A 57,671-nucleotide genomic window follows, 5' to 3' on the forward strand; every position below is an offset into this window, starting at 1 on the left:
AGCCCCTACTACTCCAACGTCAGGATTGCTTGCATACGGGTTTGCCCAGCCATTTCCTAAATGAGCAGAGTTACCGGCTGAAACAGCCATAACGACGCCATTTTCAACAGCTCTTGCAATGGCCATCTGCTCAGGATCTTCAGGAAGTACAAACGATGCTGTTGAGCCTAAGCTCATGTTCAGTACATCTGCACCAAGACCAATCGCATCATCAATTGCTTTAATATAAATATCGCCCCATGTAGAAGGCATTTCTGGATCATTTCCAAAAACTTTAAGAGCTAACAGCTGCGCTTCAGGAGCCACGCCTTTTAAGCCGCCGTTATCTTCATCACCATTTGCCCCTACTGTTCCGCCAACATGCATACCATGCATGGAAGCGCCAGGTCCAAGGTCAAGAATTTCTTCATTTTCATCCATATAGTTATAGCCATATGGCACTTTTTCTGTATAGAACTTGCCCGGAAGGCCAAGCTCTGATTTAGCGTCATTAACAGCACCTTCAGAAAGGGCAGGAACTGTATCTTCGCTTAAAATCATGTCTTTATGGCTTGGATCAAGACCTGTGTCGATGATTCCGACGATCATGCCTTCTCCGTCATAGCCGAGGTCCCATGACTCGCGCGCTTCAACCAGTTCTTTACTGTACTTCATATCAGGCTTTGCTTTTGGACGCTCGTATTCATGAGCAATTGTTACATTATTTACACCAGTCAGCTTCTCAATGAGAGCAATCTTGCCGTATTCAACTTCTCCGGAGAAACCGTTGACGACTGTTGTAAATTCCTGTTCAAATTTCATTCCAAGATTTTTGGAAGCAATTTGATTTTTGACAGCTTTTTGCTCTTTAAGAGCATTAGCTTTCAGCTCATCCTGTTTAGCCTTCGGCAGAGCATCAAATTTCTTCCCTTGTTTTGTTGCATATGTAATTGCAGGTTCGCCTTCTACTTCGACAATTACACGTACTTTATCTGAACTCTTATACTGTTTTCCTGTGTCAGGATTTTTAAGTGTCTGCTTGCCGAAATTTTTCTGTACTTCGGTATTGGCGTTCCCTTTTTGAACCGTCGGACCAGCTGCCATAACAGCATTTGAGAAAACCAGCAAGAAAGCGAACATTAAAAATAACGATCTTTTCAGCTTAACTTTCAACTACTTGACCCCCCTAGTAAATTAGCCTCGCAATTCTCAAAAACTTCTAATTTATCCCTCCTTTTACATAGATAGAATATATTTACTCTCTTATTCTATTTGTAAAATATTGAATAGTCAAACATTTATAAAAACTTTTATTCATTAATAAAATAAAGACAAATTACGACATGTATAAAATCGCTTCAAACCCTGTTATCCTTTGATGCATCAATGTTTAAAAGCAATTAATACAAAGATGCTTGCGGAAACAGGGATGACAGACTCCGAGTTTTTATGCACCTTCCATTTATATTTTGGTATAGGATTCCAGTGAGGCATTGGTCCCGGCATGTTTTGTCATAAGGCGACATGTTTCCCGGGGAATATTGAAAAAGACTGCCGGAGTGTCCGGCAGTCTGGGGTTTATTTTAGGAGGTTGATCATGTCCGATTCCATTGCAGGTGTAATCAGAGTTGATCCTCCGAGGATCGTGACTGATTGATAGTTATCAATGACGTCTAAACCTGGTTTAATCTGTTTTACCAGAAGGATAGATGAATTGTTTTTGGCTGCAAGAACAGCACCTGAAAGAGCATCAGGAAAGTTCTCCCCGGTTGCAGCAAAAATTTCATTGTTCCCAAGAGGCAATTCCTGCGCAATGACTTTGCTTGTTGCATACCGGTCCTTGCCGCTCAATCTGACAGGGTTTTTGCCCGCAAGAGAATTAAATACTTCTTTTGAAATGACACTTTCCCCGCCAATCACGTACGCTTTATTTGCTGCTGCCAGTGCTGGTTTGACGGCTGCCGGAATACTCGTCTTTCTTGTAAGGAGAATCGGATGGCCATTTTTGGCTGCAAACGGTGCGATTGAAACGGCATCTGCAAAGTTGTCGCCAATTGCAAGAACAGCGGCAGCTGATGAAAGCTGTTCTGCAATCTTAGCAGATGTTATATAACGGTCTGAACCGGCAATCCTTGAAACGCTCAAACCTAATTCTTTTAAGGTTTTTTCAGTATTAGAGCTTACAACGTTACTTCCGCCAAGAAGAATGGCTTTAGTTGCTTTAAGTCTCTTAATTTCGTTAAAGACCGCAGTATTTGCAGCATTCGGATTGCTGTTGACTAAAAGAAGAGGAGCGTTGAATTTAGCTGCCAGAGGTGTTCCTGAAAGAGCATCGGCGAAGTTTTGGCCAGTTGCGATGACAACTGTACCTGACTGCTTCCATCCTTCTTTTGATATTTCAATTGCTGTATTGTACCTGTTGTCACCAGCAAGTCTTGTTGTGACACGTTTCAGGTAGCTTGAGGCAATATAGCCTTTTGTCTGAGAATCTTTGAGCTGAACTGGATACCAGACAAACTGATTAGTAGATCCGGAAGCTGTGTCATAAACAAATTCGCCCGCTGTCTTTACCGTAATCCCCTTTCCGGCTTTTACAAGGGGCGCAGAGCCCGTAGCTCCAGACCGGATTTTCGGATTGGCTGCATCATCGTTATATGTAATGAGCGTATCGTTCTTGTTAAATAAATGTTTTGTCTCTGTCATCGGTCCATTCAGTGTAAAACTTGTTTTATTAAATAAAATATTGTCTGCTGATCCGCATGTATAGGAGAAGTCTGATGGCGCCATATCGATATGCGATATGCGGGTTGTTATATCCTGTATGCCTTTTCCGCTGTCTGACTGCAGCAAAGAATAAAGTTCTTCCTGATAAGCTCCTGCATTTCTGCTGCCGTCTCCTCCGCAAATCAAAAGAGGGCTGTTTTTAGGTTTGATGCCATTATAGCGCAGTGCTGAAAAATACCATCTCTCTAGATAGGCATCCGGATCATCTGCTTGAACAACTGGAGCTGGCTTTCCAGTTCCAATTGGAACGTTCATGTAATCTTTCAGTCTCTTAACACCTGAGAAAATATTAAATACCGCATTCGTCTCAAGCATTTCTTTATCACCTGCAGGATACACCGTTATTTGCATAATGCCGATCCCGCCGTCCCCTGAAACAATCGGGTCTCCTTTTGTGTCAAACTGCTGCCAGTCCACACTTTCTTTTGTAGCGACCGCTTTTACTATTTCTGCAGGAACTTCAAGTTCCAATGCAACATTGGTCAATAAGCAATTTCCCGTTTGATAAGGTATGAATTTTCCCTCTTGTGTCTTTGGATTATAGTTACACTTTTCACTAACTTTTGCCTCCACAGAACCAAAATCAGATGCAGCCTGCGATAAGGCGGGCGACATCAGAAAAAAAACAGCTGTCATAAACGTCAAAACCAGCATCTTTTTCATTACACGCATGTTCCTCCAAATAATAGATTCTAGTAAAATACTAACATAAAAAACAATCAAGTATTGTATAAATTTCCAATAAAAAGAAAAATAGACCCTTCTTTAGGATCTATTTCTCGGTATTGATAAAGTAGGACGCGAGATATTCTGCCCAGACTTTATTGCCCTCAACATTCGGGGTCTGCTGATCTTCTGTCAGCATCGTTTTGATTTTTTCATCATTGCCGTCAGGCCAGTTTGTCCAGTGATCGAGATATGTAAGGTCTTTTTCTTCTGCAAACTCTTTTAAAGCATCCACTTCTTTAGGGTAGAAGGTTGCATTGAAAATGGGATGTGACGGCTGAAGGTAAATGACTGCCTCCGGGCTTGTCTGCTTAATGTCCGAGAGAATCTCTTCAAGGTTCAGCAGCGTATTCTCAAGGCCGACATTTCCGTTGTCATTTAATGAAAAAGGCTCCAAAAGCAGGATATCCGGCTTTTTTTCGCTGATATTTTCCATATGATTTTCATTAAGAAAAGTTCTAGTAGTGCCATCCGGATACGATAATACCTCGACGGCAAAAATGTTTTTTCCGTAGGCTGCATCAAGCTTTGACTGGAGCATAGCTGGCCAGCCTGTGCTTTGGATTGACGTGCTCTCAGAACCGGCCGCAACCAGTTTAAGAGGTGCGCCTCCTTCTTGAGCTTCCTTTATTTTTTCTTTAAGAGGTGCGGAAAGGTTAGCCGCATACTTTTGCCATTTTGGCTGTTCTTCCTGCTTCATCTCTTCGGACTTAGCCGGATCTTCCTGCGCTTTTACGGAACTGATTTTTTGGTTCCAGTGATGATTTCCGAGTATAAGCGCACACAAGGTCAGGATGACGACACATGCTGTAACGATTTTATTCATTTCCGTATTCCTCCAAAATATGAAAAGTACTACATTCTATCATAGTTATGCATCGGCATACCTGCAAGACTATTAAGGAAATTCATGAAAATTTTACGTAATTTTGGGGATTAATCTCAAGAAAAAAAGCAGTGAGTAGCCCCACCGCTTAATTAATGACCTTTTTTGTGCCCAGATATCTTGGCTTAAAGTAGACATTCTCCATCGTTGTAATGGATACGCCTTTTGATGAGCTCGCATGGATAAATTCATTGTTTCCAATGAAGATACCGACGTGCGACGGACCTGCTGAAACAGTTTCAAAAAAGACGAGATCTCCTTTTTGAGGAACAGCCACAACCGTGCCTGTATTCCATTGATCCTTCGTTGTTCTTGGCAGGTCAATGCCGTGCTTATTGAATACATATTCTGTGTAGCCGCTGCAGTCAAAGCCCGAGGTTGTCGTGCCGCCGTATTTATAAGGCACACCCTGAAGGGATTTGGCTGTTTCAATCAGCTTGTCCACTGGAAAATAAATCGAGGCTAAAACGCTGTTTGAAACAGCAGCTGTACCGCCGATAACGGTAACAGTTCCGATATTTTTAGTGTCGATTAAGTTTCCAATAGCGGTCGGAAGAGCAGAAGATTTTGTTAAGAGCATCGGAATGTTCTTTTGGGCTGCATAGACAGAACCTGTAAGGGCGTCTGCATAATTTTGCCCTGAGACTACTAAGGCGTGCGACGCGGAAAAGCTCGCAAACTTAGAGGCTACTTTAGCTGATGTACCGTAGCGGTCTGCCCCTGCAATGCGTTCTGCATATGGAAGCTTAGAGAAAGCAGATCCATCAATAACGCCAGTTCCGCCGATTACGTATGATTTTGAGTATCCTTTTAGAAAAGTTTGAACAGATGACGGCACGCTGCTTTTTTGAACGAGCAGAATCGGTGAGCCCTGCCTCGCTGCGATGGCAGATGCTGAAAGGCTGTCAGGATAGTTCGAGCCATTGGCTATGAATGCTTTTTTAGTTGCTGTTCCAACATGCTTGGCAATGGCAACGGACGTTTCGTAGCGGTCTGAGCCCGAAATTCGCTGAACCGTTAAACCCATGGATGTCAGCTTGCTTGCTACGGCTCTAGTGACGGCATTTTCACCGCCAAGTATGTATGCGTTTTTTGCTCCCCGCTGTTTCAGCCTGACAATTTCATTGTTTACAGCTGTGGGGATAGAGTCTTTCTTTGTAAGAAGGATTGGCGCTTTCAATTTATAGGCAAGCGGTCCTCCTGCCAGTGCATCCGGAAAATTGGTGCCGACGGCAATCACAATATTCGCCGTGCCATTTGGAAAGGCTTTCTTTGAAACTTCCACAGACGTCTTATACCGGTCTTCACCGGATATTCTTGTTGTCGTCCCTGCCTGAGCATGCTCCGGCTGAGAAATAAGAAAAAGCATCACTAGACTAAGACAGCTCAACAATGTAAGTGTTATTTTCTTCATACCATTCTCCTATGATGTTTTTACCCTTCTCATTATAGCACCGGAGTAATAGTCTGATAGTTTACAAGTACATTACAAATAATGGGGAAAAACGACTATAGACAACAAAAAAACAGCATTTCTGCTGCTTTTCGACTATCTTTTCATCCTCTTTTTCGACGGGCTGCGAGAAAAGCTGCACCTGCCATCGTAAGTATGGTTCCGAAGAAAACAGATTGGTACATCATAGATGCCGTTTTTGGAAGCTTGTTCTCGGATTTGGTTTCAACCGGGCTAATTGGACGACCGCTGACCGAATCTCCTTTTTCCTGATCGGGTTTTACAGGTTCTGGAACAGAGATTTCTTCTTCCTCTTCAGACAAGGTTGTGACTTCTTTCCAGGCTGTATTGACAAACTCCCTGCTTTCACCAAAGACCTCAATATAATACGCCGTATCAGGTTCCAGTCCGGTTACCTGATAGGAAGTCTTCTCAGCAGGAAGAGGTTCATCCCCCTGCATTTCGCCGTTAACGTAAACCGTGTAAGTTCCGTCTCCTTCCAGCATGTTATCCCATGAGAAGGAAATGGTCGTTTGCGTGACGTCAGTGATGTGTATTTCAGGGTAAAAAGAAGCTTCCGCCCAAACTTTCACACCTCTTGCTCTGAGCTCCTCCACAACGCCTGTAGCCCGCGAGCCCGGCGACAAATCAAGCGTGCTGATTCCAAATAGCGAAACCATCTGCAGGTTTTCAAGGATCAGCAGCTGGTCAATGTTTGTCAGTTTCGTCCTTTCAAAAATCACAGTTGAAAGAGATTCGAATGCTTCTATTCCAGACAGATCTTCAAGAGGATTTCCGGCAAGTTCAAGGTGCTGAAGATTCTCGAGTTTCAACGAATTGCTGATACTCTTAACCTGATTATGATTAAGCTGAAGCATTTCCAATTCGCTGAGACCGGATAGAGCCGACAGGTCTGTGATGTTATTTTGGGACAGATCCAGATAAACGAGCTGATCGAGCCCGCTGATAAATGACAGGTCCTGAAGCTGATTGTTTTTAATGGCCAGAAAAGACAGATCTGAAAGCGACTGAATCACTTTGTCATTCTTGATCTCTGTGTTTTCGATGGATAGATCTGCTAGATTGAGTTCTTTTAGTGGCTGCAGATCAAGTTCGCTTCCATTGTTATGAATGAAAAGAGACTGCAGATTTTCCGCATATTCCAGTCCTTTCAAGCTAGTTACGTCCAAATCCAATAGAAATAATTCAGTCAATCGCTCCATATCACTTTGACGGATGTCGCGGACAAGTCCAAGCTGCTCTTTAATCAAATCACTAAGCTGTCTGTCTTTAAAAATGACAGCAGGACCTTGAGGAGCTGCCTCTGTTGTCTCTTCCATTGATTCACTGAAAAGGAGCTCTCCTTCTTCATCATACGCCTTAACTTCAATGTCATAGGCCGTTTCAGGCTTCAACCCTCTGATCCAGTACCTGTATTCATAGCCTTCCACACGTTTTGAGGCTGTTTCTCCGTTCACTAAAACCTTGAAGAAATCGATATCCTTTTCCCCGAAATAGTCCCAGCTTACTTCTATTGAATCCTCCGTCTTTCTGCTTGTATAGATGGAAAACAAGGTTCCAGAGTCATCGTATTCAACATAGACGCCTTTATCAATCAGCTGCCCGATGACCTGCCAGGCGTCCGATCCTTCTGAAAGATCGAGCTTTTTCATGCTAAAAAGAAGAACTGTCACCAGTGAGTCCATGGACAGCAGCGGATCAATTTTTTTCACAGAAGTCATCGACAAATCTGTAAATTGAAGATGTCTTAAGACAGTTAGCGGCTCAATGTCTGTGATTGAATTGTCCTCAAGACTGAGCTCACTGAGGTTTTGAACTTTTTCAATCCCTTCAAGCGAGGACAGCTTATTTCCGTTTAAATAGAGAGCTGACAGTTTTTCGCTTGCAGGTATGGCTGAAAGATCAGCAATCCCGTTGTATGCGAGGTTTAGACCCGTTAAGTCTTTCAATCCCGCAAGTGCTGAAAAGTTCTTGATGCCCGTGTTGGACAAATTGAGAACCTGAAGACTTTTCATTTTGATGATGGAAGACAGGTCTTCCATGCGGTTGTCATCAAGATGCAGCGACGTGAGGCTCAGAGACTCAATCGGTTTAACCGTTTTTATAGAATTGCCGGATAAAACAAGGAGCTTAAGGTTCTTTGCACTCTCGAGTCCAGTCAGGTCACTGATTCCCTCACCTGTCAGGTCGAGTTCTGTCAGAGCTTCCATATCACTTTCATAAATGTCGCGCTTCAAGCCGAAATGGTCTTTCATTGCGGTTCTCAAGTTCGCATCCGGGAAAACGGCTTTTTCTCCGGCAGGCGTTTTTAGCGTTGTGAAAAAACCGCGGTCAAAACCTGTCATGACGCCATTGTGCTCAAAAACCTTAATAGAATAGGAGTACACGGTTTCAGGCTTCAGACCCGCCGTCTCATAGTTGATGACCCGTCTTTCTGTTTCGGTTTTTTGAGCAATTCCGTCAACCGTAATTTCGTAATAAGCAGGAATGTCATCTCCCTCATATTCCCACTGGAATGAAGCACTCCTATCCCCCGGCTTTACATGGACGAGATGGATGTTCAGACTGTCGTCATAAATGATCTCAAGATTGTCGCCAAACTGCTGGAGCTCATCTTTCACCTTTAAGTAAACCTCTCCGTACAAAATAATTTTTTTAAGAGATGTCAGCGTTTGGAGCGGCTGAATCGTTTTTATTGGTATATAGGAAAGGTTTATTTCTTCCAGTTGAGACAACGAACTGAGGGAAGAAACACTTTTCACATTGGTAAAACTAAGATCCAGCACTTTAAGTTTCGTCAGCTTCCCGATATTTTTTGTCTCCTTAAACGAAGAATCCGCAAGCACAAGACTCTTCAAATTCACGAGGTCATTAAGAGGAGAATAATCGACTGAACCCGTCATTGAAAGATCCAAATACTCAAGATTTGTCAGCAGTCTCAATGGTTCAATGCTTCTCAAGCTGTTGCCTGCAAGCTCAAGATGCTGAAGATTCACCGCATGATGGAGTCCTGTCAGGTCTTTGATCTCATAAGCTGATGCATTCAAATAGGTCAGCTTCTCGAGATCACTTTCTGTCACATCGCGCTGAATCCGCAGCTGGTCCTCCACCGCACGTTTGAGTGCACTGTCTTTAAATTGGACTGTTTTGCCGTTTGCAGCTTCCATTGTTCTTCCTCTTACGGAAGCCTCATTCAGCTTCTTGCCGTTTCTGTCAAACGCAGTGACTTTCACTTCGTATTCTGCCGCGGACTTTAAATCGGTAAATTGGTACTCTGTTTCTTTCGTTTTTTCAAGCTTCAGCTTCCCGTTAAGATACACATCAAAGAAGGCCGCCCCATCTAAAAACCAGCTTGTTTCAAAAGTAGTGTCATTGACGGGATAAAAGAAAATCGTGTAGGCAGGCTTTTTTTCAGCCTCTGTCCTCACACGCACTTCCCTGCTGTCAATCAGCTTCTCGTCTGCAATAATTTTAAGTGTAAAGGAATAGTCCGTATCAGGCTCCAAATCTCTAAAAATGTGTTCGCCGGCATCCGGATAGCTTCCAATGAAAGTACCGGATTGATAGAGCTGATAGACTGCTTTCCCGCTGCTTTTATAGGCAGGCCAGGAAACGGCAATCGTTGTCCCCTCTGCACGGGCATGCAGCAGAAATCCCTCATCTGCCGGATCTGCAGGATCAACAGGAGTAACAGGCCCGCCATTTTCTTTTTGATGGACAATCGTTATAGGTTCTGTTTGAACCATTGCATCATTTTCAAGCTTAATGGAATACGTATAAACCTCTTTATCAGAAGTATTTGTGTCCAAGTATTCATATGTTCTTACAGCTGAACCATCTCTGTTTATCAGTTCATCAGCAAGTGAGGCCTCAATCTTTTGTTCTGCACCATTTTTCACTAAAAGAAAAGACTGCGGATCATTTGAAGCCGAGGTCACAGTCCAAACCAGCCGTATTCCTTTTTCTGTATTTGTATAGGAATGGAAGGCGATTTGTGTTCCCGTTTCCGCTGCTGCCGCATAAGGCAAGACCATGGTTATAAACAAAATTAGAGTCATGAGGACCGACAGCATTTTTTTCATCGTGAAATTTTTTCCCCCTGGTTTTTATCAGCATATTAAATCCATTATAGATATGGCCGATAATAAAGTATATTTGATTCGCAAGACAAAAATCTACAAATTTATGAAACTTACCGCTTATACAATACGTCAAATTGGTGGAACCTCTATTTTTTTACAAAAAAAGTATTGTTTCCATGATACGGCAAAAATATAATGTGTATAGGCAATTACTTCTATTAAAGGATGAGACGATGAGAGAACAAAAACACAAAAAGCGCAAATGGCTCTGGATTACCCTAAGCATCATAGGTCTGCTCGTACTGGGTACCGGTGGCTACGCCTTCTATTTGTATAAAACAGCAACGGACACTGTTGCAAAGATTCAGGAAGATATCGGCAGAGAAAAGTCAGACAAGCGCCCGCAGGCAGTGGCATTTAAAGAAAGAGATCCGATCTCGATCCTGCTTATGGGCGTAGATGAGCGAAAAGGAGACCGCGGACGCTCGGATTCTCTTATTCTCTTAACCGTAAATCCGAACAAAAAATCGATGAACATGGTCAGCATCCCGCGTGACACACGCACCGAGATTATCGGAAAAGGCAAAGAGGACAAAATCAACCATGCTTACGCCTTCGGCGGCACGGAAATGGCAATCAATACGGTCGAGCATTTCCTGGACGTTCCTGTTGACTACTTCGTAAAAGTGAACATGGAGAGCTTCAAGGATATCGTTGATGCAGTAGGCGGAGTAGAAGTGAACAACGACTTGTACTTTGAATATGACGGCAAGACATTTAACGAAGGTCCAATTAAATTAGACGGTGAAGAGGCGCTCAGCTTTACAAGAATGCGCTATGAAGATTCAAGAGGCGACTTCGGCCGCCAGTTGCGCCAGCGCCAGGTCATTGAAGCCGTTATCGCAAAAGGAGCAAACATCTCCTCCATCTCAAAATTCGGCGAGATGTTCAAAATTGTTGAAAACAACGTTAAAACAAACCTTGGCATGGACGAAATGTGGAGCATCCAGGAGAACTACAAAGATGCACGCAATTCAATGGAACAGCATCAAATCAAAGGGACCGACGACATGATCGGCGGAATCTACTATTATATCGTTCCTGAAGAAGAGCGCACTGCTTTATCAAACCAGTTGAAAGAGCATTTGGAGCTGTCTGGTACGACGGCTTCGAATTGATAGAATGAGAAAGCAAACCTCTAATGGGGTTTGCTTTTTTTTTTGCAGTTTGGGAGGGCGGCTGATTAGCTGTGGGATCAGAAATCGGAGGTGGTTCTTAGAATAGCACTTGCCTTAGCAGCTGAAAACTGGTTTAGATTGTTAGATCCCGGATTTGGATTGTTAGGAACCCCAATCGGATTGTTAGATTCATGGTTTGGATTGTTACAGGGCCAATTTGGATTGTTAGGGGCTGGCGCCAGCCCTTGTTGCGCAATTTAAGCACTAAAAAAGCCGGCTTCCATAAAGAAAACCGGCTTCAGCCTTACATTATTCAGACATCCACTCAACCAGTTCCGGATGATTGGACCAGACAAATCCATATTCCATGAAGTACTCAACCGCTTCATACTCTTGACCGAATTCCTCCGGCTCCTTCGGCAGCTTTCGTTTGCCGGCAAGAACATCGTAGATGACAGGATTCACGTTTTTCGCCTTTTGAGCAAGTCTTTCAACCGCAGGAGTCATTCCTTTTAACGCGAATTCCACAAGCAGCATGTTGTAGGCGCCTGCTGCAAAGTCGGTCTCTTCGAATTTCTCGAGGAGCGCTTTGGCTTTTTTGTGCTCGCCTGCATCCATGTACATGACAAACAGCGTATAGCGCACGCCCTGACTGTCCATCTCGTTCAGCTCGAGCAGCTCCTCGCACTGCTTAATCGCCTCTGTCAGGTTGCCCATTGCCGCTTGAAGAATGGCATAGTTGAACTTAGAGCGCATGTAAGGGCGCGTTTCAATCATTCCCCAGAACATGCCTTTATCCTCCTTGAAGATCTCCTTGCCGAGGTCCGCCTCTCCGGCTTCCATTCCCTGTTTATAAAGCTCAAGCTGCTTGGCAGGATCACTCTTTGCGTCTCCCAGCATATTGAAAGCATCAGGGTGGAACGGGTAGATCTCCATCGCCTGTTTGGCAAGCTTCACTCTTTGCTGCGGAGAACTCTCCATCGCTTCGTAGATAAGCTCCTGCGCACGCGCGCGGTCTGCATCAGTGTACTTTTTAAGATCACCTTTTCCGGAAACAGCGATGCTGTCCTCAGCGAGGTCCGCCTCAAGCATTTCTTTTATATCTTTATACACCTTAGACAGAGAGCTCGTGCTGACTTCGTAAAGCTCCGCAATTTTTTTCTGGGTCATTCCCTGCTTGTACATATGCTTTTCCACGAAATAATGCATACCTGCTGAGTAAATGACCTCTTTTTTGATGGTCGGCTTTACACTATAAAGATATTTGTGCATTAGAGCAAATGCCTTTTCGGCAGTTTCTACTGGAACATGGGCTTGCAGAAGATTTCTTTGCATTTTCAAGGCAGCATTTTCGTACAACGGTTCATCCCAAGCCAGCTCTGCTTCTTCTACTTGGGGCTCTTCTTCTACCTTAGGCTCTTCTTCTACAGGCTCTGTCAGCATGGAAATCAGCATTTCCGGGAACTGATCCGCCATAAATGCTCCGATGTCATCGAACGCGCTCTCTTCGAAAAGCTTCAGCGTCAGTTTTTTGTTAAACTCCGTCTGCGCTTCTTCAAATTCAAGCTGCATCATGAAATACGTATAGTAGTCTCCGAATGGCAGCAGGTACCCGAGAAGCATCGCGCCGGATTTAAAGGAATGGGTTCCCTCGTCCACGCGCACTTGTTTTGTTTCATCTGTAAACAGATCCTTCACTGTGTAGCTTTCATCGTCTGTTACATGTTCTATGACAGAGAACGTCGGAACAGCACCAGCCCATCTTTCAAGCTGAGTCATCGTTACCGGTCTCACATTTTCGCGGCGTTTTTTCTCAATAAAGGCTTCTAAGATAGTCCCATTTCCAACTTTCACTGAGAAAACAGCCCAAACAAGGAGTGAACCGTAAATCTGCTGATCCTCGCCTATGTTAAACTTGCGCATCTTCTCTCTGACAGCCTTATCCATTTCTCTTGAATAAACAGAGGAGGCGAACTGCATCAGCTCTCCCTGCATCTTTTCAAGATCAGCGTGACGAATCGCTTCAATCGACGTCACTTTATTCATACAGCATTTCTTATATTTTTTTCCGCTGCCGCAATGGCACGCGTCATTTCTTCCAATATCCATTTGTAGACTCCTTTAAATCCTTATTCCCTCATCTATTGTGCCAGTTATCGGGGAATAATTCAACGCGCAGAACAAAAGCGGAAGCGCCAAGGGTCCGCTCTGACAGGCAGATAAGAAGATGATATTCTTTATTATGTTATAAATAATGAAAAACCGCAGATTGAAGTCTGCGGTTTTTTACATCAAGCTCTTAACCCACTTGATCTGATTTCTTATAAATATACATGCTTTGATCTTCACCGTATGCAAAATGAATGTCATGTCCGACGCGGTTCAATGTCGGGATGAGCGTATTGTGATACTCTTCCTCTTTTATATCATTAAAATAAAGCCTGAGCGCTTCTGCACATTCTGAGTCAGTCAGAGATAAATCCTCAAAGCAGGCGCGGAGAAAGTTTTTGTTCAGGATGAAATATTCATGTACATCATAAAGAATATGGTCCAGATTAGACAAAGGATTCACTCCCTAAAAAGAATTACTCTAATTATGGACAACTTTTTGAAGTTTATACATGCTTCCCTTTTTTCCTTACATTCACAATCGTCATTTCACTCCGCACCCCGAACCGTAGATTCCAGTGCGCCTGGCCGATCCCCTTTGAAATATATAAATAGCGACCTTCCACTTCATGAAATCCTTTATAGATCCCGCGCTTTGCAAGCTCTCCTTTAGAGATGAATTTGAAAAACAGCGGAATATTAAATTGTTTCCCGTGAAGATGCCCGGACATCATCAAATCAAATGGTTTATCCACTTCTGCAAGGTCATTGGGATCGTGGCACAAAACAATTCTCGGTTTAATTGATGATGCATTTGAGAAGGCTTTTTCCACGCCAAACTCGTCTTCCCTGTAAAAATCCAGACCTATTAATGAAAAGTCCTCAAGATCAATTGATTCATTAATCAGCACATGCACTCCCTTTTCCTCAAGCCACTCGCGCAGAAGAAGACTCAAATGAACTGTCCGGTAGTCATGGTTGCCAAAAACCGCATAAACAGGAATACCATGCTCTTTAATGGCCGTGAGGTACGCCTCGAGGTGCGGTATGTATTTTTCCCGAGCCGTAAAATCACCGGTGATAAAGACATAATCAGGTTTTTCACGTTTCAATACGTCTCTGATTTTTTCAGAAGAAATTCGGTTTCTTTCAATATGAATGTCAGACAAATGAAGGATTTTTTTATCAATCCCGAGCGGCACGTCTACTCTTTCAACCTTTAGCCATTTTGTCGGCACAACGAACAATGAATAAAACAACCCTGTGCATCCAGCAAGGAACCAAATGAATTCCGCCATACGATCCCCCATTTTTTCTATTTCCTACAGTTTACTAAAGGTTGCCGGGAATTAGTATTAAAAAACAGCCAAGTTCCATCAGGAACCCGGCTGTGGCATGTTATTATACGTCATATCCTTCATAAGACTCTGCCACATACACGGGCAGCTCCCACATTTCCTCCTGCCTGTCGAGATAATTCAGGACAAGCTGCTGGGCATGTCCTGATTTCAGCTGAAAGCTTTCCACACTGCCGTGAATTTCGATTTGCTCTCTGTTTTGAAATTCAATCATTGTTTTGCTTCCCTTCAGAAAAGGCTTCTTGGCATACCGGTAGGAAATCCACATGCAGTCCTCATGGTCTGGCGACAGCGTCGGCAGCATGCAGATCCGGTAGCCCGGAGACAGGCAGATCGGGAGCATCTTCTTGCCCGGCAGTATCAGCTTTGCGGCATCCACCATTCCCTGATAAGACGCACCTGCATGAACACAGCTGCGCTCCATAATCGCTCTTGGAGACAATTTGATCATTCTTTTTTTGTACAGCTCGTGAACAATCGTCCAGCGTTCTCCTTTCTCAGAATAAATCGGCTTTAATACCATCGTTTCTCTCCAAACTGTATAGCTTTCTTCAGCAAGCACTCTCTCCACCTCTTTTTATTTTTTATGAAATATTTTCCACCCTCCTGTTTATCATACAAAATATTGCTTTAGTAGGTAATATTAACTATTAAAAATTTACTATATTAAAACAATCCTTTACAATCCAAACAAAAAGACCTCAACTAGAGGCCTCATTCAAACTCCCACACAATCTTCCAAGCTCCTTTTTCCTTCACCGCATACACGTTCTGCCTGACATCAAAGGTGCCGAACTTGCTTTTAAACGTCTGCCTGACCTGAACAAGGCGCGCCTCATTAAATACCGGGGCACCCTTCGCCATTCTCCATCTCCTGACTTTCTTCTGCTTCTCAATCTCAAACGTAAACGTCGACACTCCGTAATGGCTCATATAGATGTGAGAACGCTCCGTTACATAAGCATTTTTCGTGAACCGGTCCTTCATCAGAGGATGAAACAGCTCCCAGGCATCTCCGAAGTTGCCGCTCTGCTCCATCCTGTAAAAATCCTGCACTGCCTCCTTCGGCGTTGAAGGAGAAAACAAGTGAAACGCACCATAGATCAACAACCCTGCCGCACAAACAAGCAGCAGGGGAATGACCGGCCATTGCCTTCGTCTTCGCATTGGGGACGTACCTCCTGTGGATGCTAAGACAAGTTTATGAAGGGGTGAGGTGAAAAAGAACTGGGGTCAGTTTTGCTTTCAGTACCATCAACACCTTATCCATAGAGCTTGATGGTTCTATTACTTCCAGCTTACAACCCCTTCAATCGCCACAAAAAAAGATGCACCATCTCCGGCGCACCTTTTCTTTCACTCTATTATTTTTCACAAGCAATCAAATCTTTATCACGATCACTCTTTTTGTTAGCTTCATATAAATCTTTTGCAACATGCGGCTTATACTTTGTTTTGCCGCCTTTGTTTTTTACGCTTGAAGACTTGGCCACTCCGCCTTTATAGTCTTTGTTAAGCTCAGTGCAGTTTTTGTACGTTTTAACTTTTGCTTTGGCTTCTGCTGAATCCGGTGCAGCGGAAACGCCCAACGCCAGTCCAATAGATAGAGTTACGGCTAAGAATCGCTTCATATGTAGTTATTTCCTCTCATGTCTTTTTGCTTATAATAAGGGATAAATTGTATTAAAACAACACAAAATTTAATTTTTAAATTTTTTGAGAAAAAGAGATTTTTTATGAGGAAATACACTGCTGCAATTCCCGCCTTGCACCCATTCAAACAGCCCCAACCACCGGCCAATGCAGCACAATCCCATTCTTCTCAAGCATAGATTGATAGCTTCTCAATAAATCTTCCTGCTCAAGAACCTCCTTAGGCGTCACATTGTGATCAGCTGCAAATGCCGCAAGATAACCTGCACTTTCCCCTATATTCCACTCAACAGGATGAACCCTGAAGCATCCGTTTATCAGATGGGTTGTGCCGATGTTTTTGCAGGCAGGAAGCAGGTTTTTAAGCCTGACAGGAATAAGCGAGCCAAGCGGAATTTCAAACGGAAAGCTTTCTGCGTAGAAAAAGGTATTGGTTTCAATGGTCGGATGCAGGTCAATCCGGTAACAGCCGATGCCAATGCTGTCTTTTATTTTTTTGATAGAGTCCCGCAAATTTGCATTGATATCTTCTTCGACTACTGTGTGAACTGCTTTGATCCGGCGCGATTCCCGGATGTACGGATACTTCGCAAATCCGTCTTCTGTTCCAAGTACATCTCCTCTCATGCGAAGCCCCGGGTAGCCTGTGCCCCCATCTGACCGGGGAGCCTCAGTCTGCAGCCAATATAAGAGCGAGTAGCCGAGCTGCTTGGACTGATACATATGCTTTTCTTTCTCATCTGCATCCACATCAATGATGGAACCGAGCCAATAGTCGTTTTGCGGCCAGTTGATGAGAGAAATATCCCCTTCATAGAGGTCCTGATAAGATGATTGATCCGCAATTCTCCGGTAGTCCCACAGTCCCCATGAATCTTCGTGAGAGAACATCTTAAATTCCTTTGAGCTGCCTGTATGAGCATCCGGAATAAACCAGCTCAGCTGCTTATGCTTCAAAAAGGGAGCCTGATACTCCTTCCAGAATTCATACTGAGCCGGCTTTTCAATGGTGAAATCCTCCCCCTCAATGTGCTCGAGAGCAAAGACAAACGTAAAGGACTGCATATCCTGGGGACGGCTCACTTCACCTGCATGCTCCTCTCCCGTTTCCGCTCGTGACTCTGCACCGGTTACGTATTCCGCACCTGTGAGGGGAAGCAAATCTCCGCATTCTGTTGCATCAATGAAAAAAGGTGCCTTTAGTAAAATACGTTCACCCGTTACGGACTTTTCAAATGCAACTGACTGAATCACATCGTTTTCAACCTCTGCACCAACAGGAACAGCTGAATAGATAACCGAAATCCGTCCGCTGTTCACATATGGTGAAAGCATCTCGTTCAGAATGCTCAAAGCCACCTTTGGCTCGTGCGACAGCCTGCTGACCCAGGCATTCCCGGGATTAAGGACAGGATTTTCTTTTTCTTCCTGCTTCAAGGGATAGTTTTTGCGGTAATACTCTCGCACACGATTTCGGAACTCCCTGTAGGTTTGCGTGCAGCCAAACTGTTCAATCCACGGGTGCTCATCCGGCGGAACAGCCTGACTCGTCAGCTGGCCTCCAAGCCAGTCTGTTTCTTCCGTTAAAATCACCTTCTTGCCCGATTTGGCTGCAGAGAATGCGGCAAGTGTTCCGCCGAGGCTCCCGCCAATAATGATGATATCCGCCTTCATTTCCGTCATGGCTGTTTCCCCCTATGTAAAGATGTCCTCCCGCATGTTGGGGAGGACCTTTCCATTATTGAGCCAGGTACCTTCTGGCATCATCAAGCTGCTTTTCAATCTGCGTTTTCACATTCGGATCTGCGTGCAATTTGACCGTGCTTAAAAGCTTTTCAGCCTGATCAATATGTTTCAGCGCTTGTTCTTTTTTGGTTTTCTCCAACTTAGCCCGCGCCTGCTTTAGCTGTACCTCAATGATTTTCGATAGCTGTGGATCAAGTCCTTTTTTCTCAACGTAGATTTCATTCATTTTGCGGGAAAGCTCCTCTAACGCGACGCTCGCTGACTGAACCGGATTTCTGTGCGGCACAATCGCGCTGGTCCGCTGCGGTCCAAGAGCAAGGGCATGGAAATGCTGATCCTGAAGCGTATGGTAGGCAAACTGAACCTGCCCTGCTGCTCCTGTATTGCCTATTGCGTCTGCCTGACTGACGAGAAGCTCATCGTCAAACCCTACAAACGGAGCAAGGCCGATGTAGGATAAAACAGGATATGTCATGCGCTCAATGAATTCACGGGATGTCCGCTCCACATAGTTTGTATCCACTGAATAGACCATCGGCGTGATAAAGTCCAGCTGTCCTGCGTTTACCCACTCCACCCAGTTTTGGAATTTCGCATCAATGGCATCTGATACTTCCGGGAAAACGGCAGTTGAAAGATCGACTTGTTTGTCTTTGCCGTTCATTTCCCCGCGGATCCGCTCAACAAATGTGGAAATCTGCCTTTCTCTCCATTTATTCCACTTTTCCCAGTTTTCAGGATCACTTGCAGGGGTTATCTCAAGCGGATCAACACCTGCTTCTTTCTTAAATTCACCGCGTGTGTAGTCATCGTAGCTGAAGCCGACATCATACGGCTGGCTCACAGGATAGCGGATATAGTCTAAATGCAGACCTTCTACCTCATATTCATCCGTCATTTCGTTAAAAACGGTTGATAAAAAGTCGCGTGCTTCAGGATGTGCGGGATTAAGCCAGTAGTAGCCAACCTCTTTCTTGGAAGGCAAATCACCCTGACGGTCAACGGCCGCCCATTCCGGATGTTTTTCTAAAACAGGACCGGGAGGATTCAGTGATTCATGTCCGACAAAAAAGGTATGAACCCATGCGTGGACTTCAATATCGCGTTTTTTAGCTTCTTCGACAAATACAGCTAACGGATCCCAGCCCTTAAACTGCGGGTTCTGTTCAGCTTTTGTGCTTGGGTAAATCGTATAGCCGTGGAAGTACGTTTCAAGAAAAAGAAGGTTATAGTTTGCAGCTTCCAGACGATCAAGCGTTTTTATAATCTCCTCACGGTTCTTTTCAACAGGGCGGTGCCAAACTCCCCGGGCATCTACTTTTTTAGATTCTACACTGTAAAAATAAGCTTCTTTTGAAAGAAGGGCCGCCTGTTCAGAAAGCTCCATCGTGCTCTCCCAGTTCTCATCTGCAAAAGCACGTCTCGCTTCCTCAATCACTTCTTCCGCCTCACCAATTTTAGCTTCAGCATCCGCTTCCGGAATATCAAGGAATTGTTCTTTTGCAGAGGCAAGTGAAGCTTTTGCTTTGTTCAGGACCAGGTCCGCTGCGTTGATATAGGCACTCGCATCAATGACAGCCGTAACAGTCTTATTTTCCTCATTGAATGTCACTTTTGCTCCAACCTGTGTATACTTCAGCAGCCAGTCCTTCCCCTTTCCGTGTCCTGACAGCACGAAGCCATCATCTGGAATTGGGGAGTTGCTTCCGGACATTTCAACAACGATGCCATTTCGGACAATGACTTCAGCGCCGTACTGATTGGTCCCAGTCGTATCATAGCCGTAATCCTTTGTATAAACGATCAGTTCGTCTGCTCCGCGTCCGCCCGGGAATTCAAACGGTGCCTGCGGATTCAGCTTGTTAAAGGAGGTTGTCGATTCTTTTCTCGGCTCTGAAATCACATCATAGAGGATCTCAGTCCGTTCACCCAGCTTCACATTGGCTAAAAGCCACGTGCGTGCTTCACCGTGTCCGGACAGGACATATCCATTTGCCGGAATTGGAGCATCAGCCTTTCCTTGTCCTGCATCCCTGACTTCTGTCACCACATCATTTTCAACAATAATCTCAATACCCCACTGATTATTCAACGTAGAGTCCCCAAACTCAGGTGTATACACAATCAGCTGATTGGCCTCGCGGATTTTGTTAAACCCGCTGATCTGGTAGGTCTGTCCATTTTGCGCCTTAATCAGATTTTCCTTAAATGCTGCCTGCGGCTGTAAACTTGGGTAGTATGAAAGAACAAATGCAGCAATCACAGCAAAAACAATCCACGTTTTAACCCGTTTGCTCATGAAAAATTTCTCCCCTTCTCACCTTTGATAAAGAACATCCCCATTGTTCTTTTTCGTTCAGCTTCCCCCGCTCACCTCCTCAAAGTAAACCCAATCTCAAACGTCCGGTTCCATGGCAGATGAATGTCCTCTACTTCAAAATCAAAACCTGTTTCTCCTTTAAAACTTTCCACTTGCTTTAAGAATTCAGCGCTGACAAGCTTCACAAGCTCCTCTAGATTCGCGTTCTCTTCATCAATCTGCTTTCTCACGGCCTGCCTCACAACCGTTTGATACAGATAATCCTCAGTTGCTCTCGCCAAGAGCTGCTCCTGGTGGTTCCTTTCTGTATGAAGCCCTTTCTTCACAGCTAAATGCCGCAGACAAGCCTGTGATACAACCGTTCCCAGAGTGTTTCCCGCCGTATTCCATGCGCCAAATCCCGCAAGCTCCAGCAGATTGACCTGTTCCAAAAGCGGCTTCATCATCGCCGGATCTGCTCCATTTGCATAGGCAAGGTCCGCGACAGCAACCGATTTTGTACGGAGATAGTACTTCAATCGCGCAATCCACTCACCCACGTTACGGTCAGCTGTATGAACGCCTCCAAGATGTTTCTGCAGGGCAAGATCTCCCTGCGCTTTTCCAGGAACATTCACAGCAAGCAAGATATCGGCTTCAGCTGCCGAATCAACCGTATGGCTGCCGGCTGCAAAAATCTGGCCTTTTACAGACTCTGCGATCGGCCTGTCTTCATACATGGCATGAAGAAGCGCACCCTTCTCACCACTGTAAAACGGGTAGAAGCGAGGGTGAGTTTCGTTTTCAAGCTGATAAATCATCCTCGTTGCAAGCGTTGAGGCCACCTCATCGGCTCCAGGATAAATGAGCACCCTTGAAGATAATCCTCGCTCAAGCACTTCACCTGCAAGCACTTCCTGTTCCTTGATATTAAAGCCATATTCAGCAGTATCATCCTGTGGAAAAACAAGAACATCAAGAACCCCAACCTCCACATAATCAAGCAGCTGTAGATTAATCTTGAAATTCCTCTCTCTTGTTTCGGTATAATCCGACAAAATCCCCCGGGGAATATGAAGCTGATCCACAATCTTTTTAGAGCTTCCATCCCCTGTCTTTTCATAGCGGTGACTGTGGTACGAATAAGCCCAAAGCTCTTCCCCGTACTGATTCCAATACTCTTTTTCTTCCTCATTCACATAGTTGTTGGATATTCTCATCGTGGAACTGAACGCATAGAGCGGTTTATCTGGATACCGAACTTTTATGTCCTTCAAAAGCTGCAGGCTATTCGTCAGCTCTTCTATCGAAGCAGCACTGACCCTTGAAGGAACAAGTCCTCCATATAGAAGCATATCGATGGAAAGAATAAACCCGTCCACATCACCCGCTGTCTGAAGCAGCCACTTCCTATGATCTTCAATCTTCCCGGGCTCTTTTATAAATCCCAGGGATCCTTTGTCCGGCGCAATGATCTCCCATCCTCCAATCTGCGCAAGATGGATAGGCAAATCCCTTGTCACGGGACGCGCATCAACGGGCAATAAAGCCAATTTACAGTTCACACTCTCACCTCATTTGAAAAGGGAGATGATCATCCACCTCCCCTGTTTTTATCCTTTCACAGCACCTTTCATGGCGCCGTCAATAAAGTACTTCTGCATCGCTACAAAGAAAAGAATAATCGGCAAGATCGAAATGATGGAACCTGCGGCAATGAGCCTCCAATTGCTTGAAAAGCTTCCTGCAAGCATGTTTACTCCAAGCGGCAGTGTGTACATGTTCTGATCATTTGTGATGATCAGCGGCCACAGGAAATCTCCCCACGCCATGACAAAAATAAAGATGGCAAGCGTCACGACAGAAGGCTTCACTAGCGGCATAAGGATCTTCCACCAAATCTGAAACGCATTCGCCCCGTCCATTCTCGCCGACTCATCCAGCTCATACGGAATCGTTAAAAAGGCCTGCCTCATGAGGAAAATACCGAACGCTGTTGTAGCATGAGGAAGAACGAGACCGGCATACGTGTTCTGCAGTCCAAGATCAAGCGACAGCAGATAGATCGGAATCATGAGCAGTTGAAACGGAATCATCATCGTACTGATGATCAGCAGGAAAACAAGGTTTTTCCCTCTGAAGTTCATCCGGGCAAGCGGATAGGCAGCAAGCGAGCACAGCACAATGTTTAACAAAACCGTCAGCACCGATACGATGACGCTGTTCCCCAGATACCGCCAAAACGGGAAGGTGTCCATCACCTGCGTGTAGTTGCTGAGAGTCGGGTTTTCCGGAATGAACTGCGGCGGGTAGGCGAAAATATTTTCACTTCCCGATTTAAGGGACGTTGCAAGCAGCCAAAGAAACGGACCGACTGTCAGGAAAGTGACGAAGATCAGCAGGGCATACGTCAACGTCAGCCGGACGATCTTTTTCACATTCCATTTTTTCTTCATGTTTACTTTCACCCCGACGGCACTTGATTGATTTCGCTGAAGTTCCATTGCCTCACCCCTTCATCGCCGTTTCGCGTTTATTCATAAACTTGATATTCAAGATTGAAAAGACAAGTGTAATCAGGAATAAAATGACTCCCCCGGCACTCGCATATCCCATCTTTAAATTCTCAAATGCTTCCTGGTAAATATAGAAAACAAGCGTTTTGGTACTGTTCAGCGGTCCTCCGCCTGTCATGACGTAAATCTCTTCAAACACTTTCATCGCTGAAATGGAGGACATTATCGTCACAATCATAATGGACGGCATTAACAGAGGAATCGTAATATGAATAATCTGTTTCCACTTGTTTGCACCGTCTATGTCCGCCGCCTCATAGAGATCTCCCGGGATGGCCTGCAATCCTGCCAAATAAATAACCATATAATAGCCAAGGCCCTTCCAGACTGTTACAGCCATTACTGCAAAGATGGAGGTTGAAGTTGATGTAAGCCAGTGCACAGGCTCTCCGATAATCCCAAGCGATTCAAGAAAATAATTCAGCACGCCTTGATCTGCGTACACCCACTTCCAGGTAATCCCGACAACAACCATCGATGTAACAACAGGTATGTAATAGGCGGACCTGAAAAAAGCGATTCCCCTGATCTGCTGGTTCACAAGAATGGCAATAAAGATGGGAAGAATGACGAGTGCAGGGACCACTATGATCAGGTAAAGCAGCGTCTGCCCGAGCACCTTCCAAAACAGCTCATCTTCAAACAAATTCTGATAATTTTCCGTTCCGATAAATTCCGCCTCTGTCACCATGTTATAGTTGGTGAAGCTGAGCCAGATCGCCTGCAGCATGGGATAAAAAATGAATGCCCCAAGAATGATGCAGCCCGGCAGCAGGAACAGATACGGTGTTATTTTCCCTTGCTTCATCGCCCGCTCACCCCGCTTTTTAATGAATGGAAAACAAGCTGTGCCGCGCCGATCATTCCTGCCTGGTTTCCAAGCACGGCGGGAATCACATTGACACCTTCCACCCGTTTCAGTAATCGATTCCACCAGTGCTCCTTGGACTCGATGATTCCTCCTCCGATGATCACAGCATCCGGATCGATCCCATGAGCAATATTTTCAATAAAAATCCCCAAATGCTCCATATATTCTTCAACAACCGGTACCACTTCCGGATCACCGCCTGCATACAAATCAAATACAGCTGATCCCCGGACCTGCTTCCAGCTGGTGCGTTCATTGATTATGGTGTTCAGAGCCGTTCCTGACAGGTACTGCTCCGCACAGCCTCTCCGTCCGCAGTTGCACGGACGTCCATTTGGAACAAGGACAACATGTCCCCACTCGCCGCTCTGGTGATGAGCACCAGAAAGCACGTTTCCCCGTATTCGGTTTGCCCCGCCGACACCCGTGCCAAGGGTCAGCATCACCAAATCTTCGTCCTCATAATGCAAAGCCTCTCCCCATAAAGCAGCATTTGCATCATTAACGGCAAAGACCGGCGTCTTATACATATCTTCAAAGAATTTTTTCAGATTGACTCCCTGCCATCCTGGGAGATTTGACGTTGCAAAAACAACCTCTCCCGTCCCTTCATTGATTCTGCCCGCTGATCCAATCCCAATTCCAATCACCTTGTCTGTTCCTTGAAGGGAATCAATGACGAACGCAGCGGCAGACAGGATCCCTTCTCTGCCCTCTTTGACAGGTGTTACGGTTTCAAAACGATTTAACATAACTCCATGCTGATCTGTTATACATCCTTTTATTTTTGTTCCGCCAATATCCAGTCCTATCGCGTACACCTCTGCCATCCCCCCGGAAAACATGCGTCAGTAGATTTTCTTTACAACGGCCTGCGCCGTTTTTTCTTTCATGAGCAGAGACGCAGATTTGTTTCGTAATGCAAGTCCTGTGCACAATAAATCAATCACAAAAAGCTGGGAAATCTTAGCCCCAAGCGATCCTCCTTCAAGCGGGGATTCTTTCCCACCGCTGATCAGCACGCAGTCTGCAAGCCTTGTGATAGGCGAACGGGCGTAATACGTCACAGCAATCACTTTCGCTCCGTTATCGCTTGCAATTTTCAGCGATTCCAGCGTATCCTTTGTGCTTCCTGACACACTCAGTCCAATGACAAGATCTTCTTCTGTCAATGTCGCTGCCGTCATAGCCTGAATATGCGGATCAATGATGGCATCTGTCCGTCTCCCGATCCGTAAAAAACGGTTTTTCGCATCCTGAGCGGTAAGACCTGAAGTGCCGACTCCGAAAAAATGAACCGATTTTGCTTCAGATAAAAGAACGAGTGCTTCTTCCAACTTTTTTTCATCAAGCAGCTGAACCGTTTCATCGATAACCTGCTTTGTGTGAGCCGCAATGGACGTAATCAGTCCGTTCGGCTGCTCTCCGCTGTCTTCCTCCTGTTCCTGCTGGGACAAATCCTTTGCAATCGCAAGCTTGAACTCCTGGTATCCCTTTGTTCCGATTTTCCGGCAGAACCTGAGAACCGTCGTGTCGCCGACCTCAGCCGCATCCGCCAGATCCGTTACCGAGAAATACAGAATTTGATCCATGTGTTCAAGAACATAAACAGCCACTTTCTGCTCTGACTTTGTTAAAGAGGGGTAATAGCTGTTAATGAGACCAGCTAGCTTCCCTTTTGATGTAAATGTTTCCGTCAATTCGATCTCCTCTTTCCAGTAAACCGTCAGTAAAAGTTTTCGTAATCAGCTGCGGCCTTGTAATGGCAGAGCCGACAACGACCGCATGGGCGCCGGCTGCAAGAGCCCTTGCCGCATCCTTCGGTGTTCCAATCCGCCCTTCTGCAATGACTGGAACTTTCACGTTTAGTGCAGCTTCTTTTATTAATGTAAAATCAGGACCCGTTTCCTGTCTTGAGTAGGTGGTATAACCCGAGAGCGTCGTCGAGACGCAGTCACACCCGATTTTCTCCGCATAAAGAGCCTCTTCAAGCGTCGAAATGTCGGCCATGACAAGCACATGGTGCTGATGAATATAGGAAACAAGCCCTTCAAGCGTTTCACCCGACGGACGTATTCTCTTTGTGGCATCCAGAGCTATCATCTCTACACCTGCTGAAATCAGCTCATCCGCTTCCCGCTTTGTGGCGGTAATGTAGATTTCGCTGTCTCCATAATCCCGTTTGACTATGCCAATCACCGGCAAATCGATTTCCTGTTTAATCGCTAGAATATCCTCTTTGCTGTTGGCCCTGATGGCAGCTGCGCCACCTTCTTTTGCCGCCTTTGCCATCTTTGCCATTATAGCCGGACCATGCAGCGGCTCTTCTTTTAGCGCCTGACAAGAAACGATCAACTTTCCCTTTATCTGACTGAATAGATTCTCCATCCTGTGCTCCCCGTAACTTTGACATGAACCCGTTTGTGGAAAAAAGAAGGGAGTTTCCCCCCTTCCCTGCCTTATTGACTTAAGATTTCATTCCATTTATCCTCTGCCTGCTTAAGAGCATCATCAACGGACATTTCTCCAAGCATCGCAGCCTGCATCGCTTCATTCATGGCACTTTTCAGCTCATCGTAGCCCTTCATTGGCGGAACAAGCACTTCGCTTTCTTTCAGCTGCTCAGCTGAAACGATGCGCGCCTCATCAATCGGAGTCGCATTTTCAGGAAGCTCTGTGAAATAAGGGTCCTCAAGCGCTGACTCAACGGACGGCAGGATTGTTGTCAATTTATCAAACTCAATTTGGTTCTCAGCATTTGTCAGGAAAACAGAGAATTCAACAGCCGCATCCTGATGCTCGCTTTGCTTTGGCACCACAAGGTTCATAGCCGCTACGTTCTTCTTGTTCGTTTCACCGGTAATCGATACAGCCGTCTTTGTCGCAGCAAGCACATCCGGCGCATTTTCTTTCACTGTGTTCAGGAACTGCGGACCGCTCGCAAGAATGGCAAGCTGGCCTGCCTGATACATATCAATTGCTTTTCCATGGCCTTCTGTCAGTACTTCACGCGGGATTAGATCCGCTTTGTACAAATCCACATAATATTGGAACGCTGCTTTTCCATCAGGTGTATTGAATGCAGCCTTTGTCATCTCTTCATTTGTCAAATCGACGCCCTTCATCACCATCGTTTCAAGAAGATGGCTTCCGTCAAACGGAGGGAAGAACGCATATTTACCCGTCTTTTCTTTAATTGTTTTAGATACTTCTGCAAGCTCTTCGAACGTTGCAGGCGGCTTATTCGGATCAAGCCCTGCTTCTTCAAAGATCTTCGTATTGTACATCGTTACCTGTGAAGAAAGGTACCACGGAATGCCGAACGTTTTTCCGTCAAACGTGTTGGACTTCCATACGCCTTCGAAATACTGGCTCTTCACATCATCCGCGACCGCCTCATCCATATCGACGAGCGCATCAAGCTCAGCAAGCTTTGCCGCAAACTGCGGGTTTAGGTTCGCCACATCAGGAGCTGTTTTAGAGGCAACAGATGCAAGAATCTTTTTCTCCATGTCTCCCCACGGAACATCCACCCACTTGACCTTAATGTTTTCATTCTCTTTTTCAAAATCAGCAATGACGCCGTTAATATAGTCATCAAATGTCGGAGACAGCTGCATCGTCCAGAATTCAATCTCAATTGGTCCGTCTGATTTCTTATCATCTGAACTCGCTTTCTCTGTGCCGCCGCTGCAGGCTGCTGCAAACATCAGCATAAATACGGTCAATCCAAGAATAAGTAAACGCAAGCTTTTCTTCACCTTTTCATCCCCCTTGATTGGCAAAAAATAATAACGCTTCTTCTAAATGATCCTTCCAGAAAGTCCATACGTGATCTTCGTCTTTTTCTATGTACGACAACTGAGCCTCTTTTTCAGTCCATACCTTTCGCATAAGGCGATTGCGCGTCAGAATCCATAAGCGCTGATGGCTGATCGGAGAGACAAAGTCATCCTCCTTCAAACCAACAAGCTGATGAACGTGGAGATTGCTCTGCTTGCCAAGCACCTTTACCTCCTCCAAATGAACAGGAGAAAATGCGGCAGACTGCAGCAGCAAATGCGTCCAGATCTTAGGATCCCTGAGAAAAATGGATACACTGACCGCTCCACCAAGAGAATCACCAAGCATCCCCTGCTTCACCGCACGCTTACCGCAAAGCACTTGATCAGCCACAAACGACAGCAGCTCCTCCAGAAAGAACGACACATATTCCCCGTGCGTCTCTCCATTCGGATGATAGCAGGCATACCTCTGCATGGAATCACCCGGCGGAACGAGCACAATCAGCAGCGGCTTCCCCATAAGCCCGCCAAGCTTCTGCTCGAGCTCCCCAATCTCCAGATAATCCAGCCCATCCTGCACATACAGAACGTAAACGCTCTCATTTTCCTTAAAGGCCTGATTCGCAAGCAAATAAAACGGCATCTCCCTTTGCAGACATCGACTGAAAAAATCAATTTCTCGAAGTTTAAAAGACACATCGAACTTCCTCTCACCCCTGAATCATAGACAACCGCCTATTGATAAGAAGTATAACACCAATTCTGAATTGCGTGAATATTTTCTTCAAAAATTTTTTATTTGGTGGAGAATTGCTCCAAAAAGGAGGGGTCAGTTCCGCTCCTCATTAACATATTAATACAGAGTGGGACTGACCAGGAAAAGAGCCAATCGGCTGATTGGCTCAAGTTTAAGAATTGAATTAGGAATGACTTGAAGTTTTTATAGAGGAAATATTTATTTGAGGATCTATAAGGATTACGGGCATCATTTCACCAATTTCTTTGAGCTCCTATCGTTTTTCAAAGTACTCTCTCTAAGTACACTTTTTAATTCTGAAAACTCTCTTATTAATTCAATTTTACAGTCCTCTATCTCATTTGTAAGTTTGATTAGCAGTCCCTCAATTCGATCTGCTTGTTCTTGATTCATTTTTACAGCTCCTTTCTTTGTTTGACACTCAATATTAACCATTTCACCCTTTTTTCTTCACCAGCTCCAGAACACGTTTATTGAATTCACCTTCAGTAATTTCATTCCTGATGACCTTCTTCACCAATTCTGTTTGTTCGGCAGTAATGTATTTCCCTTCGAGCTCAATGCTTGCCTTGGCTTGTTCTAATGCCTTTTTAATAAACATACAACCACCACACATCCTTCTTGTTGGAAAATAAACCCTAAATGTAGTATAACAAAACTTAGATACTAGAATTATATGTAAGCGTAATGTTCTAAGGGGGAAGATGCTGTGAAATTGTTTTTCATAGAACCAGAAGTAGCTGGTGGTCACGGCAATCAATCCATTTATGGCACTGAACAAGACATATTGACTGATGGCATTTCAGGAAGGATAAAGTTTTTGCATTATGAATTCCAGGGGTGGCTGGGAGATGACCTGTTAGAAGCAACTCCAGCATTTATTGTCTCTCACAAACTGAAGGCAGAATTGATGAGCAGTACTTTTACAGACTTTAAGCTTGAAGAATGTCAGATTACAGTATCCGATGCACTTAAAGAATTGGATTACGCCAAAAAAATTCCCCCATTTACTAGATTGATCCCTTTTGGAAAAATCCGAATAGACGGAGAACGCTTTGAAAACTGGTCAGGTCATCACTTTTGCATGTCATCAAAGGGTGAGTTAGTCGTTACTCAGGAAGCTTTGGATTTATTAAAGAGAGTTTCATTAAATCACTGTGATATTATTCCTTTAGAACAGATGTAAATTCTAAATTAATTACTGCCCAACAATGCATCTGCCCAATACAAAAAGCGTGCATTTATTAGAATCTAATAGATGCACGCTTTTTCCATTACTAGTTCTAATAAATCTATTTACTCCTTATTGCACTACACTAATTCTTCCTTCTACCCCAACATCAATAACATTAAGTTCTTTCGCATACTCAATCAAAACTTCCGCATCTGTCCGTGCACTTTGCTCATCTACCAGCAATTTACTGTCTTTAAACATCGTGTATCCGTCTCCGCCGTTAAATACGTAATTCAGCATGGCTACTTTGTACTTTTTTTGCATGTCAATCGGTTCATTGTTGACTGAGATCGTTTCTACTCTTGATCCCACTGGTTTGGCAGGGTTATAGGAATAGGTCATGCCTGAGACCTGCATAAATCCGCCGCCAAGGTTTTCGACTCTTGATACTCCGTTCTCGAGAGCAGCTTTTATGGTTTCTCCTTTTACTTCTGCCATGATCACTTTGTTTTGAAAAGGAAGAATGGAGTATGCATCACGCAGAGTGAATTCTCCGGCAGGGATACTAGTCCGGATTCCGCCGCCGTTCATCATGCCGATATCCGCATTGTAAAAAGAGCGATAGCTGTCAGCTACAAAATTGCCGATATTTGTTTCCTGATATCGCGTTTCATGGTTATCTCCATAAACCAGAGGAGTCTCTAATTTTGCGATGGGTTTGCCAAGCTCTTCTTCCAGCTTATTTTGATAGTAGTCTGCGAGCTTTTTCAATTCTGGATCTTCCGGCACCGTATGATCGACTTCTATTACTGATGGTTTAAGCGCAATGTCTTTTCCATCTTTTTCAATATCCAGCCGAATCATTGAACCAAGATTTCCTTCCGGAGCAAGAATGTAACGATCATTCTCATATTCATGGATAAACGATTGATCCTCTGCTTGTTCTTCCGTAAACACGGCATTAATTTCAGGGACTTCTGCCAGTAATTGTTCATCCTTCTTTAAGGATTCTTGTGTTAACGCAACAACAGCATCCACTTTTTTTGTTTCTTTCATTTTTTTGACTGCATTTTTGGCCGACTGGATAAGGTCCTGCTGAACCACTTTTCCATCTGAGGATGTCGTGTTCATATCATCTGTGAGACTAATAACGCCAATTTTAATTCCCTGTTTATTCATAATCTTATAGGTTGGAACATCAGCGAATGGCTTCCCTTCTGTATCTGTAAGGTTTGAAGACATCCATTCAAAGTCAGATTGCTCAACCAGTTTTTTGGTCACATCAGATCCAAAATCAAAATCATGCTGACCAAAGTTTGCAAGATCAATGCCAATTTCATTAAAGGCTTCAACCATCGGAAACCCCTGGTACACAGCGCCAAATAACGTGCCGCCACCTAAGTCTCCTCCAAATGCCACTGCTGTATGTTTATTCTCGCTTCTAACACGGTCAATAGCTGTTTTCAGCCTTGCAACACCGCCCCGGTCTCCCAATTTGTTAACGACCGGACTAATTTCATGAGCATCGTTAAAATATAGGACTGTTGCTTTCCGAGGCTGCCCTTTTGCCTCAACACTTACGCTGCTTAGTAACAAAGAGCTGATACCCATGACAAAACTTAATACGACAAGAAATAAGCGATTCATAAACAATCTCCTTTTATGTAATAGAGTACATTCCTTATAAGTGTACAAGGAAGGTATGAAGCGGATGTTACAGGTTTGTTAAAATGTCGATTTTCAAGGCTACACCACTCAACACCACAAAGGAAAATTTTCCTCGTAAACGCTTAAATTAAATAAATAATAAGAAATTTTCTATAAAATGATTGATTTTTCGTGTTTTTGGATTTAGACTGAGTTTAGTTAAATTATCTGAAAGGTGGAAAGATTACGCATGATCACCGAAAAAACAAACATGACTGATTTTAATATGAATTTTTTTAGTCTTAAAGGAAAGACAGCCATCATCACAGGAGGAAATTCAGGATTGGGTCAGGGATTTGCGCTTGCACTTGCGAAAGCCGGTGCTGATATTTTTGCAGTCAGCATGGCAGAGGACGATAATCAGACGAAGGAACTAATTGAAGCTGAGGGCGTCAAGTTTCACTTGATGATTGCTGATATTACAAAAGATGGTGTGTGTAAGCAGATCGTCGATGAATGTTTACAGACATATGGCAAAATCGATATTTTGATGAACAACGCCGGAATCGGCATTAATATAAAAGATGTCACTCAGTTTACTAGACTTCAATGGGACAAGATGGTTTCAGTCAATCTGACGGCAGCGTTTGAGCTGGCGCATGAAGCGGCTAAGCATATGATCGAGCAAAAAAGCGGAAAAATCATCAATACATGCTCCCTGTTTTCATACCTCGGAGGACAATGGTCTCCTGCGTATGCAGCTACAAAACACGGTTTAGCTGGTTTTACGAAAGCCTATTGTGATGAATTGGCACAATTTAATATTCAAGTAAACGGCATTGCGCCTGGATATTTTGCGACAGATGTCACGAAGGATACAAGAGCGAACCCGGAAAGCAATCAGAGAGTTCTGGATCATATACCTGCAAACAGATGGGGCAATATCGTTGATTTAATGGGAACAGTTGTCTTTTTAGCAAGTGACGCGTCCAATTATGTAAACGGTTCCTTAGTAAATGTAGACGGCGGTTATCTAGTCCGATAGATTCGAATCAAGCCAACTAAAATAAGCACTAAAGGAGAATGAATAATGCAAACACAAACTAACCACAAACAAATGATTGAAGAGTTAAAAGCACTGCTGTCAGCGGAACAGGTCGTAACGAATGAAGAGGCTTTATACGATGCTTCTGCAGACCGTTATAAAAAATATGCAAAAACAAAAAAAGCACTGAACGTTCCAGCTCCGATTGCCATCGTCTATCCGCTTGCCACTGAAGATGTGAAATCGATTCTTATGTTCTGTAATGAAAACGACATTAACGTGATTCCAAGAAGCGGAAAAACAGGCACAGAGGGCGGATTGGAAAACTGGAAAGAAACTTCTATCGTAGTTGACGGATCAAAAATGAACGAGATCATCAACATCGATACATACAACATGCAGGCTACTGTTCAAACAGGCGTGAAGCTGCAAAAACTGGAAGATGAGCTTCGCAAACTGGGATACACTACAGGTCATTCCCCTCAATCTAAGCCAGTTGCCCAGCTTGGCGGATTGGTTGCGACAAGAAGTATTGGTCAGTTCTCTACTTTATACGGCGCGATCGAAGATATGGTTGTCGGATTGGAATGCGTATTCCCAGAAGGCCAAGTGTCTAAAATTAAAAACGTGCCAAGACGCTCAGGCGGACCAGACATCAGACATATCGCCATTGGTAATGAAGGTGCCCTTTGCTATATCACGGAAGTGACAGTCAAAATCTTTAAATATATGCCTGAAAACAACGAGTTCCACGGCTATCTAATTAAAGATGTAGAAACAGGCATCAAGATCCTGAGAGAAGTCATGGTAAACGGCTTCAGACCGTCCGTTGCCCGTGTTTACTCGGAAGAAGATGCTAGACAGCATTTCGAACATTTCTATAAGGACAAATGCGTCTTAATTTTCACAACTGAAGGTCCTGCTGGAATCGTTAAAGCGACGAACGAAGGAATCTTAGAAGCTGTTGAAAAGTTCAAAGACGGTGTCATTGAAAAAGTAGATTCTTCTCTAATCGAAACATGGTTCAATCACTTGAACTGGGATGAAAGCAGAATTCAAAAAGAGATTCAGGACATGATAGATTATAATTCACATGATGGATTTACTACAGAGGTATCTGCTGACTGGGATAGCATCGTGAAAATCTACAACAACGTTATGGCAAGAATTAAAAATGAGTTTGACAGAGTGGAAGATTTAACAATGCTTGGCGGTCACTCATCACACAGCTACCTTAACGGAACAAACATGTACTTCGTCTACAATTACACAATCAACTGTGCGCCGGAAGACGAGCTGCGCATCTATCACCACCCGATTCACGAGATCATTATTGAAGAAACGCTGAAGCTTGGCGGATCTATGTGTCATCACCATGGTATCGGAAAATATCGTTCAGAGTGGACGAAAGACGAACACGGTTCAGCTTACTACATGCTTGAAAAGCTAAAAGAAGCATTCGATCCGAAGGGCATCATGAACCACGGCACGATTTTCCCGCAGCCAAATGAAGTGAAGAAATATATTAGAAGCTGATAGGAGCCCAATTATGAGCAAAAGATATATCATGGGGATTGATAACGGGTCACAAAGCACGAAAGTAGCGATCTTTGATTTAGAAGGCAATGAAGCTGCTTTTGGCTCATGCTCGTTACAAGAAACGTTAACCCCCCAACCAGGTATTGTTATACATCCGGATGAAGACTTGTGGGACAGTGTTTATCATGGAGTGAAAAATTGTTTAGAGAACTTTAAAGGTGACCGGACGGCAATCGAAGGAATCGGATTGTGCACGATTCGCTGCTGCCGTGTCTTATTAAAAGAAAACGGTGATTTAGCCCATCCAGCGATAAGCTGGATGGATGCTAGATTATCAGAGCCATATAAACATGAAGATGATCAGGTAAAGTTTGTAACGACTACTTCAGGTTATTTAGGGCTAAGATTAACCGGAGAATACAACGATACAGCTGGCAATTGTGAAGTGCACTGGCCGCTAGACCGTGAAACATTAGACTGGTCAACGGACGATGACGTTATAAAAGCCAATGGCCTTACAAGGGACATGCTGTTTAATCTAGTAAAACCGGGAGAAAAATTAGGATCGCTCCGCAAAGAACTGGCAAGGGACTTCGGTTTAAAAGAAGGAATACCAGTCGTTGCGACTTCAAATGATAAAGCCGTTGAAGTGCTGGGCTCAGGCATCAACAAAAAGAACTCCATCATGATTTCGCTTGGAACATTCATCTCAGCCATGGTATTAAGAGATGAGTATTATGAAAACGCTAACAACTTCTTCCCCACTCTTGCATCCGTTCCTTTCAAATATGTATATGAATCGACTGGAATCAGACGCGGATTATGGACCGTCAGCTGGTTTAAGAAATTAATCGGCGAAGAACTGGTGACGGAAGCAGCAAAGCTTGAGATCTCTGAAGAAGAATTCCTGAACCGCAAAGCTAAAGACGTGCCTGTCGGCAGTGATGGCCTGATCACCATCTTAGACTGGCTGGCTTCTCCCGCTGCACCTTACCGAAAAGGAATCATGATCGGTTTTGATCAAAGACACACAAGGTATCACATGTACCGCTCCATATTAGAAGCGATTGCCTTCAACATTAAAAACAACATCGATGAAATGGCAGAAGAAATAAACATGGAAATCGATGAAGTAGTCGTCAATGGCGGAGGTTCAAAAAGTGACGTCATGATGCAGATCATCTCTGATCTATTCGGGCTGCCGGCACACCGGCGAACAGGAAGCAGCTGTGCGTGCCTAGGCGCCGCTATCTCTGTAGCAGCTCATCTATCAATCTATGATGATTTTTCGGAAGCCGTTGAAAAGATGGTTAAAACTGAAACGACATTCTACCCAGATTCGAACAGCCATGCCTTTTACAGCGAATTGAATAACACCGTTGTTAAAAACGTCAGACAGCATACGGATAACATACTGAAATTATCGTATCCGATATTTAAATAAGAAGTGGATGGTGCCCATGAAATCAGCTAATGTCAAAAGATATTTTCAGTTTTTACTTATCGTTTTAGCAGCAGGTGCTATTTTTCCTTTAATCTACCTTCGAACCAACTACCAAGAGACGATCTTAGAAGTTTACGGAATGACCCTGCCTCAATTAAATACGATTTTCTCTGCACTCGGGATTGCGTTTATAGTTGGATATTTCCCAAGCGGATGGATTTCCGATAAATTTTCTGCCAAGAAACTGATTTCAATCTCCTTGTTATTTGTCGGATTGGCCGGAATCTGGTTTGCTCAAGTACCGAGCTATCCTGTTGTTATTTTCATATTTATCATCTGGGGGATTTTCTCCGTATTAACGTTTTGGTCTGCCCATCTTAAAATCGTTAAACTTATTTCAAAAAAAGAAGAAGAAGGCCGTTTTTTTGGAGTGCTGGACGGAGGCAGAGGAGTAGTAGAAGCCGTTTTAGCCAGTATTGCCGTCTTCCTTTTCTCAAGAGTTTTGGGAGCAAGTACAGCTGTTGCAGATAAAAAAGACGCTCTAGTCAATGTCATCTATATGTATTCCGGAGTACTTATTGTTGTATCGATATTAATTATGATCTTCGTAAATGTTGACGGAAACAGTGAAAAAACAGAAGCAGTGAGCGAGAAAAACGAACCGAAAGCAAAGGGTTCTTTCAAAGATGTATTTTACAACAGATTTGTATGGCTTCTTGGCGGCATCATCTTCATGAGCTATATTGTCACATGGACGATTTACTACTTCGGCGGATTCCTGCAAACGAATATTGGGATCAATGCTTCTATCGTAGGTACGGTCACGGTCATCATGCTATGGATGAGACCGGTCGGCGGAATTGCCGGCGGATTCTTAGGGGATAAGTTCGGGAAGAGCAACATTCTCATCATCGCATTAGGGTTAGCAGCAGCACTCTTAATTATGATTTCCGTCTTGCCTGCTTCTCTGCCTCCTTACCTCTTTTACGCATTGGTTATATTGAGTGGCTTATCCGTTTATACAATCCGAGGCCTTTACTGGTCACTTCTCGGTGATTGTAATATCGCCGATGAAAAACTGGGTCTTTCCATCGGATTGATCTCCTTTATCGGATACTTGCCGGATATCTTATTGCCATTAGTCATGAGTATGATGATATCATCGTTCGGCGATGCGGGCGGATATAATGCCTACTTCGTATTCAGTGCAATAGCCGGCGTATTGGGCATCGTGATTACAGTGATCTTTAAAATGGGAGTCGCCAAACGAGCGACCATTACTGTGAAAGATGACATTTCAGTATAAGGCGTATACCATCCAGGTTGTTATACTACCAAATTTTTGGTGTATAGCAGCCTCATTTTTCGTTACTCCCCCTGTTAAGCAAATACACATATTCCTGTATAATGAAGGTAACAGATTGGCCGTTTCCTCGTTTACGAACGGATGATTGTCAAAGAGCTTTTGAAATCGTTCAAATACATCCTATGTTCCTGAGAAAATGATGGGCGACCCGCCATTTTCTAAATGAAAGCGAGTGATATTCTATGATAAAAGTCGTGACAGACAAGTTAACTAAGCTTGAAGAAGAACTGCATGAGAAGCTGTCAAAAGCCGTTTCCGAAGACAATAAAATAAAAATAATCGAAGCCGCTGAAATCGGCGAGGTCTCCCCTTCCAAGGTATCTAAATTGGTACGCAAGCTAGGCTTTGATAATTTCAAACAATACAAGCTCTACTTCAGCGGTCAGGAAATGAATTTAGAGAAGCACAAGAAATCAAACGAAATTGAACGGTTAATGCGTTTTTTGGAGAATTTTGAATCTGAAGTCATAGATGATTTTGTTTCGATTTTTCAAAAGTACGATAAGATCATTCTATTCGGTCTTGGCCCCTCTTTTATCGCTGCAGAATACTTCGCCTACAAACTTGCGACGGTATCGGATAAAAATGTGACGGTCACGCAAAGTGAAGATTTCGCCGAACGCATAGCAGATGAAAAGACACTGCTCATCGTCCTTTCCGTGACCGGAAAATTTTCTTCTTTTCATCCTTTGTTTCAGAATGTGAAGAAAAATGGCTCAAGTATCATGCTGATCCTTGAAGAATATGTGAATACGAAGGAATTTCATGCGGACTATATTTTTCATCTATCTAAGTTCAGTCAGGGAGATGCGTTACTCCCATTCGAAAAAACAAGAACCGCGTTTTTCATTGTGATTGAAGAGATCATTGCGAAGCTCTCTGCTTTGAATCCATCAAATTGATTTGCAGGCTGACCCTCTCACTCTTAATGAGAATTCAGCCTCTATTAGAGACAAATAAAAAGTAAGCGTTTTCTTACAGGCAACTTGGAGGAGGAGCAAAATGAAGTCATTGAAGCATTGGGTGTTTTGGCCGCCCTTTCTATTTGTATTAGCAGCAAGTGTCTTAAGCTTCACGAACAAAGAGGCATTTATAAAAATCACGACTGGCGCCAATGACTGGGTCATTGCAAACGTTGGCTGGGTTTTTAGTTTAGCCGGCCTGTTCATGGTCGTTGTTTGTGTAGGTGTCTACTTCTCTAAATTAGGAAAAGTGAGAATTGGAGGGGAAAACGCGAAACCTCTTCTATCCTTCCGCAATTGGTTCGCGATTACATTAACCACAACCATTGCAGCAGGCATTACCTTCTGGGGAATCGCAGAACCGATTTACCACCTGGTTGAGCCTCCAAAAAGCATGAATCTGGAACCTAACAGCGCAGGGGCAGCGATCTTCTCGATGTCCACCATGTACCTTCACTGGACCATCACTCCCTACGCCATTTACTGCATCCCTGCCTTAATGTTTGCGTTTGCTTATTACAACATGAAACAGCCTTTCAGCATAGGCTCAACCCTTGCTCCGCTCCTTGGAAATAAGATACACGGTAAATGGGGAAAAGCACTTGATGCCGTATGTCTGTACACATTAGCTTTAGGAATGGCAGCAGCCATGGGGACAAGCATCCTGAATTTAGCAGGTGGAGTCAATTATTTGTCCGGCCTCAAAAGTGCCCCGCTGCTATGGGCTATCATTGCAGCAGTGGTGATGACAACATTCATCATCTCAGCATCAACGGGGCTCATGAAAGGGATCCGCATCCTTTCAGACATCAACTTTAAATTATTCCTGTTCATTATCGTCTTTATCTTTCTAGTAGGACCTACTTCTTATATCCTGAACTTAGGAACCGAGTCTTTCGGCTATTATTTAACACATTTCTTTGAAAAAAGCTTATTTACCGGCGCTGCAGCAAACGACCAATGGCCGCAATGGTGGACCACTTTTTATTGGGCAAACTGGTTTTCATGGGCTGCACTAACAGCCTTGTTCTTAGGAAGAATCGCATACGGCCATACCGTAAGAGCCTTTATCATCGTGAACTTTGCCTTACCTGCCGCTTTCGGCGGAATCTGGATGACCATCTTCGGTGGCACTTCCATCTATCTGCAGATGAACGACGGGAAATTCGGAGATATCTTAACCAGCAGCGGACCGGAAGCCTTGGTCTACGCGGCACTGGAAGCCATGCCATTATCAGAAATCATCATTCCCCTCTACCTGTTTATCGTCTTTATCGCATTTGTAACCTCGGCAGATTCTACTCTTGCAGCAATGGGAGGAATCAGCTCCAAAGGCATTACACCTGAAAGTCCAGAACCAGGCACCTTCATTAAGGTCGTATGGGGTATCACCATTAGTGCGGTCGCATGGGTGATGATCAGTTTTGCTAAAATTGATGGAATTAAAATGCTGTCTAATCTAGGCGGGGTGCCTGCTGTTTTATTGGTTATTGGGATTGTTTTCGCTCTTATAAGAGTGGCTAAAGAGCCTGGGAAGTATGATAGGACGGTGGGAGAAACCGTTGAAGAGAAGAAACAGAATAAAGCGGGGTGATATCCTTAATCCGCACTGTTATAAAAGATTCATCCAAAAAATCACTGCCTAAGAGGCAGTGATTTTTTGTTGTTTTATCTAAACTGGTCAGGAACCATTCCCGCCCCAACTACTCCGGCCTTCTGATCCAGAACAGCAAGCTTTATGTTTAAGTGCGGTCTCAAACTCGGATAAAGCAGCGGCACAACTTTCTCTTTTAACGGCTCCAGCATCAGGTCCTTTGATTTCATCACTCCTCCGCCGAGGACGATTACCTCTGGATTGAGTGTATGCACAATGTTGGCTATCCCCATTGCTAAATAGGTCAGCACCTCATCAATAATTGCTTCTGCTTCAAGATTACCTTCTTTTGCGAGCTGGAAGACTTCTTTCGCTCCATACCCCGGTCCAAAGACACTTTCTGCTTTCTTGCCAATAGCTGTTCCGCTTGCCAGTGCTTCCAATGCTCCCTTGTTAAGACCGGGTGCGCCGGCTGCCTGAGGGTCAATGATCATATTGCCGATTTCCCCGCAATTTCCCTGTGCGCCTGAAATGACGCGGCCGCCATACACGTACCCGCCGCCAACCCCTGTTGAAACGGTGATGTAAAACACACTCTCTGCGTCTTTACCCGCTCCAATTCTGGCTTCAGCAAGTGCTGCTGCATTCGCATCATTCTCTAGGTAGACCGGCAGCTGAACTTCCGATTGGATCATCTTTGTCAGTTCGATATTCTGCCAGCCCGGCAGATTGGGAGGCTCGATTATTACACCTCTTTTTGCATCAAGGGGGCCTGGAGCTCCAATTCCAACTGCTTTTACCGTATGCTTATCCTTTAACTCTTTTATCATACTAATCATTTTTTTAATCGCGTGCTGAGATCCTTTTTCTGCCTCAGTGGGACAGCCTAGCTCTTCTAAAATAGCTCCCGCATCATTAACAACAGCTACCCGTATATTTGTACCGCCTAGGTCAACCCCAATATTCATTTCCCCCACCATCCCATCGTTTCTATAAACTTATGATAGATGCTGGAATGCGCTTTCACAAGGGTGTTTTTGTGGACTTTAGTCTGCGCTTTAGGTAAAGAGCGCTAAACATCACCTCGCCAGCCATCCCCCGTCAACTGCCATTACATGTCCATTCATATAATCGGACGCACGGCTGGCCAAGAAAACCACCGCACCCATTAAGTCTTCCGGGTTTGCCCAATACCCTGCAGGAATACGGGATAAGATTTCAGCGTTTCTTTTTTCATCTTCCCGTATGGCTGCCGTGTTATCTGTTGCAATGTACCCCGGAGCAATGGCGTTTATCTGGATATTGTGTTCAGCCAATTCGTTGGCATAAGCTTTCGTGAGGCCGGCAACAGCATGTTTGCTTGCTGTATAAGCCGGGACAAATTTCCCGCCCTGATAAGACAGCATAGAGGCTATGTTTATTATTTTTCCGCTCTTTTGTTCCACCATCACCTTTGCCGCTTCCTGGCTTAAGAGATAGAGAGAGTTCAGATTTACTTCCATGACCTCATCCCAATCCTCTTCTTTGTAATCGAGAACTGGAGATCGCTTAATTGTTCCGGCATTATTTACGAGAATATCGATGGTCCCGAACGTTTTTATACATCCCGCTATTACACCCTTAACCGACTTTCGGCTGCTTAGGTCAGCCACGAAGGAAACTGCCTTTCTGCCGGTTTCTTCAATCATTTGAATTGTTTCTTTCGCATCTCCTCTTCTTGAAACAACTAAAACATCAGCACCTGCTTTTGCAAGGGCGACAGCATAGCTCTGACCAAGCCCCTTGTTTGCGCCTGTTACAACAGCTGTCTTTCCATCCAGCCTGAAATAATCCAGTGAAAATGATGTTATTCCTCCCATATGGCATTCCCCTTTTTATCAGCTTTGATTATCTCAAGTCTTCCATCTTCACTTGGTCCATGTCATCATACGCGATATTCTCTCCGCACATTCCCCAGATAAATGTGTAATTGCTTGTTGCAGTTCCTGTGTGGATCGACCAGCTTGGCGAAATAACAGCTTGCTCGTTTTTTAGGATTAAATGCCTTGTTTCCTGCGGCTCTCCCATAAAGTGAAAAGCTCTCGTTTCTGGCTCCATATCGAAATACAAGTAGACTTCCATTCTTCTTTCATGAGTATGGCACGGCATCGTATTCCATACACTTCCGGGAGACAGCATGGTCAGACCCATCTGCAGCTGGCAGCTTTCACACACATTCGGGTGAATATACTGATAAATCTTTCGGTCGTTCAAGGTTTCGGAAGAGCCAAGTTCAAGAGGCTTGATGGATTCAATATCAATTTTCACAGTAGGATACGTATGATGGGCTGGAGAGGAATTTATGTAAAACTTGGCCGGTTCAGATGGGTGGTCAGAACGGAACTCAATTTCTCTTGTTCCCATTCCTATATACATGCCATCCCGTTTTTGCATGGTATATTCAGTTCCATCTAGAAGGATGCTTCCTTTGCCTCCAATATTGATAACTCCCATCTCTCTTCTTTCAAGGAAGAATCCGACTCCAAGCTCTTTTGAAAGGCTCAAATTCAATCCATTCTCAAACGGCATGATTCCGCCGAAAATCATTCTGTCGACATGTGTATATGTAAGACAAACATTGTCAGGCTGAAAAAGCGACTCAACAAGGAACTCCCGGCGCAAGTCTTCTGTTGTGTACGTTTTGATATCATTAGGATGATGAGCATATCTTGTTTCCATTTTAAATCTCCCTTTCTGCTGCTTGATTTTCCCAAGAATAAACAGGTTTCCATTTTAATAGTTTTTTAGCTTTTCGATTGGATGAAAGAGCCTGATTTCCACTGAAATCAACCCTCAGATCACTTACAGAAGGATAATACCTACGGATAAGTTCATTAGACGTTTCTTTCATACACGTTTCATCAGCCGTAATATTCATGGCAGCAAACTCAAGGTTTTCAGCTTCCACAGCAAGTCTGCAAGCTGATGCAGCATCCCTCACGTCCACATAACTCCAGAGAAACCTCTCTCTTTCTTTGTTATCGGGATTCAGCAGCATGGCATATCCAGCAGGAGGAACTGCTACATGGCCGAACCGAAGGCACACAATCTGACTGCCATCCTTTCGTTGAAACATTTTAGCTGTTTCTTCCGCCGCAATCTTTGATAAACCGTAGCATTCCTGCGGCAGAAGCGGATGTTCTTCCGTAACAGGAAAATAATCAGGCGAAAACCGGTGTTCAGCCCAGCAGAAGCCATAAATAGACTCACTTGATGCAACAGTCACTTTCTGGATTCCCATACCTGAACAAGCTTCAAGGACATTGTAGGTAGAGATGACATTATTCTGAAAAACGACTTCGTTTGGAAAACCTCCCGGTGCGTTTATGCTCGCAAGGTGAACGACGGCATCCGCTCCTTTGATTGCACCGTATACTTCTCCAAGATTAGTTAAGTCCGTGATGATGGTGCGGCAGTTAATTTGCTCCGGTCTTTTTTGGTCAATATTAACGACTTCATAGCCGTAATCAATAAATTCTTTCAGAACCCACTTTCCGACAATCCCGCTTCCTCCTGTAACAGCCACTTTCTTCATCGTCTCATTTGTCCCTTTCTAAACTGCTGATTGCAGCTTTCATATATCCAAGTGCATATGCCATGCCTGCATGCCAAGGTGCATCACATTCGGTCGCAGGTGTATGATCGGGAATTAAAACGCCTTCATAATTCCGTTCTTTTAGAATTCTAAGGGCCTTGATCATATCAATATCTCCTTCATCCACGAATACCTCGTCATAGTGCGGGACTTTGCCCCTGACATTCCGGAAGTGTATGTAGCCAATGCTGTCTGCATATTTCTCAATGGCTTCATAAACATCGCCATCTGCCATTTCCTGAATGGTTCCGAGACAAAATTCAAGACGGCTGTTTTTGCTCGGGTGGAGGTCAAGGAGTTTTTGAAAAAGCTCAGGTTTATAAACCAGTCTGGAATGGCCGCGAACTTCCTTCAGCGGAGGGTCGTCAGGATGGGCTGCCAGGATGACACCCGCCTCTTCAGCAACAGGCAAAAGCTCTCCCAAGAAGTAATCAAGCCTGCTCCATAGATCTTCTGCTGTAATCTTTTGCAGATGTCCTTCTGCAGGCTGAAAATCATACTGCATATTCCATACCGTGCCCATTGGAATAGGGGTATGTTCCGGGTTGTGAAAAACAGCTGTTCTTGCTTTCCCGCGGGCTGCATGTTCTTCTGTAAGGCCCCAGACACCAGCAATACTGAAATTATAGCCAAGTACAGGTATGCCGACTTCTCCCATATTTCGGACAATGCTCTTTAAACGTTCCATTTGTTCCTGCTTTTTGGGACCATCAAGCAGAACATCGTACCAGTGGGCAGGACAAAAGTTTTCAATAGCGTGAAATTCTACTCCTTCTTCATTCATCTCTCTTTTGAGTCTTTGAAGATTTTCAAGCGAGTACACTTTATCGTGCAGATCAAGATCAAGCGGCACTGTATGATAATCCGTTAAATGAGCGACGATGTGCGTGCATCCTACCTGTTTTGCAAATCTGAAATTTTCTTTAGTAAGCATTCGCTGGTATAGTCCTAAGCCAAGTTTCATGTTTTCACTCCCTTTAATATTGAATATTCAGTCTTTATAATCTACACCCCGCTCCTCGGGGCTTACTGCTGGCCTTTTCGAAACGCAACCGTTTTGCGTTCGATAATTTCCGTGCTTAACATCATTTGTACAGTACGTCCTTCTGTCTCCCTGAGCCTGCCAATCATCAATTCTACTGCTTTTTGCGCAATGCCTTTTTTATCGACATCAACTGTTGTAAGGTCATTCCATTGCGCTTTAGAGATATTATCGAATCCAATAATTGAGAAATCCGCCGGACAGCTGAAGCCGTTCCTCTCTGCAATCCTGATGCACTCCAGAGCTACAGGGTCATTGGCTGCTACAAAGCAAGGCTGCGTGCCTTCTTTCAGAACATCCAGAAGCTTCTTTTCAAACTCATCATTTACGTAATCTCCACCAATTCCCGTCAGCACAGAGCTCTCAATGACAGATTTTGATGGGAGAGCTGTCCTTTCAGCAATCGCAGCTTTATATCCTCTAAGTCTCTCAGAAAAGCTCCACGAAAAAGATTCATCCCCCACAAAAGCAACTCTTTTAAACCCTTTTTCAAGAACGAAATTGGCTGCTTCGTAACTGCCGTAGAAATTTTGAGTAAGAACATGATCAAAGTGGGATGAAAAGTTAATAGAGTCGACAAGCACAATCGGCATTCCATATGTTTGCACGCCCGTGATGATTGAAAGCGGAATGTTCCCCAAGATAAGAGCGCCGTCTACTTTCCTGTTCTCTATGCAAATCGGAAGCTGAAGTCCGTCCGCAGATTCCGCATCGATCGTTGAAATCATCATGCTGAAATCATATTTTTGAAGTTCATACTCAATCCCCTGCAGCAATATGCCCCAGTATTCCAAATCCTCGTAAAACTTTCTTGGAAGCAAAACGGCCATATTGCCGGTCTGTGAGTCAGGCACAAAACTTTTTGAGGAATTGAAGCTGTACCCCATTTCCATGGCAATTAGACGAATCTTTTCTTTTGTTTTAACGTTTACGCCCGGTTTATTAGAGAGTGCTTTTGATACTAAGGCCTTTGAAACGTTTAATTTATCAGCAATGTCCTGCATCGTGATAGTCGTTTTGGTTGCTTTCATGAATTACCTCCTGGTTTATCCAACAGTGTTAACAACGTTTCAACTTAATCATAATTTGTTTACAAAAATAATTCAACAAAATAGATAAAATTATCAGTATTTTTAAAGAAAGGTATATTTTCTTCGTCATATTCTATTCTAAAAACGGCTTCTTAACACATAAAATCAGTCTATCATCAAGATTTATACTGTTAACTTTTTACAGTATATAAGTTTACAAAATAAAGTAAACTAATTTTCAGAAAATTGTTGACAAGCTGTATTCCTGTTGATTATGATTTTTGTAAGCGTTTCAATAAAAGGGGGTAGCAGTTGTGAAAAAGATTTCTTTTTTGATGTTTTTGGCTTTACTTCTGATTGTTTCTGGATGTCAGCAAGGTTCAAAAGACGCAAGCAGCGAGAGTAAACAAGAATTAAGAATTATCAGCTACAGAGTTGAAGACAAAGATTATTACGAAAAGCTTCACAAGGATTTCATGGAAAAGTACCCAAACATTGAAATCAAGTATGATGCTGTTCCTACGAAAGACTACGGAGTTGTTTTCAACACAAGAACAGCTGCCGGCGAAGTTGATTTGGTTGCAGGAGCCCGTGATTATTTAAAAACGGAAGAAGCAAGAGAAATGTTTACGGATTTGACTGGTGAAAAGGTTCTTTCTAATTATAAAGAAGACGCTTTGAAACTGGAAGAAGTGGAAGGAAAGAATTATCTAGTGCCTTGGAATAACGTTGCAATGGTTACTTTTTATAATAAAAAGATTTTAGAAGAGCTGAAAATTGACCTCCCTAAAACATGGGACGAATTCGAAGCAGCTTCTAAAAAAGCAGAGGAAGCAGGCTACACCGGTATTGTTTTTGGAGGGAAGGATCAATGGCCAATCGCTATGCCTTTAACAGAGATAGAAGCGACGATGGTAAGAAGCGAACAGCCTGAATTCAACGCAAAGTTAAAAGATGGAGAAACAAAATTTACTGACCCGATTTGGGTTGATGCATTAACAAGACTGCAAGAACTCGGCGGCCTTTTCCAAAAGAACAATGCAGGTCTTGCATATGGTCAGGCACCAGGCATTTTCGCACAGGGAAAAACGGCTTTCATGGTTGACGGTTCATGGAGTGCTAGCCAAATCGCAACGGCAAATCCAGATCTTGAATATGGAGTCATGAATCTTCCAGGCTCCAACAATCCAGAAGACAATAAAAATGTAGCTGTTAAAAGCGGCGGCGGCTGGATGGTTGCCAAAGACAGCAAAAACAAAGAGGCAGCTATGAAATACTTAGAATATGTTTCTCAAAAAGAGGTTTACCAGAAGTACATTGAGTTCTCGAAGACTGTTCCAGTAATGGATGGAATTGAAGTCGGTGAAGAGGTTGCTATGGTTGAAGATCTTATGAACGAGAATAACGTTGTTCCAGTTTGGGAGTCTACGTTTATTGCAGGCGCTAAATATGACTTTGTAAACCTTGGAATGAAACTGATTTCAAACAACATCACACCTGAGAAAGCAGCAGAACAAATGCAGAAAGACTTTGATAACAGCAAAGAATACTGGAAGGAATAGATGTAAGGAAGAAGAGCCTGTTACAGGCTCTTCTCTTCTAAAAAGGAGTGTTTCCCTTGAATAAAGGAGCAGCAACTATCTGGCCATGGCTTCTGCTGATGCCTGCCCTGATCTTATTTTCCTTGTTCGTCTTGTTTCCAACTGTGGGAAACATTTATTTCTCGCTTACGGACTATGACGGAAATGTAAATAATTTTGACTTTATAGGATTAGACAATTACAAGAGAGCCTTTACCGCAGACTACGACGGTGTTTGGAACTCTATCCGCATTACCCTTATTTTCTGTGTGGCAGTAACCATTCTTCAAAATTCTATTTCTATTATTCTTGCAGTCTTAGTCAATCAGAAATTGAAGTTAAGCAGCTTTTACCGATCTGCCATTTTCATGCCCAACATTCTTGGGATTCTCGTTGTCGGACTTATCTGGACTCTGGTTTTTGATCCGTTCTCCGGTCCTGTTTCGCAGCTTCTCAGCAAGTTCAATATTGAATCTGCCCTTCTCGGCGATGAGAAGGTTGCTCTGGGATTGGTTATCTTCGTTCAAATTTGGGCGCATATGGGGTATTCAATGGTCCTTTACTTAGCAGGCCTGCAGGGGATTCCTAAAGAGCTTTATGAAGCGGCGCACATCGACGGTGCATCAGGCTGGAAGTCCCTGATTTATGTAACCCTTCCCCTTCTTCAGCCAATGATTACAATCAACCTGATTTTGATGATTATTGGAACACTTGGAACGTTTGATATTATCTTCGTCCTGACAAACGGCGGTCCAAACGAATCGACGATGACTCTTGGAATGTACATATTTACTAATATCTTTCACGGAGGAGCAAGCCAAGGGTACGCATCTGCACTTGCTATGATTCAATTCATCATTATCTTCTTCGTTGTCTTTATTGCCCAGTATTATTCACGGAGAAAGGAGACTGAGTTTTAATGAGGAAATCATTTGCCAAAAACCTGATCCCAAACATCATTCTAATGGTGATCACTCTCATTATGGTCGTTCCGCTCCTGCAAGTGATAAACATTGCCTTGAAATCTAATCAGGAGTTCCTCTCCTCCCCAATTTCCATTGTAAAAGATCCGCAATGGGGAAATTTTCTCGAGGCATGGGTAAGCGGTGAAATGAGCACTTATTTTCTGAACAGCTTTATTTATACAGCAGCTGTATCAATAGGTGTCTGCTTAATAGCAACGCTTGCGTCCTATCCGATCGCAAGAAAGCATATCAAAGGCTCAAATTTCTTTTACCTGCTGTTTTTGTCCGCTTTGTTCCTGCCTGCAGGACTTGTGCCTTTGCTGTTTCTCATGAAATACCTGAACCTGATGAACACGTATCACGGCTTTATCATTTTAAAAATTGGAGGCGGCCTTTCAGTCGCGGTTTTTATCTTCACCGCTTTCATTAAAGGCATTCCAAAAGAGCTTGATGAAGCAGCTGCCATTGACGGCTGCGGATATCTCAGATATGTCCTGACTATCCTCCTGCCCCTAATGAAGCCCGCCATTATGACGGTAGGCATGCTGACTGCCATCGGCACTTGGAATGATTTCGTCGGTCCGTATGTGTTTCTCATTGACAAAGAACTGAGACCTCTCACTTCCGGCTTGTACATGTTTATGGGCGAATATGCTGTTAACTGGCCCATTCTTGCATCAGGAATTCTGATTGTGGCAGCTCCGCTCGTCATTGCATTCATATTCCTGCAGCGGTTTATCGTTTCAGGCATCACCGCGGGTTCTATAAAAGGATAACTACTCTTACTACTTGAAAGGAAGAAAACCAATGAAACTTACAAAACACTCAGCAAACCCGATCTTAAAACCGAATCCAGAAAACAAATGGGAGGATTTAGTCGTATGCAATCCAGGCGCTTTCTATAAAGACGGCACCTTCTCCCTCCTTTACAGAGCAGCAGGAGATGATCAGGACCACATGATTTATTTAGGCTTAGCTGAAAGCAAAGACGGCGTTAATTTTACAAGAGTCTCTGACAAGCCCGTTCTTTATCCCAGCTCTGATGGTCCTGACCAAGGCTGTGTCGAGGATCCGAGAATTGTCGTTTATGACGATACCTACTATGTGACATATGCCTATCGCCCGTTTCCGCCGGGAAGGTATTGGGAGTTTGGCCCCGATGAAGTGAGAACCTTTGACCTTCCTGAGAGCGCTCCATATCACCTGAGGCATAATGTGACTAATACAGGCCTGCTTATATCAGATGACTTAAAATCGTATAAACGCCTTGGAAGAATTACAGAGCCGAGCCTTGATGACCGGGATGTCATTCTTTTCCCTGAAAAAATCAACGGAAAATACTACAAGCTTCACCGTCCAAAAGAATGGATCGGCCCGGAATACGGATGCGAGTATCCGAGCATCTGGATTACCTCTTCTGAAGATTTACTTGAATGGAAAGCAGAAAGCACGCTGCTTGCAAAAGGCGAATTTGATTGGGAACTGAAAATCGGAGGAAGCACACCGCCACTTAAAACAGATGATGGCTGGCTTACTCTCTATCATGGAGTCGATTCAGAAGGAATTTACCGTGTAGGCGTTCTGCTGCTTGACCTAAATGACCCGACGAAAATCATCGCCCGCCCTCCTCATCACATTATGGAACCTGAGCATGATTATGAGTGGGAAGGCTTTTATAAAGGCTGTGTGTTCCCAACAGGCAACGTCATCGTCGATGATACCCTTTATGTTTACTACGGCGGTGCAGACAAATATTGCTGCCTTGCTACATGTTCCGTTTCAGAATTAATGAATTTTGTAAAGAAATACCCTGTTGAATAAAGAATTACAGCGAGACTGTCCATAGGAGTTCTCTATACTCAGACAGTCTTCTTTCAATACAAAAGGAGCGATCACAATGAACAAAGCTGGCACTATTCTTGAAGAAAAAGTCGACCGCATGCTGCAGCAATTCGGAGAAAAATGCCCTGGTTCGGCAAATGCTGCCGGAATTTACGACAATACTTCCGTTGATATTTGGACTTCCGGCTTTTGGCCGGGCATTCTATGGATTATGCATGATCTGACTAAGAAAGAGCATTACAGGCAAGCTGCATGGAAATGGGACCGTGATATGGAACTGAAGATGCTTGAGGAGAATGAATTTCTTCACGACGTAGGATTCCAGTTTCTAAGCACTGCCGTTATCAAATACAAACTTACAGGCGATGAGGATGCTAAACGCCGCGGCTTGTCTGCAGCAAACTTCCTCGCAGGACGCTTTAACCTTGCCGGAAACTATATCAGGGCATGGAAATGGAGAGGTGATGAAGGATGGGCAATCATCGACTGTCTGATGAACCTGCCGCTTCTTTTTTGGGCATCAGAAGAAAGCGGTGACCCTAGATTCAAGCATATAGCCCTTGCCCACGCCGAAACCGTTCTGAACTACTTTATCCGTCCAGACGGCTCCGTGAATCACATCGTCTCGTTCAATCCTGATTCAGGAGATTATATTGAGAGTTTAGGAGGCCAGGGGTATGGTCCTGATTCTTCCTGGAGCAGGGGTCAAAGCTGGGCCCTTTACGGATTGGCTGTTCTGTACAGAATAACAGGCGACAAACGTTTCCTGGATGCTTCAAAAAAAGTGGCCCACTATTTTATCAGTGCCCTGCCGGACGATTATGTACCATACTGGGATTTTAGAGTGCCCTCTCTCGCAGATGAACCGAGAGACACCTCAGCCGGCGCAATTGCCGCTTCTGGCTTACTTGAATTAGAAGAGCTTCTGCCAGAGTTCGAAGGCAGGCTTTATCGAAATTGGGCAAATAAAATCTTAACGAGCTTAACTGAAAAGTATACGAGATATGATGATCCTGCCTATGAAGGCATTCTCGCTTCCGGAACCGGTCACAAGCCTGAAGGACGGCATATTAATGTCCCGCTGATTTATGGCGACTACTTTTATGTAGAGGCTTTGGCAAAACTGAATGGCTGGAAAATGAAAGTCTATTAATCTGCATTGGGGTGAGAAAATATGAGAAAAGCTTTAATTATTCAGGGAGGATATGAAGGTCATAATCCCAAAGAAACTGCCGCCATTTTATCCGGCCAGCTTGAAGAAAATGATTTTGCCGTTACCATTGCAGATTCATTGGACGTTCTTCTTGAAATGTCCAGGCTGTCTGAGTACGACTTGATTGTACCTCATTGGACCATGGGCATACCTCCCGAAGGAGCCGTTGACAACTTAATCTCGGCCGTTAAATCAGGATGCGGCCTTGCAGGCATTCACGGCGGTCTTGGAGATGCATACAGGTCAGAAACAAAGTTTCATCATATGACAGGCGGACAGTTTGTCGCCCACCCTGGAGATGACGGAGTCACCTACACCGTTGATATTCACAGCCATGAGATTACAGAGGGCATGACCCCTTTCTCTGTAACGACCGAATTGTATTATATGCACGTTGATCCCGCAAATGAAGTCATCGCGACAACCGAGACGAACGGAATATCCATGCCGGTTTCGTGGGTCAAGCGTTTCGGCAGCGGGAAAATCTTTTATACATCGCTTGGACATTCGGTTGAAGTGGTGAAACAAAAAGAAGTCCTTCCCTTTATTACAAAAGGAATGATTTGGGCAACGCGGTAAAAGGAGATGAAACGATGAAGATTGGAGTCATCGGCTGCGGAAACATCAGCAAAGTATACCTTAGCAGCCTTAAAAAATTCCAGCATATCGAGATTACCGGATGTGCGGACCTGGTGGAATCTGCCGCCGCAGCACGGAGCAGGGAGTTTGATATTCCCTGTTTCAAATCACCCGAAGAGCTGCTTCAGTCAGATGCAGAGATCATTTTAAACTTAACGATTCCAAAAGCGCATGGAAAAGTAGCGCTTGACAGTCTGAATGCCGGAAAGCATGTCTACGGTGAAAAACCGCTTGCCGCAGACTTAGAAACCGCTGCTTCCATCCTGGAAACAGCTGAACGAAAAGGCCTCAGAGTCGGCTGTGCGCCTGATACCTTCCTTGGAGGAGGCATTCAAACCTGCAAAAGCATCATCGACCATGGATTGATCGGAGAGCCGGTTGCAGCCACTGCTTTCATGATGTGCCGGGGACATGAGAACTGGCACCCGTCTCCAGAGTTTTATTACGAAGAAGGAGGTGGACCGATGTTTGATATGGGGCCGTACTATTTGACTGCCCTCATTCAGTTAATAGGCCCTATGGAGAGAGTAACAGGTTTCTCAAGAAAAACATTTGAAAAAAGAACCATTACAAGCCAGCCTAAATACGGCAAGACAATTATTGTGGAAGCTGACACCCATACAGCGGGCGTCATTCAATTTTCAAACGGTGCTATCGGGACATTGGTTACAAGCTTTGACGTGCATTCTACTCAGCTTCCTCATATTGAGATCTACGGAACAGAAGGAAGCATAAGAGTTCCAAATCCAAATCATTTCGACGGCACTATTTTACTGAATAAAGGAGACGGCCGCTTAGATGAAACAGCCGCTGTTCAGCCTGAGGCAGCGAATTTCAGAGGAGCCGGGCTGCTCGATATGATTCAGGCGATTGAACAGGATAAGCCTCACCGCGCCAGCGGAGAAATGGCTTTTCACGTTCTTGAAACTATGCATGCGTTCACACTCTCTTCGCTTGAAGGCAAGCACATCGAGCTGTCCAGTACTTGCATAAGCCCTCTGCCTTTGGGAGAAGAGGATTTAAAGAGGATGAAAAAGAAAGGATGACTGCTGTGTCCTCAAAACCAAATATTATTTTCATTATGTCTGATCAACAAAGATTCGACACAATCAGGGAGTTTGGATTTGATTATATGCACACACCGAATCTTGATGCCTTAGCAAAGAAAGGAACCATGTTTTCCAATACCTTTACGAATGGCGCTACCTGCGTTGTTTCCCGTGCTTCCTTGTTTACAGGGATGCACCCGCATAACACGGGTGTTTATACATTTGACAACTGGTCCCATCAGCGGACTTGGATACAAGATCTTTCAGAAGCAGGATATTACTGCGTAAATATCGGGAAGATGCATGTACAGCCCCGGGATGAACCGGCCGGTTTTCATGAGCGTTTCGTCGTTGAAAATCCCACTTCGAAATTCGTTGAGCATGGACAAAAGGACGATGAATGGGGAGGATATCTCTCCACTCACGGAAAAGAACGGCCCAATGACCGCCATCTTAAACAGCCAGACTGGAAGAACCTTTACCAATCTGTCCCTTGGGAACTAGATGAACACCTTCACCCAGACATATTTGTAGGCGATAAAGCAACAGAGTGGATTAACGAGTATACAGGAACAGACCCTTTTTTCCTGCAGATTGGTTTTACAGGTCCGCACGAACCTTATGATCCTCTGGAGCGCCATCTGGATCTCTACCTCCGGGAAGATGTTCCTTCCGGCATCTGGATGGAAAAAGAATTAACCGAAAAACCCCCTCAGCACCTTGCGCATCAGACCTTTCACGATCAAATCAATCACGAAAGCACCATCGCCATGAAACACGCTTCACAGAACGACATACAGGAAATGCGCAGACATTACTTCGCAAAAGTATCCATGATCGATGAAAAAATCGGCGAGATCATGGACGCACTCGATCAAAAGGGATATCTGGAAAATGCCGTGGTCATTTTCACATCCGATCATGGAGACATGCTCGGCGATCACAAATTGCCTTATAAATGGCTCATGTATGATTCCATCGTTCATGTCCCGATGATTGTATGGGACACGCGGATGGACCGGTCAGCTTCGAAAAAACAAACGCAAGCCCTCGTCTCCTTAATCGATATCGGCCCTACCCTTTTAACGTACGCAGGCATCTCCCCTCCAGACTATTTAGAGGGCAGCCCTTTTAACAGCCTGCTCGAACAACAATCGGAAGACAAATTACACGAGTTTGTCTTTTGTCAGGACAATTATCTGACTATGATTAGGAGCCATACCCATAAAATGGTCTACTACACCGAGCAGCAGGATTCAGGTGAACTCTATGATCTGATAGAAGACCCTGATGAGCTTAACAATCTTTTCAGCCACAAGGAGTACAGCGGCATCAAACAAAAAATGAAAGATGCCCTTTTAAACTGGCTGCTCAAGAGCACCTATTTATCAGCGCCCTACCACAACTTGGAATACCAGAAAAAAAGAAGACGTCCCGTCCCTCCTTACTTTTTGCATTCTTAAAAATAAAGGTTCGCAAAGGAGCTAAGAGAATGGTAAACAAGAAAAAAAACAGGTGGCTTTCCTTTCTGTGTTTCAGTTTTGCCGTTTGTTTATTGCTCGGCGGTACAGCCAATCCCTCAAAAGCAGAAACAGGGGATGAAGAGTTTTCTAAAGTAAGAGACCGATGGATTCACTCGCTTACCGGCGGTACAGAATACGACCCGGCTGACCCTGAAATTGCAGCAAGAATTGACCGGATTACACAAAAAGCCCAAAGTGTCTGGGATTTGATGGACAAATCCCCGGACCGCACCTACTTATTCAGTGACTTTAAAGGTCCTGTCCCAACTCAGAACATAACAGAAAGCTATGTTCACCTAAAAGAAATGGCTCTCGCCCATTCCACGGCGGGATCTCCCTTGTACAAGAACGAAGCTTTAAGAGCAGACATCCTTGAAGGACTGGATTGGCTTAACGAACATTGGTACTACACAGGGATGGAAAAGAAACCCCAGTCTCCTTCAAACAACTGGTTTGTTTGGGAACTCGGTGTACCTCTCAACCTGACAGACGTTCTTGGCCTGATGCATGAGTACGTTTCTCAAGAACAGATCGATAATAACTTAAAAGCAATCGATTACTTTCTACCGAACCCTTCACGTCTCGGAACGAGCGTAGGCTGGAACCTGCCGGCTACAGGAGCCAACCTTGCATGGGCTTCAACAGCTGTCGGAAAAAGAGGGATACTTGGAAAAAACAGCGCAAAAATTCAGCTTGCCACTTCCTCTCTTAGTCCGCTGTTCAAATACGCAGACAATGGCTCAGACGGGTTTTACAAGGATGGATCCGTTCTCTTTCACGGTGGTTTCCCTTATACAACCGGCTATGGGTGGTCCAATTTAATTGAACCGGCAAAGGCCATTTCCCTTTATGAAGGATCCCCATGGGCCATCACAGACAAAGAAAAAGAAAACCTCATCAGCTGGGTGCTCGATTCCTACGAGCCGCTGATCTATAAAAACCGCATATTTGACAATCTTGATGGCAGAGAAATTACAAGGCAAAGCAATTCCGACAAAGCAGACCCTCTTCTGCCGGCAATTTTGAACTTGCTTCCAGCTGCATCAGAGGAGCAGGCTGTTCATTTGAGAAGTTTAGTTAAGTACCTGATCACAACTGATCCGACATTCGATTATTACAGCCGCGCTGCACTGCCTGAAATTGTAGAACTGAAAAAGATTGTAAGCGATACTGGCACAGCCGTCAGAAAACCACTTGATCTGTACAAACAGTTTCCATACATGGACAGAAATGTGATGCAGAGAAAGGATTTTATGTTTGGTGTTTCTATGCATTCTTCACGTACAGGAAACTACGAAACAATCAACTTTGAAAATTTGATTGGCTGGCATACAGCAGATGGAAGAACGACCCTGTACAACAACGATCTGACACAGTTTTCAGACGGATACTGGCCGACAGTGGATGCTTCCAGACTTCCTGGAACCACCATTCAAAACCATAGAAAAGAAGATGTAATCTCGCCTCAAATTGGAAAAGTAACGCTAAAAGGGGACACAGAACAGAGCGATTCACTGGATGATTTAAGCGGCATTTTCTACCGTTCACCGATGTGGAACGTAACCGGGGATGAATCTGATTTTTACGGGGATTCCAGCCGTTTAAGCAGAACACAAAACTCTTATGAATACATCATTTACAAAGCAAATCAATTAAAAGACTTTGAATTGGACATGTTCTTTTCGTCATACAGCAACTTGGACAGATTAGAAGTCTTTACATCGTCCGACAACAATTCTTATGTAAGGATTGATACAGTTCATGAACCTACTGAGATGGGAAATGAATGGTTCAAAGCTAAAGTAAAACCCGCAAAAGCGTTACCTGCTAATACGAATTACCTTAAAATTCAGCTGATCCCAAGTGTCACATCAGGGCTTGGAACCCAGGATTTTGCCGGCGGAACGGATATCGACGGAAAATATGGAGTCTCAGGGATGCGGCTTCAAGCACACGGACAGTCGCTGATGGCCAAAAAATCATGGTTTATGTTCGACAATGAAATCGCTTCAATTGGCTCAGACATCCATTCCAATGATAACCGTACAGTTGAAACCATTGCCGAGAATCGCAAATTAACGGATTCAGATTCCCAAAAACTTACCCTTGACGGTAAAATCCGTACTCTGGAAAAGCCATGGGAATCAACGAATAAACCTGTACGCTGGGCTCATTTAAGCGGAGCTGCAGAAAAATCTGATACAGGGTACTACTTCCCTTCTAAACCAAAGATTCATGTGAAAAATGAAACGCGAACAGGAAGCTGGAGCCAAATTACCGGAGGCGGTTCAACCACCCAGGTGACGAGATACTACCTTTCTTTAGGCATCCCTCAGGGACTGAATCCTGAAGATGAACACTATTCGTATGTACTGCTCCCAAGTGCCAGCTCAAAAGAAACAGCAAAATATGCAAAGAAACCTCAAATAGAGATTCTGTCCGAAACGAATCAAATCCACGCCGTTAAAGAGAAAAAACTGAACGTTATCGGAGCAAATTTCTGGGAAGACAAAGAAAGCACGCTGAAAATAAAAGGAAAACCGTTCCTGACCTCAGACCGCAAAGCATCAGTCATGACAAAAGAAACGAAAAAAGGCATAAGCCTATCACTGACAGATCCTACTTGGAAAAACAAAAAGGGCGGCCTCCTAATTGACGATGCCCAGAGCTTTAACAACATCCACTCCAGAACTGACGACTGGATGCTTGAAACAGGCGGCGGCTTTAAGCGCAGACTTTCAACAAGCACACAGCACCTGGTCTATAAATTGAATGACATTCAGGAATTTGAAGCCACATTGCGGTATAACTTCACCTCAACTAACAACAGAGATTTATTGGACAGAGTGAAGTTCTATGTCTCAGGCGACAATCAAACATTTACTGAAATACCTGTGCGCTTCAAAGAACCTCACGAACCAATCAGCGCTGGAGGACTGGGCAACCAAACGGTCGTTGTACCGGACCAGGTTATCCCTGAAGGTTCACATTATTTGAAAGTTGAATTTGTTGGCGGTGCAGACAAAGAAGTATGGTCCCCGCAGCTTCGCCATATGAAAATTACCGGAAAACAAACGGACGACGGATACATCCACATCGATCTTAACCGCAAGGCTAAAAGCATTGATTACAAGGATCCTAGAATTGAAGTATTACAGCTGTCCCCGACGATCCGATTGAAAGTGGACGTAGATTCCTTAGAAGGACTTTCTGTGAAAGCGAACTTTACCTATTAACTAATTTCAGCATGGAGTGAAAAAAATGATTAAGCAGCCCTATGACATGTCCCTGGAAGAACTGAAAAAGTATAAACCCGCTCTTACCAGGCAAGCAGATTTCGAAGAATTTTGGACGTACACAAAGACTCTCTTAGATGAAGAACCTGTGAGTTGGAACTTAAGAAGAGTCGACTATCCGTGCGAGCGGGCAGAAGTTTACGAACTCACTTACTCCGGCTATAAAGGATGCACAATCCGCGGCTGGTATGCCCGCCCATCCGAAAAAGGCGTGTATCCGGGTCTGGTTTGGTATCACGGCTACAATTGGAACTTTGACGGCGGTATACATGAAACAGTCAATTTAGCCCTTCATGGATATGCGGCATTCGGGATGCTCTGCCGGGGACAGCAAGGAAGCGAAGACAATATCGGCACTCCTCATGGGCACGAATCAGGATGGATGACAAAGGGCGTACTTGATAAAGACGCCTACTATTACAGAGGAGTTTATATGGATGCTGTCCGCGCTGTCGAGGTTATGGCTGGGTTTGAGGATGTAGATTCAAAGCGGATCGGTGTCATTGGAGGAAGTCAAGGCGGCGGACTGTCACTGGCTGCCGCCGCCCTTTCAGACATTCCCGCTGCCGCCGTTTCCATTCACCCGTTCCTAAGCCATTATCAGCGTTCAGTAGACATCGCAATGGCTGGACCTTATGCTGAGATCCATGAATTCTTCCGCAGGAACAGCAGTCCGGAAATCGAAGCAAAAACATTCGAAACCTTGTCCTACTTTGACGTCATGAACCTTGCACCTATGGTTAAATGCCCAACACTCATGTCAAGCGGTTTGACAGATGATATCACACCGCCATCTACTGTGTTTGCAGTCTATAACCACTTG

General features: G+C 44.2%; 48 protein-coding genes (2 of these 48 only partly in view). 18 read left to right on the forward strand and 30 right to left on the reverse strand.

The annotated features are described in order from the left end of the window. The 5 genes from ACK1LH_RS19265 to ACK1LH_RS19285 form a co-directional block, all read right to left on the reverse strand. Positions 1-1,152 carry the start of a cell wall-binding repeat-containing protein gene (locus ACK1LH_RS19265; RefSeq protein WP_411333972.1) on the reverse strand. 3,483 nt of this gene lie to the left of the window's left edge, so the window shows 1,152 of its 4,635 coding nt (coding positions 1-1,152); the start codon lies at positions 1,150-1,152; its stop codon lies off the left edge, out of view. A 405-nt stretch (positions 1,153-1,557) separates the two neighbouring features. Then, a complete protein-coding gene (locus ACK1LH_RS19270; RefSeq protein WP_411333974.1) occupies positions 1,558-3,426 on the reverse strand; it encodes a cell wall-binding repeat-containing protein in 1,869 nt (622 codons plus the stop codon). Positions 3,427-3,535: 109 nt separating this feature from the next. Then, positions 3,536-4,315, reverse strand: a complete 780-nt coding sequence (locus tag ACK1LH_RS19275; RefSeq protein ID WP_411333975.1) for an SGNH/GDSL hydrolase family protein — start codon at positions 4,313-4,315, stop codon at positions 3,536-3,538. Positions 4,316-4,463: 148 nt separating this feature from the next. Then, the gene (locus ACK1LH_RS19280; RefSeq protein ID WP_411333976.1) at positions 4,464-5,789 is read right to left on the reverse strand and encodes a cell wall-binding repeat-containing protein; all 1,326 of its coding nucleotides are present in this window, start codon (positions 5,787-5,789) and stop codon (positions 4,464-4,466) included. A gap of 143 nt (positions 5,790-5,932) precedes the next feature. Then, entirely contained in the window at positions 5,933-9,931 is a 3,999-nt protein-coding gene (locus tag ACK1LH_RS19285; protein WP_411333977.1) for a leucine-rich repeat domain-containing protein, read from the reverse strand. Positions 9,932-10,164: 233 nt separating this feature from the next. On the opposite strand from ACK1LH_RS19285, the gene ACK1LH_RS19290 reads away from it, so the two are divergent. Further along, positions 10,165-11,109: a LytR family transcriptional regulator gene (locus ACK1LH_RS19290; protein ID WP_411333978.1), complete on the forward strand. Its 945-nt coding sequence runs from the start codon at positions 10,165-10,167 to the stop codon at positions 11,107-11,109. A 309-nt stretch (positions 11,110-11,418) separates the two neighbouring features. Here the strand turns inward: ACK1LH_RS19290 and ACK1LH_RS19295 are convergent, their stop codons facing one another. The 18 genes from ACK1LH_RS19295 to ACK1LH_RS19380 form a co-directional block, all read right to left on the reverse strand. Continuing rightward, entirely contained in the window at positions 11,419-13,218 is a 1,800-nt protein-coding gene (locus ACK1LH_RS19295) for an SEC-C metal-binding domain-containing protein (RefSeq protein WP_411333980.1), read from the reverse strand. A gap of 190 nt (positions 13,219-13,408) precedes the next feature. Then, positions 13,409-13,672 carry a hypothetical protein gene (locus ACK1LH_RS19300; protein WP_029567011.1) on the reverse strand — a complete coding sequence of 88 codons (264 nt, stop codon included), beginning with the start codon at positions 13,670-13,672 and terminating at the stop codon, positions 13,409-13,411. 52 nt (positions 13,673-13,724) lie between these two features. After that, the gene (locus ACK1LH_RS19305; RefSeq protein ID WP_411333982.1) at positions 13,725-14,516 is read right to left on the reverse strand and encodes a metallophosphoesterase; all 792 of its coding nucleotides are present in this window, start codon (positions 14,514-14,516) and stop codon (positions 13,725-13,727) included. Between the two features lie 103 nt (positions 14,517-14,619). Next, on the reverse strand, positions 14,620-15,138 hold the full coding sequence (locus tag ACK1LH_RS19310) for a competence protein ComK (RefSeq protein WP_411333984.1): 519 nt from the start codon (positions 15,136-15,138) through the stop codon (positions 14,620-14,622). A 152-nt stretch (positions 15,139-15,290) separates the two neighbouring features. Next, positions 15,291-15,743 carry a hypothetical protein gene (locus ACK1LH_RS19315; RefSeq protein ID WP_411333985.1) on the reverse strand — a complete coding sequence of 151 codons (453 nt, stop codon included), beginning with the start codon at positions 15,741-15,743 and terminating at the stop codon, positions 15,291-15,293. A gap of 197 nt (positions 15,744-15,940) precedes the next feature. Beyond that, complete coding sequence (locus tag ACK1LH_RS19320; protein ID WP_411333987.1) at positions 15,941-16,207, reverse strand: excalibur calcium-binding domain-containing protein; 267 nt, start codon at positions 16,205-16,207, stop codon at positions 15,941-15,943. A gap of 145 nt (positions 16,208-16,352) precedes the next feature. Then, positions 16,353-17,912: an FAD-dependent oxidoreductase gene (locus ACK1LH_RS19325; protein ID WP_411333988.1), complete on the reverse strand. Its 1,560-nt coding sequence runs from the start codon at positions 17,910-17,912 to the stop codon at positions 16,353-16,355. Positions 17,913-17,967: 55 nt separating this feature from the next. Further along, positions 17,968-20,274 (reverse strand): glycoside hydrolase family 10 protein, encoded by a 2,307-nt coding sequence (locus ACK1LH_RS19330; RefSeq protein ID WP_411333989.1) that lies wholly within the window; start codon positions 20,272-20,274, stop codon positions 17,968-17,970. A gap of 71 nt (positions 20,275-20,345) precedes the next feature. Beyond that, positions 20,346-21,839: a DUF4127 family protein gene (locus ACK1LH_RS19335; protein WP_411333991.1), complete on the reverse strand. Its 1,494-nt coding sequence runs from the start codon at positions 21,837-21,839 to the stop codon at positions 20,346-20,348. A 48-nt stretch (positions 21,840-21,887) separates the two neighbouring features. Further along, positions 21,888-22,778: a carbohydrate ABC transporter permease gene (locus tag ACK1LH_RS19340; RefSeq protein ID WP_342824103.1), complete on the reverse strand. Its 891-nt coding sequence runs from the start codon at positions 22,776-22,778 to the stop codon at positions 21,888-21,890. A gap of 4 nt (positions 22,779-22,782) precedes the next feature. Beyond that, positions 22,783-23,658: a carbohydrate ABC transporter permease gene (locus tag ACK1LH_RS19345; protein WP_411333992.1), complete on the reverse strand. Its 876-nt coding sequence runs from the start codon at positions 23,656-23,658 to the stop codon at positions 22,783-22,785. Further along, on the reverse strand, positions 23,655-24,551 hold the full coding sequence (locus ACK1LH_RS19350) for an ROK family protein (RefSeq protein ID WP_411333993.1): 897 nt from the start codon (positions 24,549-24,551) through the stop codon (positions 23,655-23,657). The genes ACK1LH_RS19345 and ACK1LH_RS19350 overlap by 4 nt, the downstream gene beginning before the upstream one ends. An 18-nt stretch (positions 24,552-24,569) precedes the next feature. Next, positions 24,570-25,421 carry a MurR/RpiR family transcriptional regulator gene (locus tag ACK1LH_RS19355; protein WP_035319428.1) on the reverse strand — a complete coding sequence of 284 codons (852 nt, stop codon included), beginning with the start codon at positions 25,419-25,421 and terminating at the stop codon, positions 24,570-24,572. Then, on the reverse strand, positions 25,375-26,109 hold the full coding sequence (locus ACK1LH_RS19360; RefSeq protein WP_411333994.1) for an N-acetylmannosamine-6-phosphate 2-epimerase: 735 nt from the start codon (positions 26,107-26,109) through the stop codon (positions 25,375-25,377). Before ACK1LH_RS19360 ends, ACK1LH_RS19355 begins: the two co-directional genes overlap by 47 nt. Positions 26,110-26,180: 71 nt before the next feature. Further along, a complete protein-coding gene (locus tag ACK1LH_RS19365; RefSeq protein WP_411333995.1) occupies positions 26,181-27,482 on the reverse strand; it encodes an ABC transporter substrate-binding protein in 1,302 nt (433 codons plus the stop codon). A gap of 4 nt (positions 27,483-27,486) precedes the next feature. Continuing rightward, positions 27,487-28,203, reverse strand: a complete 717-nt coding sequence (locus ACK1LH_RS19370; protein WP_411333997.1) for an alpha/beta hydrolase — start codon at positions 28,201-28,203, stop codon at positions 27,487-27,489. Between the two features lie 288 nt (positions 28,204-28,491). Further along, positions 28,492-28,656, reverse strand: a complete 165-nt coding sequence (locus ACK1LH_RS19375) for a hypothetical protein (protein WP_411333999.1) — start codon at positions 28,654-28,656, stop codon at positions 28,492-28,494. A gap of 43 nt (positions 28,657-28,699) precedes the next feature. Continuing rightward, positions 28,700-28,864, reverse strand: coding sequence for a hypothetical protein (locus ACK1LH_RS19380; protein WP_411334000.1), 165 nt, complete (start codon positions 28,862-28,864; stop codon positions 28,700-28,702). A gap of 108 nt (positions 28,865-28,972) precedes the next feature. Here ACK1LH_RS19380 and ACK1LH_RS19385 point away from each other — a divergent pair, with 108 nt between their 5' ends. Further along, positions 28,973-29,449, forward strand: coding sequence for a hypothetical protein (locus tag ACK1LH_RS19385; protein WP_411334002.1), 477 nt, complete (start codon positions 28,973-28,975; stop codon positions 29,447-29,449). 117 nt (positions 29,450-29,566) lie between these two features. On the opposite strand, the gene ACK1LH_RS19390 is transcribed toward ACK1LH_RS19385, so the two are convergent. Further along, entirely contained in the window at positions 29,567-31,084 is a 1,518-nt protein-coding gene (locus ACK1LH_RS19390) for a bifunctional metallophosphatase/5'-nucleotidase (protein ID WP_411334004.1), read from the reverse strand. A gap of 250 nt (positions 31,085-31,334) precedes the next feature. Here ACK1LH_RS19390 and ACK1LH_RS19395 point away from each other — a divergent pair, with 250 nt between their 5' ends. The 6 genes from ACK1LH_RS19395 (at position 31,335) to ACK1LH_RS19420 (ending at position 39,034) form a co-directional block, all read left to right on the forward strand. Then, entirely contained in the window at positions 31,335-32,129 is a 795-nt protein-coding gene (locus tag ACK1LH_RS19395) for an SDR family oxidoreductase (RefSeq protein ID WP_411334005.1), read from the forward strand. 45 nt (positions 32,130-32,174) lie between these two features. After that, positions 32,175-33,665 (forward strand): FAD-binding oxidoreductase, encoded by a 1,491-nt coding sequence (locus ACK1LH_RS19400; protein WP_411334006.1) that lies wholly within the window; start codon positions 32,175-32,177, stop codon positions 33,663-33,665. 13 nt (positions 33,666-33,678) lie between these two features. Further along, on the forward strand, positions 33,679-35,112 hold the full coding sequence (locus tag ACK1LH_RS19405) for an FGGY-family carbohydrate kinase (protein ID WP_411334008.1): 1,434 nt from the start codon (positions 33,679-33,681) through the stop codon (positions 35,110-35,112). Positions 35,113-35,128: 16 nt separating this feature from the next. Then, positions 35,129-36,418, forward strand: coding sequence for an MFS transporter (locus ACK1LH_RS19410; protein WP_411334009.1), 1,290 nt, complete (start codon positions 35,129-35,131; stop codon positions 36,416-36,418). Between the two features lie 242 nt (positions 36,419-36,660). Next, complete coding sequence (locus ACK1LH_RS19415) at positions 36,661-37,380, forward strand: MurR/RpiR family transcriptional regulator (protein WP_411334010.1); 720 nt, start codon at positions 36,661-36,663, stop codon at positions 37,378-37,380. A 100-nt stretch (positions 37,381-37,480) separates the two neighbouring features. Beyond that, positions 37,481-39,034, forward strand: coding sequence for a BCCT family transporter (locus tag ACK1LH_RS19420; RefSeq protein ID WP_411334011.1), 1,554 nt, complete (start codon positions 37,481-37,483; stop codon positions 39,032-39,034). Between the two features lie 74 nt (positions 39,035-39,108). Here ACK1LH_RS19420 and ACK1LH_RS19425 read toward each other — a convergent pair whose 3' ends face one another. From ACK1LH_RS19425 to ACK1LH_RS19450, 6 genes are all read right to left on the reverse strand, one after another. Further along, complete coding sequence (locus ACK1LH_RS19425) at positions 39,109-40,002, reverse strand: ROK family protein (protein WP_411334012.1); 894 nt, start codon at positions 40,000-40,002, stop codon at positions 39,109-39,111. A gap of 111 nt (positions 40,003-40,113) precedes the next feature. After that, positions 40,114-40,893 (reverse strand): 2-dehydro-3-deoxy-D-gluconate 5-dehydrogenase KduD, encoded by a 780-nt coding sequence (gene kduD / locus ACK1LH_RS19430; RefSeq protein WP_411334014.1) that lies wholly within the window; start codon positions 40,891-40,893, stop codon positions 40,114-40,116. 28 nt (positions 40,894-40,921) lie between these two features. Next, on the reverse strand, positions 40,922-41,752 hold the full coding sequence (kduI, locus tag ACK1LH_RS19435; protein ID WP_411334016.1) for a 5-dehydro-4-deoxy-D-glucuronate isomerase: 831 nt from the start codon (positions 41,750-41,752) through the stop codon (positions 40,922-40,924). Position 41,753: 1 nt separating this feature from the next. Continuing rightward, positions 41,754-42,608: an NAD-dependent epimerase/dehydratase family protein gene (locus tag ACK1LH_RS19440; RefSeq protein WP_411334018.1), complete on the reverse strand. Its 855-nt coding sequence runs from the start codon at positions 42,606-42,608 to the stop codon at positions 41,754-41,756. Positions 42,609-42,612: 4 nt separating this feature from the next. Beyond that, on the reverse strand, positions 42,613-43,632 hold the full coding sequence (locus tag ACK1LH_RS19445) for a mannonate dehydratase (RefSeq protein WP_411334020.1): 1,020 nt from the start codon (positions 43,630-43,632) through the stop codon (positions 42,613-42,615). A gap of 62 nt (positions 43,633-43,694) precedes the next feature. Further along, positions 43,695-44,741 carry a LacI family DNA-binding transcriptional regulator gene (locus ACK1LH_RS19450; protein WP_411334021.1) on the reverse strand — a complete coding sequence of 349 codons (1,047 nt, stop codon included), beginning with the start codon at positions 44,739-44,741 and terminating at the stop codon, positions 43,695-43,697. A 314-nt stretch (positions 44,742-45,055) separates the two neighbouring features. Between ACK1LH_RS19450 and ACK1LH_RS19455 the strand changes: the two genes are divergently transcribed. The 10 genes from ACK1LH_RS19455 to ACK1LH_RS19500 form a co-directional block, all read left to right on the forward strand. Beyond that, on the forward strand, positions 45,056-46,303 hold the full coding sequence (locus ACK1LH_RS19455) for an ABC transporter substrate-binding protein (protein WP_411334023.1): 1,248 nt from the start codon (positions 45,056-45,058) through the stop codon (positions 46,301-46,303). Between the two features lie 56 nt (positions 46,304-46,359). Continuing rightward, positions 46,360-47,241 carry a carbohydrate ABC transporter permease gene (locus ACK1LH_RS19460; protein WP_411334025.1) on the forward strand — a complete coding sequence of 294 codons (882 nt, stop codon included), beginning with the start codon at positions 46,360-46,362 and terminating at the stop codon, positions 47,239-47,241. Continuing rightward, positions 47,241-48,062 carry a carbohydrate ABC transporter permease gene (locus ACK1LH_RS19465; protein WP_411334026.1) on the forward strand — a complete coding sequence of 274 codons (822 nt, stop codon included), beginning with the start codon at positions 47,241-47,243 and terminating at the stop codon, positions 48,060-48,062. The genes ACK1LH_RS19460 and ACK1LH_RS19465 overlap by 1 nt, the downstream gene beginning before the upstream one ends. A 31-nt stretch (positions 48,063-48,093) precedes the next feature. After that, on the forward strand, positions 48,094-49,107 hold the full coding sequence (locus tag ACK1LH_RS19470) for a glycosidase (RefSeq protein WP_411334027.1): 1,014 nt from the start codon (positions 48,094-48,096) through the stop codon (positions 49,105-49,107). A gap of 76 nt (positions 49,108-49,183) precedes the next feature. Next, positions 49,184-50,281: a glycoside hydrolase family 88 protein gene (locus tag ACK1LH_RS19475; protein ID WP_411334028.1), complete on the forward strand. Its 1,098-nt coding sequence runs from the start codon at positions 49,184-49,186 to the stop codon at positions 50,279-50,281. 21 nt (positions 50,282-50,302) lie between these two features. Continuing rightward, on the forward strand, positions 50,303-50,920 hold the full coding sequence (locus ACK1LH_RS19480) for a ThuA domain-containing protein (RefSeq protein ID WP_411334029.1): 618 nt from the start codon (positions 50,303-50,305) through the stop codon (positions 50,918-50,920). Between the two features lie 14 nt (positions 50,921-50,934). Next, positions 50,935-52,026 (forward strand): Gfo/Idh/MocA family protein, encoded by a 1,092-nt coding sequence (locus tag ACK1LH_RS19485; protein ID WP_411334031.1) that lies wholly within the window; start codon positions 50,935-50,937, stop codon positions 52,024-52,026. Between the two features lie 5 nt (positions 52,027-52,031). Continuing rightward, positions 52,032-53,492, forward strand: coding sequence for a sulfatase (locus ACK1LH_RS19490; RefSeq protein ID WP_411334032.1), 1,461 nt, complete (start codon positions 52,032-52,034; stop codon positions 53,490-53,492). Positions 53,493-53,521: 29 nt separating this feature from the next. Further along, positions 53,522-56,788, forward strand: a complete 3,267-nt coding sequence (locus tag ACK1LH_RS19495) for a polysaccharide lyase 8 family protein (protein WP_411334034.1) — start codon at positions 53,522-53,524, stop codon at positions 56,786-56,788. A gap of 25 nt (positions 56,789-56,813) precedes the next feature. Next, positions 56,814-57,671: the 5' portion of an acetylxylan esterase gene (locus ACK1LH_RS19500; RefSeq protein WP_411334035.1), read on the forward strand. 120 nt of this gene lie beyond the right edge of the window; the window shows 858 of its 978 coding nt (coding positions 1-858); the start codon lies at positions 56,814-56,816; the stop codon falls past the right edge of the window.

It is taken from the genome of Metabacillus indicus (genome assembly GCF_046603695.1).
GTDB lineage: Bacteria > Bacillota > Bacilli > Bacillales > Bacillaceae > Bacillus_P > Bacillus_P indicus.

Bases quoted from the DNA above. Each gene is read 5' to 3' on its own strand.
- ACK1LH_RS19280 (WP_411333976.1), bottom strand. From the start codon at position 5,789: ATGAAGAAAATAACACTTACATTGTTGAGCTGTCTTAGTCTAGTGATG.
- ACK1LH_RS19305 (WP_411333982.1), bottom strand. From the start codon at position 14,516: ATGGCGGAATTCATTTGGTTCCTTGCTGGATGCACAGGGTTGTTTTAT.
- ACK1LH_RS19340 (WP_342824103.1), bottom strand. From the start codon at position 22,778: ATGGAACTTCAGCGAAATCAATCAAGTGCCGTCGGGGTGAAAGTAAAC.
- ACK1LH_RS19485 (WP_411334031.1), top strand. From the start codon at position 50,935: ATGAAGATTGGAGTCATCGGCTGCGGAAACATCAGCAAAGTATACCTT.
- ACK1LH_RS19445 (WP_411334020.1), bottom strand. From the start codon at position 43,632: ATGAAACTTGGCTTAGGACTATACCAGCGAATGCTTACTAAAGAAAAT.
- ACK1LH_RS19285 (WP_411333977.1), bottom strand. From the start codon at position 9,931: ATGAAAAAAATGCTGTCGGTCCTCATGACTCTAATTTTGTTTATAACC.
- ACK1LH_RS19380 (WP_411334000.1), bottom strand. From the start codon at position 28,864: ATGTTTATTAAAAAGGCATTAGAACAAGCCAAGGCAAGCATTGAGCTC.
- ACK1LH_RS19465 (WP_411334026.1), top strand. From the start codon at position 47,241: ATGAGGAAATCATTTGCCAAAAACCTGATCCCAAACATCATTCTAATG.
- ACK1LH_RS19420 (WP_411334011.1), top strand. From the start codon at position 37,481: ATGAAGTCATTGAAGCATTGGGTGTTTTGGCCGCCCTTTCTATTTGTA.
- ACK1LH_RS19480 (WP_411334029.1), top strand. From the start codon at position 50,303: ATGAGAAAAGCTTTAATTATTCAGGGAGGATATGAAGGTCATAATCCC.
- ACK1LH_RS19470 (WP_411334027.1), top strand. From the start codon at position 48,094: ATGAAACTTACAAAACACTCAGCAAACCCGATCTTAAAACCGAATCCA.
- ACK1LH_RS19395 (WP_411334005.1), top strand. From the start codon at position 31,335: ATGATCACCGAAAAAACAAACATGACTGATTTTAATATGAATTTTTTT.
- ACK1LH_RS19315 (WP_411333985.1), bottom strand. From the start codon at position 15,743: ATGCGAAGACGAAGGCAATGGCCGGTCATTCCCCTGCTGCTTGTTTGT.
- ACK1LH_RS19275 (WP_411333975.1), bottom strand. From the start codon at position 4,315: ATGAATAAAATCGTTACAGCATGTGTCGTCATCCTGACCTTGTGTGCG.
- ACK1LH_RS19390 (WP_411334004.1), bottom strand. From the start codon at position 31,084: ATGAATCGCTTATTTCTTGTCGTATTAAGTTTTGTCATGGGTATCAGC.
- ACK1LH_RS19350 (WP_411333993.1), bottom strand. From the start codon at position 24,551: ATGGCAGAGGTGTACGCGATAGGACTGGATATTGGCGGAACAAAAATA.
- ACK1LH_RS19270 (WP_411333974.1), bottom strand. From the start codon at position 3,426: ATGAAAAAGATGCTGGTTTTGACGTTTATGACAGCTGTTTTTTTTCTG.
- ACK1LH_RS19295 (WP_411333980.1), bottom strand. From the start codon at position 13,218: ATGGATATTGGAAGAAATGACGCGTGCCATTGCGGCAGCGGAAAAAAA.
- ACK1LH_RS19415 (WP_411334010.1), top strand. From the start codon at position 36,661: ATGATAAAAGTCGTGACAGACAAGTTAACTAAGCTTGAAGAAGAACTG.
- ACK1LH_RS19375 (WP_411333999.1), bottom strand. From the start codon at position 28,656: ATGAATCAAGAACAAGCAGATCGAATTGAGGGACTGCTAATCAAACTT.
- ACK1LH_RS19495 (WP_411334034.1), top strand. From the start codon at position 53,522: ATGGTAAACAAGAAAAAAAACAGGTGGCTTTCCTTTCTGTGTTTCAGT.
- ACK1LH_RS19360 (WP_411333994.1), bottom strand. From the start codon at position 26,109: ATGGAGAATCTATTCAGTCAGATAAAGGGAAAGTTGATCGTTTCTTGT.
- ACK1LH_RS19450 (WP_411334021.1), bottom strand. From the start codon at position 44,741: ATGAAAGCAACCAAAACGACTATCACGATGCAGGACATTGCTGATAAA.
- ACK1LH_RS19440 (WP_411334018.1), bottom strand. From the start codon at position 42,608: ATGAAGAAAGTGGCTGTTACAGGAGGAAGCGGGATTGTCGGAAAGTGG.
- ACK1LH_RS19290 (WP_411333978.1), top strand. From the start codon at position 10,165: ATGAGAGAACAAAAACACAAAAAGCGCAAATGGCTCTGGATTACCCTA.
- kduI (WP_411334016.1), bottom strand. From the start codon at position 41,752: ATGGAAACAAGATATGCTCATCATCCTAATGATATCAAAACGTACACA.
- ACK1LH_RS19320 (WP_411333987.1), bottom strand. From the start codon at position 16,207: ATGAAGCGATTCTTAGCCGTAACTCTATCTATTGGACTGGCGTTGGGC.
- ACK1LH_RS19325 (WP_411333988.1), bottom strand. From the start codon at position 17,912: ATGACGGAAATGAAGGCGGATATCATCATTATTGGCGGGAGCCTCGGC.
- ACK1LH_RS19475 (WP_411334028.1), top strand. From the start codon at position 49,184: ATGAACAAAGCTGGCACTATTCTTGAAGAAAAAGTCGACCGCATGCTG.
- ACK1LH_RS19345 (WP_411333992.1), bottom strand. From the start codon at position 23,658: ATGAAGCAAGGGAAAATAACACCGTATCTGTTCCTGCTGCCGGGCTGC.
- ACK1LH_RS19425 (WP_411334012.1), bottom strand. From the start codon at position 40,002: ATGAATATTGGGGTTGACCTAGGCGGTACAAATATACGGGTAGCTGTT.
- ACK1LH_RS19330 (WP_411333989.1), bottom strand. From the start codon at position 20,274: ATGAGCAAACGGGTTAAAACGTGGATTGTTTTTGCTGTGATTGCTGCA.
- kduD (WP_411334014.1), bottom strand. From the start codon at position 40,893: ATGGGAGGAATAACATCATTTTCACTGGATTATTTCAGGCTGGATGGA.
- ACK1LH_RS19400 (WP_411334006.1), top strand. From the start codon at position 32,175: ATGCAAACACAAACTAACCACAAACAAATGATTGAAGAGTTAAAAGCA.
- ACK1LH_RS19410 (WP_411334009.1), top strand. From the start codon at position 35,129: ATGAAATCAGCTAATGTCAAAAGATATTTTCAGTTTTTACTTATCGTT.
- ACK1LH_RS19405 (WP_411334008.1), top strand. From the start codon at position 33,679: ATGAGCAAAAGATATATCATGGGGATTGATAACGGGTCACAAAGCACG.